Below are 57078 nucleotides of genomic sequence, written 5' to 3' on the forward strand. Positions count from 1 at the left end.
GGCCGATCGACCAGCCGCGGGCAATCGTTTCCAGCCGTATGCCGTTGGCGCGGGCGAACTCGCGGGCCAGCTGCAGGCTGTGGTCGCGATCGATGCCGCCGTCGTCCACCAGCAATACCCGCCGCGGCAGCCGGGTCTGACCCAGCAGCGATGCCAGGCAGTGGACGACGGTGTCGTGATGGCGGCACACCGGGATCACGACATCGACCACCGCGTGGCGCCAGTCTTCGGCCGGCGTGGGCACGGTCGGGTCGGGCGGCCGCAGATGGCCCAGCATCGCCCACCACGCACCCGGCCCGGCCGCGAACCAGGGTGCGCGGGCCACGCTCAGCTCCATCGGGCGTGCCGGCCCGGCTGCTTGGTGCGGCGCGAATTCATGCGGCGTGACTGCTCCGGCAACGGGGAGGCCGCGCTACGCGGCGGATGCTGCGACGAGTTGTGTGATGAGTTTTGTGACTAGCTCTGTGACGCTCTCTGTGACGAGCGTCGCAATAATCATGCCAGTCGTTCAGGCGTCGTGCAGCTTTCCCTTGGATACCGCCCGGTACCACGCGCGGATCCGCTGCATGTCGGCCTCCATGTCAGCGCCGGTCCGGAACGGCGGCGCGACCACCAGGCGGCGCTGCGGGTAGTGGAAGTACACCGGCAGTATCGGCACGCCGGCCGCATCGGCGATCTTCCAGAAGCCGCTCTTCCAGCGCTCCACCGGCTTGCGGGTGCCTTCCGGGGCCAGCCCGAACCAGAGCCGCTCGGCGTCGCGCAACATCGCGGTCGCCTGCTCCACAACGCCGTGCGCGGCGCGGCGGTTGACCGGAATCACGCCGAGCTTGCGCAACAGCCACCCCAGCCCGGGCACCCGGAACAACGAGTCCTTGCCGAGGATCCGCACGTCCACGCCCAGCGCCAGCTTGGCCGCGAACCCCCACACCGCGTCCCAGTTGGACGAATGCGGCGCACCGATCAACACCACCCGCGGCAGGTCGGGGAACTCGCCGGTCATGCGCCAACCGCCCAGGCGCAGCACCGTGCGGCCGAACCAGCGTCCAAAGCGGCTGGGCCGCACGCGCGGCACATTGGGCGGCAACGTGGGCACGCTGCCTGCCGGTACTTCCGGGTCGTCTCTCGCCGTCATCGAGCGCCCATCTCCCCTGCTCTGCTCTACGTCGATGATCGCACCAAGCCGCCGCCGCGATCAGTCCCAGTCGGTCCGCGAGCGTCCCTGCTTGATGGTGCCGCGCTCGCGCTTGCCGGCCAGCCGCCGTTCCTTGGAGCCACGGGTCGGACGCGTCGGAATCCGCTTCTTCGGCGCGTGCAGGCTCTGGCCGATGAACGCCGCCAGCCGCTCGCGCGCGTCCTCTCGGTTGCGGTCCTGGGTGCGCAGGGTCTGCGCATTGATGACCAGCACCCCGTCGGCGGTGATGCGGCGATCGCGACGGGCCAGCAGGCGGGCGCGCACCGGCTCGGGCAACGACGGCGACTGGGCAATGTCGAAACGCAACTCGACCGCCGTCGATACCTTGTTCACGTTCTGCCCGCCCGGACCGGCCGAGCGCACGAAACGCTCGACCAGTTCGGACTCGGGAATGACGATGTTGCCGATCCGGACCATGCCCGGAGTCTAGAAGTACGCCAGCGCCCTGGCGAACTGGGCGTCCGGCGGCGCAATGGCTTCCAGCGCTTCTCCGCTCGCCGGGTGGGCGAACGCGAGCCGGTGGGCGTGCAGCAGCATGCGGTGGATGCCGACCATGCGGAAGGCCCGGTTGTGGCGACCGTCGCCGTGGCTGGTATCGCCGATCAGGTGGTGGGAGACGTGCTTGAGGTGGCGGCGGATCTGGCGGAAGCGTCCGGTCACCGGTTGCACCTGCACCAGCGCGTAGCGCGAGCTGGCAAAGCCGGAGGAGGGCCAGTCGCACTCGGTCCGCGCCAGGACCTGGAAGCGGGTCTGCGCCGGCTTCTTCACCGGTTTGCCGGGGCCGCCGTCGAGCGGGTGGTCGACATCGAAATCCGCCTCCGGCCAGCCGCGGCAGATCGCGCGGTAGTCCCGGTGCAGCTCGCCGGCCATGACCGCCTTGCCCAGAGTCGAGGCGGCGTCACGGTCGAAGGCCAGCAGCAGGCAGCCGCTGGTGGCACGGTCCAGGCGGTGGACCAGGAACACCTTGCGCCCGAACTGCCCGCGCAAGCGGTCGGCGGCAAAATCGGTCTCGCCCCGGGCCAGCGCGCTGTCGTGGACCATCAGTCCGGCCGGCTTGTTGATCACGGCCAGCCACTCGTCCTGGTAAACCACCGGCAGGGCAAGCGCTGCAGGATCGCTCAACGGCGCGGCCACGCCAGCAGCATCGCCGCGACGCCGGCGATCCCGGCTATCCACGAGGCGACCGGGACCGACCACTGCCCGGCGCCGCCGGCATCAAAGCCGTACAGCACCGCCGAGGCGACCAGCAGGCCGCTGCCCAGGATCGCCGCGACCGTGCGCTTCTGGGTTTCGCGCGCGGTGCGGGCCAGTTCGGCCAGGTCCGCCGAGCGCATCCGCAACTCGTGTTCGCCGCGCACCTGCTGGGTCAGCCAGGTGTGCAGCAGGCGCGGCATCTCCGGCGCGTGGGTCACCAGTTCGGGCAGATGGCGACGGAACTCGCGCAGCAGGCGCCGCGGACTGTAACGGGCGGCGAGGATCTTCTTCAGCACCGGCTTGGCCACGCCCCAGATGTCGATGCGCGGATCCAGCTGGCGTCCCAGGCCCTCGATGTTGAGCAGGGTTTTCTGCAGCAGGATCAGCTGCGGCTGCAGGGTCAGCTGGTGTCGCTGGGCGGTGCGGAACAGCTTGACCAGCACCTCGGCCAGCGAAATCTCGCTCAGCGGCCGGGTGAAGTAGGGCTCGCAGACGCCGCGCACGGCGGCCTCCAGCTCGTCCAGGCGGCTGTCAGCCGGCATCCAGCCCGCGCGCAGATGCAGCTCGGCGATGCGCCGGTAATCGCGGTTGAAGATCGCCATGAAGTTCTCCGCCAGGTAGTACTGGTCGTCGTCGGAGAGCTGGCCCATGATCCCGAAATCCAGCGCGATGAAGCGCGGGTTGGCCTTGCGGGCGGGGTCGATGTCGACCCAGATGTTGCCGGCGTGCGCATCGGCGTGGAAGAAGTTGTCGCGGAACACCTGGGTGTAGAACACCCGCACGCCCTTGGCCGCCAGCGCCGGGCGGTCGATCCCGGCGGCGTCCAGCGCCTGGATGTCGTCGGAAGGGATGCCATACACCCGCTCCAGGGTCAGCGCCTTGCCGGCGGTGTGGCTCCAGATCACCTCCGGCACGTACAGGTCGTCGCTGGGCGAGCCGTCCGCCTGGGTCCAGAAGCGCCGCAATACGCTGGCGTTTGCCCCTTCGCGCTCAAGGTCGAGCTCGGCGGCCAGCGTGCTTTCAATCTCGGCGACGATCGCGCGCGGGCGGATCTTCTCCGCGCGCGGATGGGTCCGCTCGACAATCCCGGCCAGCGCGCTCAACAGGCCGATGTCGGCTGCGACCTGATCTTCGATGCCCGGCCGCAGGACCTTGACCACCACCTCGCGCCCCGGATTGCCGCCGGACGCCGGCAAGGTCGCCGCATGGACTTGGGCGATGGAGGCCGAAGCCAGCGGAGTGGTGTGAAAGCTGGCGAACGCGGCCTCGACCGGCCGGCCCAGCGACGCTTCCACGATCGCCCGCGCGACCTCGCCATCGAACGGCGCGACGTTGTCCTGCAGGGTCGACAGCTCGACCGCGATGTCGGGTGGCACCAGGTCCGGGCGGGTCGACAGGATCTGGCCGAACTTGACGAAGATCGGCCCGAGCTCCTGCAGGGCCAGGCGCAGGCGGACGCCGCGCGGCTGGGACACAATTTCCGCCGACGCGCGCGGCACGAACGGCCGCGCCAGCTTCAACCAACGCTCGGCCGAGGTGCCCTCAAGCAGCTCGTCGAGCCGGTAGCGCAGGAGTACGCGACCGATGCGCCAGGCGCGCAGGGCCGCTTTCACGACGCGCTGCCGGGTGCGGAGACGCCGCTGCGAAGCCGGCCGACACGGGCGACCAGACGCTCCACGTCGTCGCGGATCGCGTCCACGTCATCGTGGAACGCCTCCAGCTCGGCGCGCGGCACCACGTCGCGCGATTCCTCGGTGACGTACTCCGCCGCGCTGCCGGCCAGCTCGCCGGCGACCACACGCGCCTGCTTCAGTCCGGCGGCCAGCGCGTTGGCAACCTGCACCCCGACCACATCGCCGAACACGCGGGCGAATGGCTGCTGCCAGTCCGGGTCGAAGCCCTCGGCCAGCCGCTGCAGGCGTCGCGCCAGGTCCGCATCGCCTTCCATCCGCAGCCGCCCTACCGGCGGCGCGTCATCGTTACGCAGGAACGGCAGCTGCCCCAGCAGCCCGGACAGGGTGCTGCTGATCGACAGGTCGCTCGCCTCGGCGGCGTCCACCGGGCCGACTTCGAGCCCGTCGCCTACCACCCGGATCTGCAGCGCCAGCGGCGGCGATGACAGGTGCAAGGCAACTCGCCGACCATCGAGAGCGGCCAGGCTGTCGCGGGTCTGCGGATCCAGCGCGAGCGCGCGGTTCAGGGCGGTCTGCAACGCGCGCCCGGCCAGCGGCTTGAGCGCCGCCAGCGGCGACGGAGGAAATGAGCGGGACTGGGTCATGAGCGCATTCTACTTGGCGCGCGCCTGCCTCCGGCATCGTCACCGCGCAGGAGCGTCGTTGCCAGCAGACGCGGCGCTAGCGGTGCGCAAGGTAATCGGCACGCACCCGGGCCAGGCCCTCATCGAAGCCGATCGCAGGCCGGTAACCGAAATCGCGTCGCGCCGGGCCCATGTCGTACCAGTGCGCCGTCACCAGTTGCTCGGCCAGGAACCGCGTCATCGGCGGTTCGCCGCGCAGCGGCAGCGCAGTCCACAGTCCCTCGCAGACCACGCCAGCCGCGTAGGCGAGGCGGAATGGCAGGGTCTTCTCCACCAGCGGCGCGCCCACCGCGGCCAGCAGGCCGTTGATTGTCTCGCGCATCGTGCGCGGATCGCCGTTGCTGATGAAATAGGCGCGGCCGGCGCAGGTGGCCCCGATCGCCAGATGTTCGAAAGCGTCGAAGTGGGCCTGGGCGGCATTGTCGATGTAGGTGGTGTCGACCAGGTTGTCGCCTTCGCCGACCAGCCGCAGCCGCCCCGCGTTGGCACGCTCCACCAGCCGGGGCAGCAACTGGTTGTCGCCGACGCCCCAGATCAGGCGCGGACGCAGCGCGACGGTGGCCAGCGCCGAGTCGTTGGCCGCCAAAACCTCCTGCTCGGCGATCAGCTTGGTGCTCGCATACGGCGCCTTGAAGCCGGTGCCGTAGGGGACGTCGTCCGCGCTGCCGCCTTGCACGGGGCGGGTCGCGCGGTGGGTCACGCTGGGGGTGGAGGTGTACACCAGCCGCGCGATGCCGTGGTTGCGGCAGGCGTCCAGCACGTGCCGGGTGCCGAGCACGTTGGCGTCGTGGTACGCCTGCCGCGGCCCCCACGCACCCGCCTTGGCGGCGTTGTGGAACACCGCGTCACAGCCTCGCGCAGCGGCGATGACCGCATCGCGCTGGGCCAGGTCGCCGCGCACCTGCTGCACGCCCATCGCTGCCAGCGCCGGGTAGTCGCCACGGTTGAAACTCACCACTTCGTGGCCGCGCGCACGCAGCCCGCGACACAGGGCCTGGCCGAGAAAGCCGCCGCCGCCGGTTACCAGGATCTTCATCCGCGCATGCTACGACACGGCGCGCCGCGGCACCGCCGTCGCCACGACCGCGTCAACGGATGGGCCCGTATTTATTTGCTATTGACGCGTTGAAGGTATTCTTCCGCCATGCCCCTTGCCCCGATCGCGGTTACTGCCGCCCTTGCCTGTCTGCTGGTCTGCGGTACGGCCCACGCCGCACGAGTCGACAAGGTCGCCGTGCTCGGCCTTGACGAGGCGATGACCGACAACGTGCGCAGCGCGGTCACCCTCGTGGCGGCCTCCGGCAAGGAGATCTCCGCGCGCCGCCTGGCCTATCTGGTTCGTGCCGCCGAGGACGAAACGCGCGAGGCACTTGAGCCTTTCGGCTATTACTCACCGATCATCACCGTCGATTACGAGCGCAACAACGGCTCCGCGGGCACGGTCACGATCACCGTCGTTGCCGGCGATCCGGTGCGCGTCCGCCGCGAGCACGTCGCCATCGACGGCGCCGGTGCGCGCGACCGCTATCTGAGCGAGGACCTGGCCAGGTTCAAGCCCGAGATCGGCGACGTGTTCGACCACCAGCTCTACGAAGCCAGCAAGATCCGCATCAGCCGCCGGCTGTCGCAACGCGGCTACTTCGACGCCGACTTCGCCTCGCGCCGGGTGGAGGTCACTCGCGCAGACAACGCCGCCGACATCGACCTGGTCTGGAACAGCGGACGCCGCTACGACATGGGCACGATCGATTTCCAGCAGACGCCCAACACCATCCTGCGCCAGTCCGTGCTGGACAAGCTGGTGTACTGGGACACCGGCAGTTACTACCACCAGGGCAAGCTGGACCGCCTGCGCGATTCGCTCACCGCGCTGGACTATTTCTCCTCGGTGATGATCAATCCGCTGCCCGACCAAGCGGTCGACGGCCAGGTGCCGATCGACGTGGTGCTGACCCCGGCCAAGCGCAGCATCTACACCGCCGGCCTGAGCTACGGCACCGACAGCGGCGCCGGCGTGCGCCTGGGGCTGGAGCGCCGCTACGTCAATGACCGCGGCCACAAGGCGCTCGCCCAGCTCGACTACGCCCAGCGCCGCAAGACCCTGACCGCGCAATACCGCATCCCGGCCTTCGCATGGGTGGACGGCTGGTACACGGTCAGCGCGCAGGCGGCGGATGAGCAGACCGACTACATGGACAGCCGCCGAATCGAGCTGGTCGCCAGCCGCAGCGGCAAGATCAACCGCCACCTCAACGTCGTCGCCTCCCTGCACGCCCTGCGCGAGCGCTGGTCATACGCCGCCGACGATGACGGCGACCCGCTCACCGAGCCGGCATTCCGCTACGCCACGTTTACCTACCCCTCGCTGCGCGCCGAGTACATCGACGCCGACGACCGGGTGTTCCCGCGCAACGGCCGCGCCGGCACGCTGATGTTGCGCGGCGGGGTGGAAGGCGCCGGCAGCGATGCCGACTTCGGCCAGATCCGCGCGACCGCCAGCTGGTACCGCGGCATCGGCGAGCGCGGCCGGATCATCGCCCGCGGCGAGCTGGGGCACACCTTCACCGAGGAACTGGTGGCGATGCCGCCGAGCCTGCGCTTCTTCGCCGGCGGCGACCGCAGCATCCGCGGCTACGCGTGGCGCGAGGTCGGACCGCGGGTGGAAGGCAGCGACGGCAAGCTGTACGCGCTGGGCGCCAAAAACGTGGCCACCGGAGGCATCGAATACGAGCACTACTTCACCCCGAGCTGGGGCGCGGCCGCATTCGTGGACACCGGCAGTGCGTTTGACAGCACCCCGGACTGGCGCACCGGCGTGGGCGCGGGCGTGCGCTGGCGCTCGCCGGTCGGACCGCTGCGCCTGGACATCGCCCACGGCCTGGACAGCCCGGACTCCTCGTTCCAGATCTACCTCAGCGTCGGCGCGGATCTTTGAGCATGATCGGCTTCCCGAGGCGCCACCGCTTGGACCCGGACCTGACCCCGGAGGAGCGCGAGGAGCGGATCGCCGAACTGCGCCGCAAGCGCCATGCACGCATGCGCGTCCTTGCGATCCGCAGCGCAGTGCTGACCGGCGGGCTGGTGCTGCTGCTGGTCGCCGTCGTCTACTGGCTGGTCAGCACGATCGGCGGACGCGACGTGCTGTTGGCGCAGATCGTCCAGCGCCTGCCGGCCAACGCGACACTGAGCTGGCAGAAGGCCGAGGGCCCGGTGTCGGGGCCGTTGACGATGCACGACGTGCGTTTCACCTACGACGCGATCGTCTTCACCGCCCAGCGGGTGACCCTGGAGCCTACCCTGCTGCCGCTGCTGGGCAGGCACCTGCGTCTGGACGCGCTGCAGGTGGAAAACGCCACGCTGGACCTGCCCGCCAGCGACGAGCCGTTCGAACTCCCGCGCTGGCCCGATTCGCTGCCGCAGATCAATCCGCCACTGGCACTCACCGCTGCCGATATCCAGATCGACCGCTTCCGGATCAGCAGCGAAGGCGAGCCGACCATCAACATCCGTCGCCTGCGCGGCGGCCTGCAGGCCAAGCCCGGCAGCCTGCACGTGGAGACGCTGGCGATCGACAGCGACCGCGGCCGCTTCACCGCCCACGGCGACTACGCGCCCGCGGACAACTACCGCACCGACCTGCTGGTGACCGCCGTCCTGCCCGCGGCGCCCGGCCGCACGTCGGCGCGGTTCGGTCTGCTGGCGCGGGGCGATCTGGACGAGATGGACCTGGGCCTGGGCGGGCGCGCGCCCGGCGAGATGCGAGCCACCGTGATCCTGCGCGGCAAGGACCGCCTGGTGAGCCCGCCGGGTGCCAGCGGCGGCCCGGTCATGGCCAGCGTCAACCGGCCACAGTGGCAGCTGCGCGCGCGCGCCGACGCGCTCGACATCGGCCTGCTGACCGATCCCCAGGCCGCTCCCGCGGAGGCGCCGCTGGCGCTGCAATTGCAGGTCGACGGCGTGGGCGGCGACGCCCGCCTTCGCGGCGAGGTCCGGCAGGGCGAGTTCAGCGCCAGGGTGCTCAATTCGCGCCTGCGGGTGGAGGACCAGGTCCTGGACCTGGACCCGCTGCGGCTGGAGCTGCTGGACGGCAGCGTGATTGCGCGCGGCACGGCCGACTTCAAAGATCCGGCCAATGCCTCGTTCCGCTTCGCCACCAATGCCCGTGGCCTGCAGTGGGGCAGCCCGACCGCGCTGGCCGCGGATGCCGATTTCGGTCTCGCCGGCACCCTGCACGGGTGGGCGCTGATCGGCAATGCCACCCTGACCCGCGACGGCGAGCGAGCGACGCTGACCCTGGATGGACGCGGCAACAACGAGCGCATGGACTTGAAGGCGCTGGACGTGGCGATGCCCACCGGCACCCTGGCCGCCACCGGTCGCATCGCCTGGGCGCCGTCGCTGGCCTGGGACATCGACAGCCGCCTGGCCGGCTTTGACCCGGGCTACTTCGCCGCGGGCTGGAACGGCTCGGTCAACGGCCACATCACCAGCACCGGCAGCGCGCGCGGGGATGGCGGACTGGAAGCCGCCCTCGACCTGGCCGACCTGGGCGGCCGCCTGCACGGCAAGCCGCTGGACGGCAACGGTCACTTCACCATGTCCGGCGCCTCCCCGACCGGGGATGTCGCGCGCTACCTGGGCGAAGTCGCCCTCGCCATTGGCGGCAGCCGGATCGACGCCAAGGGCAGCTACGGTGACCGCGTGGATGTCGATGCGCGCTTCGCCCCCTTGAACCTGCAGGACCTGCTGCCCGATGCCAGCGGCACGCTGCGCGGCACGGCCCGCGTGCAGGGTCCGGCGGCAGGGCCTGACATTCGCGCCGACCTGGTCGGCAGCAACCTGAAGTTTGCCGATTACACCGCCAGCACCCTGACGATCAGGGGCGAGCTGCCCTGGTCACGCGGCGACGGCCAACTGGCCATCCGCGGCGACGGCCTGGCGCTCGGCGCGCCGGTGGACCGGCTGGCCATCGACGCGCGCGGCGCGGTGGAGCAGCTGCGTCTGAGCGCCAGCGCCGGCCGGGAAGGCCTGGCTTCGCTGGCACTGGATACCTCGCTCAACCACCGCGGCAACCGCTGGCAGGGCACCCTCTCGCGGCTCGGGGTGGACATGGAGCGCGGCGCGGACTGGCACCTGCGCGCGCCCGCCGGCTTTGCCTGGGCGCCCGCGCCCAGCGGCAGCAGCGTGACGCTGGAGCCGGCCTGCCTGGCCTCGACCGCCGGCGGTTCGCTGTGCGTCAGCGCGGACTGGCCGCGCCGCGGCCTCAGCGTGGTCGGCGAGGGGCTGCCGGTCGCGCTCGTCGAGCCATACCTGCCCGAGCGCGAGCACCGCCAGCCGTGGCTGCTGCGCGGCGAGCTCGCGATCGACGCGCACATCCGCCCGGTCGGCAACGGCTGGGACGGCCAGGCGCGCATCACCTCGCCCGGCGGCGGCATCCGCAACAGCGAGCGCTCGCGCACCGAACTGCTCAGCTACGAGAACCTGGCCCTGACCGCGACCTTCCGGCCGCAGGGCATCGAGGCCGAGTTCGGCACCGGGTTCAACGGCGACGGCCGCATCGACGCCAGCCTGCGCACCGGCTGGGACACGTGGTCGCCCTTGAGCGGCCAGTTGTCGCTGAACACCCGCGAGCTGACCTGGATGGAGCTGTTCTCGCCGGACATCGTCGAGCCGACCGGCGCGCTGAGCGCGCAGATCAGCGTCGCTGGCACGCGCGATGCGCCGCAGCTGGGCGGCCAGGCCCAGCTGGCCAATTTCAGCACCGAGATGCCGGCCCTGGCGATCACCCTGCGCGAGGGCAACCTGCAGCTCAATGCCCTGGCCGATGGCAGCGCGCGGATCCACGGCAGCGTGCGCTCCGCCTCCAGCGCCGGCAACGAAGGCAACGGCGTGCTCAACATCGACGGCACGCTGGGCTGGAAGGGCGATGACACCCCGCTGGTGCTGCGCCTGAGCGGCACCGACGTACTGGTCTCCGACACGCCCGACCTGCGCGCGGTGGCCAGCCCGGATCTGCAACTGAATTACCAGATCGGCCAACCCATGCGCCTGTCCGGCACGATCAACGTGCCCGAGGCAATGGTCAACCTTGAAGGCCTGGACCACGCGGTGTCGCCATCGGCCGACGTCGTCGTGCTCGATCCGGTCAATCCCGACGAAGGCCCGGGCACGCCGCTGGCGATGGACCTGCGCATCACCGTCGGCGACAACGTGCGCATGAAGGGCTTCGGCCTGACCGGCAAGGTCGACGGCAATATGCACCTGCTGGCCCGCCCCGGGCGTGAACTCACAGCGAACGGCGCGATCAATGTCGCCGGGGAATACAAGGCCTACGGGCAGGACCTGAGGATCACCCGCGGCCTGCTCCGCTGGTCCAACGACCCGGTCTCGAACCCGGTGGTCAACCTGCGCGCCGAGCGGGTGATCGGCGAGGTCACCGCCGGCGTGGACGTGAGCGGGCGCGCCAGTGCGCCGCAGGCCTCGGTGTGGTCGAACCCGGCCAGCTCGCAGCCCGAGGCGCTGGCCTACCTGACCCTGGGTCGACCGCTGTCGACCCTGACCGGCGATGAGCGCGGCGACCTCAACGCGGCCAATGCGGCGCTGACCGCCGGCGGCGGCATGCTGGCATCGCAGCTGGCCACCAAAATCGGCCTGGAGGATGCGGGCGTCACCCAGAGCCGCGCGCTGGGCGGCAGCGTGTTCGGCTTCGGCAAGCAGCTCTCGCCGCGGCTGTACGTCGGCTACGGGGTGTCCCTGCTGGGCACCGGCCAGGTGCTGACCCTGAAGTACCTGCTCGACCACGGCTTCGACATCGAAATCGAATCGAGCACGCTGGAGGATCGCGGTTCGATCAACTGGCGCAAGGAGAAGTAGGCGCTTCCCACCGATGGGAACGTTGCACCTGCGGGGCGTGAGGCGACCGGGGGAATGTCCCTGGGCGCGAATGTCCCCCGGAACCGATGGAGCCGGTGTCTCCTCCTTTATTTCTCACCCAGGGACATTCCCCCGGCCGTTCCAGCCTGCCCGGCATTGTTGACGCGCACCGTTTGTCCGCGGCTCTATCCGGGCACGGCTGCAATCCGTCAGCGGGACCCGCGGGCATTCCGGGCGAAATAAAGGAGGAGGCGTCCGCCGCAGGCGGATGCCGGGGGACATTCGCCCGGAAGGTTCGCGGGCCCCGGCCCCGGCCCCGCCAGGCCGGCGCGACTACTCGGCGGGCAGGCCGATGACGTGGCCCAGCTTCTCGCGCTTGGTCGAGAGATAGCGCTGGTTGCTGGGGTTGTGCCCGACAAGGATCGAAATCCGCTCCGGAATCAGCACCCCCAGCTTCTGCAGCGCCACGACCTTGGCCGGGTTGTTGGTCATCAGGCGCAGCGCGCCGACGCCGAAATGGGCCAGCATCGGTTCGCACAGGCCGTAATGGCGCTGGTCGGCGGCAAAGCCCAGGTCCTCGTTGGCCTGCACGGTGTCGGCGCCCAGATCCTGCAGGTGATACGCGCGGATCTTGTTGATCAGGCCAATGCCCCGCCCTTCCTGGCGCAGGTAGAGCACGATGCCGCGGCCTTCGGTGGCGATCCGGCGCAAGGCCTCTTCCAGCTGCGCGCCGCAGTCGCAGCGCTGGCTGAAGAACGCATCGCCGGTCAGGCACTCCGAGTGCACCCGCGCCAGCACCGGCGCGCTGTCGTCCAGGTCGCCCAAGGTCAGCGCCACGTGCTCCTTGCCGCTGGCCGTGTCGATGAATCCGTGCAGGCGGAAGGTCGCCCACGGCGTGGGCAGGTCGCAACTGTCGACGTAGCGGATTACCGGCTCGGCCTCCGCGGCGACCGGCACCGGCAGGTGCGATTCCGCCGGCGGGGTGGCATCGGTGCGGGCGTTGGCATCGCCGGCGAGCAGATCGACGGCCGGGCTGGGCTCACTCATTGCATGTCCTGCACAAATCGGGGATTGCGACCAACGGGGCCATTGTCCTCCACACGCCGCCGCAACAGGTCCTTGAATGGGTGCGATCGCGCGGTTTCTCAAGCGCGCGCAGCGTCGAGCCGCCGGCCACCGACGCCGGGCCGGGGCGATCAGGCGATCGCGTGGCCCATCCAGGACAGCATCACGGTAGCGATTCCGAAGTAGATCAGGATGCCGATGCCATCGGCCAGCGAGGTGATCAGCGGGGAACTGGCCGAGGCCGGGTCGGCCTTGAACTTGTTCAGCAGGAACGGCAGCGACATGCCCATGACGCTGCCGACCAGCACGATCAGCAGCATGGTCGTGGCCACCACCAGGGCAATCGCCGGGCCGCCGCGGAACAGGCCAATCGCGCTGACCGCGACGGCCATCGTCAGGCCCAGCAGGGTCGACACGACCAGTTCGCGCACCAGCATGCTGCCCCAGTCGCGCATTTCCACATCGCCAGTGGCCAGGGCGCGCACCATCAGCGTGGCGGACTGCGCGCCCGCGTTGCCGCCACTGGCGATCAGCAGCGGCAGGAAGAACACCAGCGCCATGTTGGCGGCGATCAGGTCCTCGAAGTGGGCGATGCCCGCGCCCGAGAACAGGTTCGCGAACACCAGCAGCACCAGCCAGTACACGCGCTGGCGATACAGCAGGGACACCGTGGCGTCCTTCATGCTCATCGTCAGCGTGCCCAGGGTACCGCCGGACTTGTGGAAGTCCTCGGTCGCCTCGGCCTCGGCCACGTCCATCGCGTCATCGGAGGTGACAATGCCGACCATGCGCTCCTCGCGGTCGATGACCGGCAGGGCGATGAAGTCGTAACGGGCGATCTTGTTGGCCGCCTCGACCTGGTCGGCATCGACGTACACGGTGACAGGGTTGGGCGCCATGACCTCCAGCACCGGGGTGTCCGGATCGGCCAGGATCAGGCGACGCAGGGTTGCCACGCCGATCAGGTGGCGGTCGTGGTCGACCACGTAGGAGGTGTAGATCGTCTCCTTGTCCGGCGCGACCCGGCGCAGTTCGGCGATCGCCTGGCCCGCGGTCAGGTCCGGGGTCAGGGTCGCGTACTCGGAGGTCATCAGCGCGCCGACGCTGTCGCGCGGGTAGCTGGCCAGGCGCCGGATGTCGTCGCGCTCGGCCTGCGCCAGCGCCGGCAGCAACCGCTCGCGGCGGTCCGCCGGCAGGGTGTTGAACAGGTCCACGCGCTCGTCGGCGGACATCAGGTTGAGCAGTTCCAGCACCTGCGGGCGCGGCATGCCGGCGACCAGCTCGGTCTGCAGCTCCAATGGCAGGTAGCCGAACAGCAGCGCGAGCTGGTCGGCGGTGATCAGCGGCAGCACCTGTGCCTGCTGCTCGGGCTCCAGGCGGGTGAGCACGTCGGCCAGGTCGGCGGCCAGGACATCAGCCAGTTCGCCGCGCAGCGACTCGCCTTTGCCGTGCGCCAGTTCCGCGGCGATCGCCTCGGCAACGAGGTCGGCGTCGAAGTTGCCCTCCGCGTCGGCCCGGTACAGGAGGCGGGTGTCGGGCTTTTTCTTCTTCTTGAGGTTGATCACGGGGTGCCTCCGGAAGTCGCGAATGAGGCGACCACGGAAGCGGGCAGCGCCGGCTTACCGGATCGCTGCAGGCTCCACGTACCGCCAGGGACGCGCGCGGTCCATGGTGTAGGGGAAAGTTCCAGGTTGACTCGGTCTGTCCACGTTGCGGGCATGGCCGGAGGAAACGGGCCCCGGCAGCCGCCGAAGTCTAGGAAGCGCCACCGCCGGGGTCAACCGGCGCGCGACCTGCGACGTTCAGGCGACCCGGTGCCGGCGCGCGCCCACCAGGTGCACCAGCAGCAACGAGATCGCCGCCGGCGTCATGCCGGGGATGCGCTGGGCCTGACCGACCGTCTGCGGCCGCACCTGCTCCAGCTTGCCGGCCAGCTCGACCGACAGACCGTGCACCCGGCCGTAGTCGAAATCCCCGGCGATCGGCGTGGTTTCGTGGCGGAGCTGGCGCGCGATCTCCGCGTTCTGCCGGTCCAGGTAGCCGGCGTACTTCACCCCGATCTGGACCTGCTCGGCGACCGCGGGATCGGCCACGCCCGGACCCAGCGAGGGCACCGCGACCAGCCGGGCGTAGTCGATCTCAGGGCGCTTCAGCAGGTCCCGCGCGCTGGTCTCGCGGCTGAGCTCGATCCCCAGCCCGCCGGCGACCTCGTTGCCCAAGGCGTTGCCCGGCGACATCCAGATCGCGCCGAGCCGGGCGTTCTCCGCCTCGATCGCGTCGCGCTTGGCGGCGAACGCGTTCCAGCGCGCATCGTCGACCAGCCCAAGCTCGCGCCCGATTGCGGTCAGGCGCAGGTCGGCGTTGTCCTCGCGCAGCTGCAGGCGGTATTCGGCGCGGCTGGTGAACATCCGGTAGGGCTCGGTGGTGCCGTGGGTGATCAGGTCATCCACCAGCACGCCGATGTAGGCCTCGTCGCGGCGCGGGCACCAGCCCTCGTGGCCCTGCACCTGCCGCGCCGCGTTGACGCCGGCCAGCAGGCCCTGTGCGGCGGCCTCCTCATACCCGGTGGTGCCGTTGATCTGGCCGGCGAAGAACAGCCCCTGCACCGCCTTGGTCTCCAGGCTCGCCTTCAGGCCGCGCGGGTCGAAATAGTCGTACTCGATCGCGTAGCCGGCGCGGGTGAGATGGGCGTTCTCGAAGCCGCGGATCGAGCGCACCAGCTCCAGTTGCACGTCAAAGGGCAGCGAGGTGGAAATCCCGTTGGGGTAGATCTCCGTCACGCCCAGACCTTCGGGTTCGACAAAAATCTGATGGCTGGCCTTCTCGGCAAAGCGCACCACCTTGTCCTCGATGGACGGGCAGTAACGCGGACCGATGCCGTCGATCTGGCCGGTGTAGAGCGGCGAGCGGTCCAGCGCGCCACGGATGATCTCGTGGGTGCGCTCGCAGGTCTCGGCGATCCAGCACGAGACCTGGCGCGGGTGGTCATCGCGCGAGCCCATGAACGACATCACCGGGCGCGGGTCATCGCCGGGCTGCTCGACCATGACCGAGTAGTCCAGGCTGCGGCCGTCGATGCGCGGCGGGGTGCCGGTCTTCAGCCGGTCGACCACGAAGGGACCCTCGCGCAGGCGCGCTGCCAGGGTGGCCGACGGTGGATCGCCGACCCGGCCGCCGGCGTGCGTGGTCAGGCCGACATGGATCTTGCCGGCGAGGAAGGTCCCGGCCGTGAGCACGACCGCGGGCGCGCGGAATCGCAACCCGGCCTGCGTGGTCACGCCGCGCACCTGGCCGGCATCGAAGTCGATATCGTCCACCGCGGACTGGAACACCGTCAGCCCCGGCTGGCGCTCGACCGCCGCGCGGATGAAGGCGCGATAGAGGCTGCGGTCGGCCTGGCAGCGCGTCGCCCGTACCGCCGGTCCCTTGCTCGCATTGAGCCGGCGCCACTGGATCCCCGCGGCGTCGGCCGCATGCGCCATCACCCCGCCCAACGCATCGATCTCGCGCACCAGATGGCCCTTGCCGATGCCGCCGATGGCCGGATTGCAGCTCATCGCACCGATGGTCTCGATGTTGTGGGTCAGCAGCAGCGTGCGTGCACCGGCACGCGCGGCTGCCAGCGCCGCTTCGGTACCAGCGTGGCCGCCGCCGACCACGATGACGTCATATTGGTAGAAGTCGTTTTTCATGTCGCCAACCAGGCAGGCGGGGTACGCCGTGGACGCGAAGGACGCCGAAACCGGCGCCAACGCAGGGAGGGAATTGTACGCCGATCAAGCACTTGCCACGAAAACCGGCGCGGATTGAGCGGAGTCAAAGGCCGTTGCCGCGAGACCGATTTTGCCTCGCCGTCAACCTTGGCACGCTTCGTGCGTTATCACTCCTGCACCCAACGGGGCAGGCGCCAGGCGCCGGTCGGGATTGGAACAGGGCCGACCATGCGCCCGTCGGGGAAGCACCAGGGTCGAATGTCGGGGGACATTCGGCCCTTTTTTTTATCCTCTCGATGCCCTTCGTCACACTCTGCGCGAGACTTTGGGCAGGGGAGCGGCTGCGTGCGCGCTCGCCATCCATTCGGCGCTTTTTGCGCATGACGCGGGCCGGAATGACGAAAGCCCCGCGTGGCGGGGCTTTCGGGTGTAGGCGCCGATGCCGGACAAGGGCGGAACAGGGGGGATCCGAGATTCCTTGTCGGGCATCAGCATGGAAGCGGTAACTGATTACGTCGCATTGCGACGTTGTTTGTCAATAGCTGGCCCGCAGTGCCGGCCGGAAGCGCCGGCTATTCGACTTCGCGGGAGGTGCGCGCACGTTCGATCATCCGGTCGGAACGCGAGTTGCGCGACCCCTGGCTGGGAGGCGGCGCGGCGGGGCGGCTGGGCATCGCGGCCGGGCGCGGCTGCGCCGGAACCGGGTTGCGAATCACCGCCGAGCTCGGCCGGTTGCCGGCCGGCGGCGTGGACCGCTGGATGCGCTCGCGCTGCAGGCGCTCGTAGTCGCGCCACGGCGCACGGTCGTTGCGTCCACCCGTGGGTGGGCGGTAGTCGTGATTGCCGCCATGGTGATTGCCATGCCCCGGGCGCACGATCACCACCGGCGGCCGGTAGTAACCGCCGCCATAGCCATAGCCGGGGTAGCCGTATCCCGGGTAGCGGTAGCCCGGGTAGCCATAGCGGTAGTTCAGGCTGCCGTAATACCCGGGATAGCGGTAATTGTCGTAGTAGCTGTCGTGGTAGCGATAGGTGGTGGACGGCTGGCCGTAGTAGTAGCCGCCGCTGTCGTATTGGTAGCCGCTGCTGACGCAACCGCCCAACAGGCCGATCGCGAGCGCGGGGAGCAGGATTTTGCGGAACATGCGTGGATCCCCCATTGATTGTTGAACCATACTCGGCTATAGCCGTTGAACTAGCCCTTAATCCTTCGCGCCGCATAAACACGGCCGCCGGCGCCCACCACTTGGGCTACGCTTGTCGCCATGAACAACGCCGACACTGCCCAGACCCCCGCCAAGCCGCACGCCGCGCCGGACTTCGACGCCGTGCTGACCGCCGCTTCGCGCATTGCACCGCACATCAACCCTACCCCGGTGCTGCACGCCCGCACCCTGGACGCGATCGCCGGCTGCCGGCTGCTGTTCAAGTGCGAGAACCTCCAGCGCGCGGGCTCGTTCAAGTTCCGCGGCGCGTGCAATGCGGTGTTCTCGCTGACCGACGCCCAGGCTGCCAATGGCGTGGTCACCCAGAGCTCGGGCAACCACGGCGGCGCGGTGGCGCTGGCGTGCCGCGAGCGCGGCATCGCGGCCACCGTCGTGGTTCCGCGCGGTGCCTCGCGGGTCAAGCTGGCGGCGATGGAAAGCTACGGCGCGCGCATTGTTCCCTGCGAGCCCACCCAGGCCTCGCGCGACGAGGTCACCGCGCGCGTTGTGGAAGAGACCGGCGCGGTCCTGGTTCACCCGTTCAACGATGCGCGGGTCATCGCCGGCCAGGGCACGGCCACCCTGGAGATGCTGCGCTTCGCTCCCGACATCGACACCGTCGTGGTGCCGGTCAGCGGGGGCGGTCTGATTTCCGGCACCGCCCTGGCCGCCCTGGGCGTCGATCCGTCGATCCAGGTGTATGGCGCCGAGCCCGCCGGCGCGCGCGATGCCCACGATTCGCTCAAGCAGGGCGAGCGCATCACCGGCCGGGTCGCCGACACCGTGTGCGACGGGCTTCGAGCCGAGCTGGGAACCCTCACCTATCCGCTGGTGCGCCAGCTGGTGCGCGACATCCTGCTGGTGGAAGACACGCAGACCGTCGATGCCATGCTGCTGGTATGGGAGCGGATGAAGCTGGTGATCGAGCCCTCCGCGGCGATCGGCCTCGCCGCGGTGCTGGCAAACCCCGGGCAGTTTGCCGGTCGCACGGTCGGCATCGTGCTGTCGGGCGGCAACATCGACCTGTACGAGCTGTCGGAGCTGCTGTCGCTCGCGTCGCGCGGCTGAAGCGGGAGCGATCAGCCGCCTGAGCGTGGCGTGGTGCCGAAAGCGATGGTCAGGTGGCCCAGCCCTTCGGCCAGCAACAGCCGGGCGACCGCCGCACGCTTCGCCAGGGGCTGGGCATGCAGGTCGTCGAGCAGCCAGCGAATGGAACGGCAACGCGCCTGATGATCCGAGCCGTTCAGGCCCGCAACGAAACCATCATTGAGCATCGCCGCGCGCACGCCGGCGGACTTCAGGCCCTGCCGGGCCGAGGCCTCGTCAAAGGGCTGCCGCGGCGACTGCATGGCGACAACGAACAGGTTCGCCACGGCGCCGGCAAAACGGCCGCTGTGCTCCGGCCCCAGCCGGTTGGCGACCTGATTGAAGGTCGCCAGGCTGCGCTCGGCGGCCGGGTCGAACAGCGGGCACAGCACCTCGGCCTCGCGCGGATCCGACAGGGTGGTCCGAGCGACCTGGAACAGCTGGTCGATCGCCGGGTCCGGGGCCCGCAGCAGCAGCTCGTGGCCGTCGGCGACCAGGGCTGACGGATCGAACCCCCATTGCTCGACGGCTGCGGCAGGCGATTGCTGCGCGCGCACCGGCATCAGGCTGGTGGCGATCAGCGTGGCGACGGAAACCACCGCGGCGAGGGTCATCGGATGGAACATGGCGGGCGCTCACGGCTGTGCGGACAGAGCCCGAATTTAAGCATGCCGTGCTGAACCGCGGGCCCGTTCTGCGCCCGGCGACGCTCAGCCGCCGCGTTCGCTCCGCAGCGCCCGCACCGCTGGCGGGCTGCCCACCGCCGCGCGCGCGGCGATCCAGCTGAACACCGCGATGCCCGCCATCACCACCAGCGCGCCGTACAGGGCGCGTCCCTGCGGCCAAGCCTCGCCCAGCAACAGCACACCCAGCACCGTCGCAAACAGGATCTCGGCGGCCTGCATGGCTTCGGTCGCGGCCAGCGCGGTGGGGTTGTTGCGGACCATGCCGGTGGCCTGGAAGAACAGCACCGTGGCGATCACGCCCGCCCCCAGCGCCACCGCGGCGGCAAACCAGACCTGGTCCAGCGAAGGCGCCCCTGCCTCACCGGCCGCGAAGGCGGCGACCAGCCACCAGGCCGGCTGGCTGGCCAGGGTCAGTCCGAACACCCGCTGGGTGGCGTTGAGCTCCACCCCGCCGGAGGACGGTGCGACACGCTCCAAGTGCAACAGCAGGCCGCGGTTGCCCAGCGGATAGGCAACCGCGGCAACGGCGACACAGCCCAGCGCGATCCAGCCCTCGCGGTCCAGCCCGCCGTCGTCGACACCGAACTGCATCATCAGCACGCCGGCAACCACGACCAGCCCCACCGCCAACGCCGGGCGCGGAATGCGGGCGCGCTCGTCGTTGTAGAGGAAGGGCGCGCAGAGCATGCCGGCGATCACGGTCAGCTGGAACGTGCCGGCCACCAGCCACGACGGCCCACTCGCGGCGGCGTAGCTGAGCCCAAGGTAGAAGATCACGAAGCCCACGGTGCTCCAGCCCAGCCACGGCAGCGGATGGGCGCGGATCGCGCGCCAGACCGGCCCCATGCCGCCCTGCCAGCGCATCAGCGGGACCATCAGCGGCAGGGTGATCAGGTAGCGCAGCGAGGCCGTCCACGCCCAGTGGCCGCCGCCGATCGCCGCCGCGCGGTTGAGCACGTAGGTGCAGGTGAAAAACAGCGCCGACAGCAGCGCGATCGCCACCGCCAGCAGGGCCCGGCGGCGCTGGGAGAGATCAGTCATGCCGCGAATCTACGCCAAGCGGGCGGTGGCGGTCTTGCACGCCGCTCAGCGCTTGCGCACGCGGATGCTGGACGCGGGCACCTGCACTTCATCAATGCCGCCGACACGGATGGGTGCGCCAGGCGGTGGACCCCAGGCGTGGGCGTAGATCGCCTCCAGGGTCACCGGCAACTGGCCATCGGGCTTGCGCATCGACTCGTAGACCTCCCCGGCGCGTGCAAAGCGCTGGCGGCCGGTGAGGCTGCGCCGGCGGGCGGCCAGCGCGTTGGTGGCGCCCAGTCCCTGCAAGCGCTGCATCAGGCTGGCCATGTCGGGCTGGCCGAGGTGGAACTCGTCGCGGTCCAGTACGGGGTCCTTGAAGCCGGCGGCAATGAGGGCATCGCCAAACGGGCCAATGGCCGTAAACGGGCTGACGTGCGGCGCCTCGTCGACCTCGGCGAAGGCCTGACGCAGTTCGATCAGGGTGTCCATGCCGAAGGTCGAGACCAGCATCAGGCCACCGGGCTTGAGCACCCGGCGCAGCCCGGCGAAGACCGCCGGCAGGTCCTCGACCCATTGCAGGCACAGGTTGGAATACAGCACATCGACGCTGCGATCGGCCAGCGGCAATGCGCGCGCATCCGCCGCCACCGGGACCGGGCGTGGCGCGAAGGGATTGAACCGGAAGCCACCGCCCTGGCCGCGGACCTGGGCGAGCATCCCCGGCGCGACGTCGAGCGCGAGCACGCGCGCCCTGGGCCAGCGCTTTTGCAGGAGCGCGGCCATGTGTCCGGGGCCTGCGCCCAGGTCGACTACCACTTCGGGCGTCGGCAACGCCAGCGCCGGATCATCCAGGTAGTCCAGCGAGTCGGCCAGCCGCGAGCCGATCTCGCGCTGCACCTCGTCCAGACCCGTATAGGTGTCGGCCGCACGCGAGAAAGCCCGGCGGATCTGGCGGTAGTCGAACAGCGCGCTCATGCCGTGGCTCCCGGGCGGGCCTTGCCGACGGGTGTCGACAGACACGAAATGTCCTGCGGCATCATGGGGCGACACCGCGGCTGATGGCGGCCACACGGGCCTCGGCGCGGGCGCGATCGCGGGCGCCGGACATGGCCTCGATCAGGCCGTCGATATCGGCCGGGGCGTGCAGCGCGGACAGGGTGATGCGCAGGCGGGCCTGGCCTTCGCCGAAGGTCGGCGACGCGGCCGCTTCCACCCAGTAGCCCGCGCGCTGAAGGGCGGCCGCCATCGATGCCGCGCACGCATCGTCACCGACCAGCAGCGGCTGGATCGGGGTCTGCGAGTCGAGCAGGGCCAAGCCGGCGCGCTGCGCACGCTCGCGGAAATGCGCGACCAGCTCGGCCAGCTTCTGCCGACGCCAATGATCCTTGCGGGCCAGCTTGAGCGCGGTGAGCCCGGCCGCCGCCTGCGCGGGCGGCAAGGCCGTCGTGAACAGATAGGGCCGCGCGGTATCGGCGAGGTGCTCGATCAGCTCATGGGTGCCGGCCACCACCGCGCCCTGCCCGCCCAACGCCTTGCCCAGGCTGGCCAGTTGCAGCGGTACCTGATCCACGCCAAGGTCGGCGGCGGCCACGCTGCCGCGTCCTTCCGGACCGACCACGCCGATCCCGTGCGCGTCATCGACATACAGCAGTGCGTGCTGGACGCGGGCGACAAGCGCCAGTTGCCGCAGCGGGGCAATGTCGCCGTCCGCGCTGAAGACACCTTCGGTGGCGACCATGGCCATGCCGTCGGGCATGCTGCGCAACTGCCGGATCGCGCCCTCCGGATCGCCATGCGGGTAGCGGCGCAGGCGGCAGCCGGCCAGGCGGGCGGCGTCGACCAGGCTGCCGTGGTTGAACGCGTCCTGGGCGCAGACATCCTCATCGCCGAGGAGCGACTGCAGGACCGCCAGGTTGGCGAGGTAACGGCTGCCGAACAACAGGGCGCGCGGCGTCCCCAGCCAGTCGGCGATCTCCTGCTCCAGCCGCTCGTGGGTCTGATGCCGGCCACAGGCCAGGTGCGAACCCGAACCGCCCGCGCCCTGGGCGGCCACGGCATCCTGCAACGCGCCGATCACCGCGTAATGCTGGGACAGGCCGAGATAGTCGTCGCTGCAGAAGTTCAGCAGCTCGCGGCCGTCGACGCTGCAGCGGGCGCCGTCACGATGGCTGACCGCACAGCGGGCGTGGCTGCCCGGCGCGTCGGCGCGCTGCGCCCGGATCGCGTCAATTCGATCGCCCCAGAATACGCGCTCCACGGCTCAGCGCTTCACGCCGGCCACTGACCGCGGCGGATGGGGCGTTGCAGGCGCGTCGCTTACGCGGTGATCGAAGCGGTCGCTGTGGATGATGTCGGCGTGCACTGTTCCCCCCGGACTGGTGGCCGTAGGGGTCACATTATCGTCCTTTCCGGGCATCGGCATCGCCCGCAGGCCGAGACGGTCGAACAGCGCACGGTCGTGGTCGGCGCCCGGGTTCGCGGTGGTCAGCAGTTTCTCACCGTGGAAGATCGAGTTGGCGCCGGCCAGGAAGCACAGCGCCTGCAGCTCATCGCTCATCTGCTCGCGTCCCGCCGACAGGCGCACCATTGACCGGGGCATCAGCAGGCGCGCCACGGCGATGGTGCGGGCGAACTCGAACGGGTCCAGTTCGGCGAGGGCATCATCGTCTGCCAGCGGCGTACCGGCGACCTTGACCAGGCGATTGATCGGCACCGAGTCGGGATGGGCGGGAAGGTTGGCCAGCGCCTGCAGTAATCCGGCGCGCTGCTCCCGCGACTCGCCCATGCCGACGATGCCGCCGCAGCAGGTCTTCAGGCCGGCGTCGCGGACGAGGGCCAGCGTGTCCAGTCGGTCCTGGTAGCCGCGGGTCTGGATCACCTCGCCGTAGAACTCCGGCGCGGTGTCCAGGTTGTGGTTGTAGTAGTCCAGCCCGGCATCCCTGAGCGACTCCGCCTGGCGGCCGCTGAGCATGCCCAGCGTCGCGCAGGTCTCCAGCCCCAGCGCCTTCACGCCACGGATCATCTCGGCGACCCTGGGAATGTCGCGGTCGGCCGGCGAGCGCCACGCCGCACCCATGCAGAAGCGCGAGGCGCCGGCATCACGCGCGGCGCGCGCACGCTCCAGCACTGCGTCGGTGGACATCAGCTTCTGCGCGTCCACGCCGGTGTGGTAGCGCTGGGCCTGCGGGCAATAGGCGCAATCCTCGGGGCAACCGCCGGTCTTCACCGACAACAGGGTGCTGACCTGGACCTCGGCCGGATTGAAATGCGCACGATGGACGCTCGCCGCGCGGAACAGCAACTCGGTGAACGGGAGCTCAAACAGCGCAAGCACTTCGCTGCGCGTCCAGTCATGGCGGCATCCATCGGGCGCACCGGCGGAAACGCTGGCTTCACTGACACGGGACATGGCGGTTTTCCGGCTGACGGCGCGATGAGGGGCCGGGCAGTCTGGAAAGCAACGCTCAGGACTGTCAACACATGGCGATCAACACGGTGGGGCGAAACGGGATTGGCGTGCTGGCCCGGTGGGGAGGCCGGCTTGCGAGCGCGCTGTGGCCCGGGAACTGCCTGGCCTGCGGTGCGGACGGGGAGCAGGGGCGCGATCTGTGCCCGCTGTGCGAGGTGGCAATCCCCTGGCACCCGCGTGCCTGCCTGCGATGTGCGCTGCCGCTGGCCGGTGAGAAGGCCAACACGACAAACCCGCATCACACCGGATCGGCGACGTGCGCGAGTTGCCTGGCCGAACCTCCACCGCTGGTCGAGGTGCGCGCCGCGTGCACCTATGGCGTCCCGCTGGACCGACTCGCGCCGCGCTTCAAGTTCCACGGCGACCTGGCGGCCGGGCGCGTGCTGAGCGCGCTGATGGTGCAGGCGTTCGCCGCGCTGCCGCGACCCGACGCGATCGTGCCGGTGCCCCTGCACCGCTCCCGCCTGCGCCAGCGGGGCTACGACCAGGCGCTGGAGCTGGCCCGTCCTCTGGCAAGCGCGTTGGGCGTACCGCTGCTCGACGGCGCGCTGTTGCGCGCGGTTGCCACGACTCCGCAATCGCGGCTGGATGCGGCCGATCGGCGCTACAACGTGGAGGATGCGTTCGAGGTCCCGCCGCGCGTGGACCTGCCGGCCCACGTGGTGCTGGTCGACGACGTCATGACCACCGGAGCGACGCTTCATTCCGCGGCGCAGTGCCTGTACCGGGCCGGCGCAGTACGGGTGGATGCCTGGGTCGCCGCGCGGGTTCCGTGACAATTGACAGGCGTCGCCGCGCGCGCCTAGATGGGGCCATCTTCTATCGGGAAATCGTCATGGTGATTGGCCGCAGCTGGTGGGTACTGGTGTTGTTTGGCGTGATCGCCGTGGGGTTCGGAATTATCTCGCTGGTCTCACCGGCCGCCACCGCGGTGGCAATGGTATGGGCGTTCGGCGTGATGGCCGTCGCCGAGGGGGTGATCAGTCTGTTTGCACTGATTTCCGGAAACTCGCGGATCTCACGTGTCTGGCTCGCCCTGTATTCGCTCAGCTCGCTTGCCTTCGGTGTGCTCGCGGTACTCAACCCGCTGCAGATGGCGAGCGTCCTGTTGCTGCTGCTGGCCGCATGGCTGCTGGTCGCGGGCGTGTTCCGCATCGCCCTGGCGATCAGAATCCGCAAGCACATCCGCGGTGAGTGGCTGATCGCGCTGAGCGGCTTGCTGGTGATCGCGCTGGCGGTGCTTTTCGTGGCCTACCCGCTGGCCGGACTTGCCACGATCGCGATCTGGATCGGTCTGGGAGCGTTGCTGTACGGCGCGTTGCAGATCTGGGTCGGACTGAAACTGCGCAGGTTCGCCACCCGGCTCTAGCCTGGGAATCTTCCGGGACAATCGGTCGTGGGGATCTGGCCGTCAGGATCAGACCGTCAGGGTCAGCCCGTGAGGCTCCGCCCGCGACGATCGGGCCTGGACTCAGGCGCGCTGCATCCACAGGTCCAGCGCGATCCCGGCAAACACCGCCATCCCCACCCAGTGGTTGTGCACGAACGCGCGGAACAGCGGTCCGCGCTCGCGGGTGCGGCTGATCCAGAACTCCCACGCCACCAGCGCGACGGCGACGGCCAGCCCGGCCACGTACCAGGCGCCCAGCCCGGCACGCTGGCCCACCAGCAGCAGGGCGGCGAAGAACAGCGCGTAGATCACACCCTGGATGACCAGATCCAGGTCGCCGAACAGGACCGCGGTGGATTTGGCGCCCAGTTTGATGTCGTCCTCGCGGTCGACCATCGCGTACCAGGTGTCGTAGCCCGTGGACCACAGGATGTTGGCCACGTACAGCAACCATGCCAGTGGCGGAACTTCGCCGGTGACTGCGGCAAACGCCATCGGGATCGCCCAGCCGAATGACATGCCCAGGTAGACCTGCGGCAGGTGCGTGTAGCGCTTCAGGTAGGGATAGCTGGCCGCCAGCACCAGGCCGACCAGGCTGAGCCAGACGGTCAGCGCGTTCATGGTCAGCACGAGCGCGAACGCGCCCAGCATCAGCACGGCGAACAGCGCCAGAGCCTCGCGTCCGCGGACCGCGCCGGTCGCCAGCGGCCGCTCGCGGGTGCGCTCGACATGCGGGTCCAGCCAGCGGTCGGCGTAGTCATTGATCACGCAGCCGGCCGAACGCGTCAGCCACACCCCGGCGGTGAACACGAACCACGTCCACAGCGGCGGCACGCCCCCTGCCGCCAGCCACAGCCCCCACCAGGTCGGCCAGAGCAGCAGCAGCCAGCCGATCGGGCGGTCGTTGCGGGTCAGCTGCCAGTACAGGCGCAGGCGGGTCTTCCACGCAGGCACCTGGGCCGGCTCGAAACGCTCGTAGTTCATCGTGCAATTATGGGCGATGACGCGCGGCCGGGTTTGGGGCTAGAATGCGCTCCCCGTGCGGTCTTCGCATGCGGCCCAAGATGCGCCTGTAGCTCAGCTGGATAGAGTAGTGGCTTCCGAAGCCATTGGTCGGGGGTTCGAATCCCTCCAGGCGCACCACTTTGATTCCCTGTGCGCTCGGCAGTGGCGGGACCCCATCCGGTTTGTCTTGTTGACGGCGCGCAATGCGCGGTCACCGCGTGCACGCTTGGCCTCATCGCCGCGTTACACGTGTTTCACCGCGCCACTGCGACGATCCGGTTTGAGTCGGCCTTTGGGGCCCCTCGACTCCTGGAGCGCGCTCATGTCAGACCTGCTTGAACTTTCGATCCCCTGGTGGGAAATCGTTCTGCGCGGCACGGTCGTCTTCTTCGTATTGATGGTGTTGCTGCGCCTGTCCGGCAAGCGCACCGTCGGCCAGTTCACGCCGTTCGACCTGTTGGTCCTCGTGTTACTGGGCGATGCGATGCAAGGCTCGATGATCGCCGGCGATGAATCGCTGCAGGGCGGCATCGTCCTGACGGCCACCCTGATGGGATGGAATTACATTCTGGGAGTCACCACCTCGCGCAGTCGCAGGATCGAACGTCTGGTGGAAGGACGCGCGGTGGTCCTGGCACGCAACGGCCACGTCTACGGGCGAGCTCTGGACGACAACCGCATCGGTATAGATGACCTGCAGGAGGCGATGCGGGCTGCCGACTGCGCGTCGTTCGGCGATCTCCGGCTGGCAGTTCTGGAGAAGGATGGCCATATCAGCGTGGTTACCGGACGCCGCCATTGAGCTGTCAGCAGCGGTCTCTCTGCCGTCCCTGCCCGGACGTGCCCGTCGATGCCGCGGAAAATCGCAGGAGCGCACTGTCCAGACTTGGCATCGCGAACATGCGCTCGCTGCCCAGCACGCTGTATCGGGGCCGGGCGGCTGGGAGCGCGAGTCTCTGCCTGTCACAGGCCTTCAATCCGGCGACGTCCACGCCCGCGACATCGGCCGCGCGCCGGGCCAGTTCGGCCCAGGTCACCGCTTCTCCATTGGTCAGGTGCCATATCCCGGTCTCGCCGTCGATCAGCAGATCCAGACAGGCGTCCACCAGGTCGGGAACGTAGGTGGGCGAGATCACCATGTCTTCCGCCGCGGTGAAGCGGCTTCCCGCACGAAGCGCACGCAACGCCAGACTCACGAAGTTGTACTGGTCCCAGGGACCGAAAAATGCGCTGGTCCGTATCACCAGCGCGCCGGGGTGTGTTTCCAGCACCGCCGCTTCCGATCGCGCCTTGCTGCGGCCGTACACGCTGATCGGCGATACCGGATCGGACTCCAGATAAGGGACGTCCTGGGTCCCGTCAAACACCAGGTCACTTGAGAACGTCACCATCGGGATGGCGTGCCGTGCGCACAGTTTCGCCAGCACACTGGGACCCAGCGTGTTCTCGCGGAAGCAGCGCTCGGCATCCGCCTCCGCGTCATCGACACGCACATACCCTGCGGCGTTCACGACCGTCCACGGCCGGTGCAGGTCCAGCGCGCGGCTGACCGAATCGCTGTCGGCGATATCCATGCCGGCGCGAGGCAGGAGCCGATGGTCCAGGTCACGCTCCTGGCAGAGACGCGCGAAAGCGCGCCCCAGCGTGCCGTTGGCGCCGACGATCAGGATCGGCGCGCTGCGTACGACGGAAGTAGCGGAGGCTTCTGCGCGGATCGCCGCCCCTGACGGGTGTGGATCGCGCAAAAAACGCCCTGGCCGCTTCCACCAGCCCGAGCCTGACAGCACCGGGTGATCGATCGGTGTGCCATCCGCCAGTTGCCTGATCAGTGTGGCCACTGCCGTCGGGCGCGGCGCGCCTGCGCTGACATCGAACGTGCCGACCTCGTAATAGCCATGCTTTTGCGTCAGCAGGCAGTTCCAGTCGTAGGAGCCCAGCATTCCCCAGGCGGTAACCGCGCGCACATCCGCACCCGCCGCCCGCGCCTGCTCGGCGCCGCGCCATACCCCGAGCAGCCAGCGCATCTGATCCTCGCGGGCGGCGTCGATGTGGGCTTCGGTAATCGCCACGGGAATCCGGTAACGCTTCCATGTCTCGTCGATCAGCGGCGCGATCTGGCCGATCGGTTCCCCCATGGCGCGCGCCGCCTCCACGTCCGCGTAGCGATCAATGCCGTTTCCGCCGTGGTGGGCGACCGGATACCGGGCGAGCTCTTCGTCCAGGAAACGGTCGCTGGTTGCGTAGTGGTTGATGCCGATCAGGTCGGGCGGGCAAGGGTTGTGGCGAAACCAGCCGATCGCGTCCGCGGGGACGTGACAGACGTCGACCAACCAACCGTGCAGTGGATGCTGTGGCCCGACCCTGCCGCACAGCAGGTCCCAGCTCAGCCAGCGCAGGTGGTTGTTGAAATCCGCCTGATACTGCAGCCGGTCGGTGGCGAAGGTGGTTCCCAGATCTTCGGTCTGAACGAGCCTGGCGCGTGGGTTGATCTCGCGGATCGCCCGCATCGCCAGGACGATGCCCTGGCACTGGTTGAACATCGCCTTCCCGAAGGTGACCTCGTCGCGCCCGTGCGGATACCAGAGTCCATACAGGCCGCTGAAGCGGGCGGTGGTCAGCGGTTCGTTGACCGGGGTGTAGTCCTCCACCCAGGGGTAGCGTTGCGCCACCGCGCAGGCGTAACGGGCAAGCTGGGTGGCAAACGCGGGGTCGACGAGGCTGGTGTACCGCGGCCCGCTGCCGTGGTGGAGAAGTCCGACGATCGGACGCATTCCCAGGGCGCGGACGCGTGCCAGGCGGCTGTCGGACCAGTCCCACTTTCGTTGGTCAGGGGCAAGCGGCGCCACCCGCTCCCACAGCACAGGGAAACGCAGGGCACGTATGCCGGTGGAGGCAAGACGGTCCAGGTCGTCGGGCGTGCTCGCGTACTCGCGCCCGTCGAGTTGACTGAAGTAATCCGAGCCAACCCGGTTCACGGTGCACTCGATCCCGCCCCATGCTTCAAGTCGCTCAGACACCGGCTGTCCTCCCTGGGTGGAGTGTGTCTGCTACTCGATCAGCGGCTGCGGGATGGGATTGACGGGGCCCGGCGGGGTGGTTTTTGCGGACTGCCCGTGCGCCGCCGAGGGATGGCCGAGCTTTTGCAGTACGTATTCGGATGCCTTGAGTGCCGCACCCACGCACTGGTCCATGTTGTAGTAACGGTACTGGGCCAGCCGACCCACGAACGTCACCATCTTCTCTTCGCGCGCAAGGCTGTCATAGCGCTGGAAGAGGATCTCGTTTTCCCGGCGTGGGATGGGGTAGTAGGGATCGCCCTCGGCCTGCGGGTATTCACGAACGATCGAAGTGCCGCTGTGGGATTGCCCGGTAAGGTGCTTGAACTCGGTGATCCGGGTGAACCGGTGATCGTTGGGATAGTTGACGGTGCCGACGCGCTGGTACCGCTCCACCGTTGGCAGGTGCTCGTGTTCAAAGCGCAGCGAGCGGTATGGAAGTCGCCCGTAGCAATGACGGTAATACGCGTCCAGCGGACCGGTGTAAACCACGTGCCGGGCGTCTACATCGCCGCGCAGCTGGAAGAAGTCGGCGTTGAGTTCGACCCGGATCCCGGAATGATCAAGGATGCGCGAGAACATTGCGCTGTATCCGTCTTTCGGCATCGCCTGATAGGTGTCGGTGAAATAGCGGTCGTCGCGGTTGGTGCGGGTGGGTATCCGCGCGGCGACCGATGAGGCCAGCTGTGACGGATCCAGGCCCCATTGTTTTCTTGTGTAGCCGCGGAAGAACTTGAGATAGAGGTCCTGCCCCACCGCGTTGACGACCACGTCTTCGCTGGTCCGGATCGGGTCCCTGGGCTCGCGCACACGGTCGAAGAATTCCTGGATCGTGCTCTCGTCCAGCTCGAGTCCATACAGTCGGTTGACGGTATCGATGTTGATCGGGATCGGGACAAGCTGCCCGTCCACCTGCGCCAGCACGCGGTGCTCGTACGCGCGCCAGTCGGTGAACCGGGACAGGTAATCGAAGATGCGCCGGCTGTTGGTATGGAATATGTGAGGCCCATATGGATGGATGCGTATACCGTTGCCGTCCAGGCGGTCGTGTGCGTTTCCGCCGACATGGTCCCGCTTGTCGATGACCAGCACGTCCGCGCCCTGGCTGGCCAGCTCCCGGGCGACCACGGCGCCGGAAAACCCGGCACCGACAACCAGCACGTCGGTTTTCATTCGGTGGCCTCCGCTTCCACCACCGGGCAGCGCGCCATGCTCCTGTCTTCTGCCGACCGCAGGGCCGACTGGAGTTCGCCGCGCATGTCGGCAACCGTTTGGCTCCACGAGGCGGCAGCGGCCCGCTGCACGCCTTCCTCGATCAGTTCGGCATCGGGGCTGCGCAAGGCCCGCGCCGCCAGATCCAGAAACTCCTCGTGATCGTGCGCTATGGCCACCACCGGGGTGAAGTTGCGCACCACGTCCGCCACCGCGGTCGACACGATCGGCGTCGCGGTGGCCATGTATTCCAGGGTCTTGGTGGGATTGATGAAGCGCGTCGCATCATTCAACGCGAACGGCATCAGGCAGACATCAAATCCCTTGGCCAGCGCAGGCAGGTTCTCGTAGGCCTGCTGGCCAAGCCAGTGGATATTGGGCGCCGCCGGCAACTGATGCTGCTCGACCTTGGCAAGCGGGCCGGCCATGACTATCGACGCCTCGGGGAATTGAGCGGCAAGCGCGGCAATGAGCGGGTAATCGAGACGCTCGTCGATGACGCCGAAGTACCCGAACACCGGTCGTGCGAGGTTGGCGATGGACGCCGGAACCTGCGTCTGCGCCAGCCTTGCCCGGCCGAAGTGGGCGGCATCCACGCCGCATCCATGGAAATGGACATTGGGATGCTGGGCGGATTTGGCCTCGTAGAGCTGGTATCCGCCGGTGTAGACGATGTCTGCCCTGTCCAACAGCAACGCCTCGCGCTGCCTGATGTCGGTCGGCGCAAAGCGGAAATTCGCCAGTTCGTCCATGCAGTCGTACACCACGCCTGCACTGCCAAACTCGCCCAGCATCACCGGCGCGGTCATCGGGGAATAGAACCATTGAACCGGTCGCTCGAAGCGTCCCTGCAGCAGCGGGTGGTCCGCCAATGCGGCACGCACGAGCTGGAGGATCACGCGTGACTGCTCGTCCACACCGTCCGGCGGCCCGGGAAGCAGAGGCACGATGCGGACGATGTTGTCCATGGGCTCGGAGATTTCCAGGCTCGCCGGCGCGTCGCCGGAAACTTCCACAGGCTCTTCGATAAAAGCGATGCGGTGGTGTTGCGCCATTCTTGACAGGATCTGCTGGGGTCGCTGCCAGACGAAATCCCAGCGCAAATGGCTGTGGACGATGATGGGGAACCTCTCAATCCACCCGGGACCCGACCCTTCGACCGACGAGGCGCGATATGGTCCGGACGGTTCAATGCTGGAGTGGGCATTCAACTGATCCCGCGCGTGCGCAGGAAACGGGTGCGGGACGGTCTCTTCCATCATTCGCTCCATGAGGGGTCCTGACGGGAGTTTCCGAAACCCCAGTGCATGAAATGGTGAAATCCTGGGCATCGGCCCGCGCCGGAGCCACGCGGCTTCACAAGCGCGGGTACGGCGCGGTTCACCCTCCCTCCCGCAGGCGTGCGTAGGCTCGTCCCATGTGCGGACGTGACAGCCAATTCTTTACGTGGCGCGAGATCCACGCGTTCTCCGGCGGACTCGCGGTGAGCACGCCGGCGCAGGATCCCGAGCCCAACTACAACCGGGCGCCTACCCAGGCGGGATGGGTGCTGGTTGCCGACGGTGATGGGGCCGTCGCCACGGAAATGCGTTGGGGCCTGCTGCCGTCGTGGGCGAAGGACACCCGCCTGGCCTACAGCACGATCAACGCACGCTGCGAAACCGCCGCCACCAAGCCGGTGTTCCGGGAGGCGTGGCAGCAGCGCCGCGGCCTGGTACCGAGCTCGGGTTACTACGAATGGCGGATGGAAGATGGCGCCAAACAGCCCTACTTCATCCACGCCCGAAGCTCGCCGGTGCTGTTTTTTGCCGGGCTGTGGGAGCAGCGCGGCGAGCTGCTTACCTACAGCATCGTGACCCGCGATGCGGATCCCGCCATCGCGCATCTGCATGACCGCATGCCTTTGGCGCTACCGACCGATCTTCTGCATGGCTGGATGACGGGCACTCCGCAGCAGGGCACCGAAATCGCGCTGGCAGCGAAGGGACCGGAGCTGGAATGGCACCGCGTCGACAAGGCCGTCGGCAACGTCCGCAGTACCGGGCCACGGCTGGTGGAACCGCTGGCGCCGCAGTTGTTCGACGGCACCGATTGACAGAGGGATTGCCCGGCCGCAATTTGTCGCGTGGCTGCAAGCCCACGCCGACCTGGCTCTGCAATGGAAGTGCAATGACTGACGCAATCGCATTGGACGCGGTCGACAAGTACTACGGCCAGCGGCAGATACTGCGCGACCTGACGTTGCGGGTTCCGCTTGGCAGCGTGTTCGCGTTCCTCGGCAACAACGGCCACGGCAAGTCAACGACCATCCGCTTGATCACCGGGCTGACGCGCGCGCAATGCGGAAGCATCCGCGTCCTCGGTCACGACATCACCCGGGAACGCCGGCGGATACTCGCGCAGACCGGCTGTCTGATCGAAGCGCCCAGCAGCTACCCGAACCTGACCGGCGCGGAGTTCCTGTCCATTGGGGTCAGCCTGAAGAAGCTGGCGCGGACCGAAATCCACCGGGTGCTGGAGCTGGTCGACCTGCGCGGCGATGGCCGCCAGCGCATCCAGCACTATTCGCTGGGCATGAAGCAGCGCCTGGCCCTGGCCCATGCACTGCTCGGCAGCCCGCGACTGCTGGTACTCGACGAGCCGACCAACGGACTGGACCCCCATGGCACCCAGCAGATGCGCCGGCTGCTGTCCGGGTTGCCGGCGATGGCCAACTGCACGATCTTTTTCTCCAGCCACAACCTTGATGAGGTGGAGAAAACCGCCAGCCACCTTGCCGTGCTCCACGACGGCGCCGTCCGTATCCAGACCTCGGTGCCGGACTGGCAGAAAAGTCTGGCTGGCGTGCTCGCCCTGGACCTGTGTGACGCCGGCAAGGGCGCGTTGGCGTTGCAGTCGATGGGCTACGCGACCACCACGGACGAGTCCGGCCATCTGCTCGTCGCCGATGTGGACCGTCAGCAGGCCGGAGTGCTGCATGCACGCCTGATGGCGTCGGGCTTGACCCTGTACCAATCGACGCTGCGCAAACCGAGCCTGGAGCAGTGGTTTCTCCAGACCTCCGGCCACCACGGGAGCGCGACATGATCCTGCGCCTGCTGCGGGTCGAGCTGCTGAAAATCCGGCGCTCGCTGGTACTGCTGGTGACCGTGGCCTGCCCGCTGGCCATCGTCGGTCTGATGCTGCTGGTCGGGCTGCGCGACGTCTCCCCGGCCGAGATGACGCCGGATCGCTGGAGGATGCTCTGGATGAGCATTTCGGCGATGTGGGCCTGGTTCATGCTGCCGTTGTTCGTTGCTCTTTCCACCAGCCTGATCAACGGAAACGAGCACCGCAACCAGACCTGGCGCCTGATGCTGAGCCTGCCGGTTGGCCGCACCGAGCTGTTTGCGGCCAAGGCGCTGGTCGCGGTGGTGCTGGTGGTGGTGGCGCACACGGTGCTGTTGGGTGCGACGGTGCTGGGGATTGCGGCGCTGGGAATGTCGGGCTTCCCTCTCGCTGGCGCGTTGGATGGCGTTCCCGACAGGGTCGTGTGGGCGGCTCCGCTGGCGGTGCTGCCGTTGCTGGTCATCCACCACGCGCTGAGCTGGCGGGTTGCCTCCATCGTGCCGCCGATTGCGATGGGGGTGGTGGCGACGTTCGCCGCGATGCAGATTGGCGGTCACTCGGAGGCCTGGGTGTGGTGGCCGTGGACGTACCCGCTGATCGCGACCAATGCCGCCTCGGAGGCCGCGCGGGAGTGGGTGCTGATACTTGCACCGGTGGTTGCGGCGGGACTGTTTGGCTTGAGCGCGTGGTGGCTGTCGCGACGTGAGGTCACCTGACGGGTGGACAAAAAACCGCCCGGTGAGGGCGGTTCTGTTTTCGCTGGTGCGCTTCGAGGGCGCGCGGTCAGAACGCGTTGATCCCCGTCAGCTCCCGTCCCACCACCAGCTGGTGGATGGTCTCGGTGCCCTCGTAGGTGATCACCGACTCCAGATTCATCGCGTGGCGGATCGCGCAGTGCTCGGTGGTGATGCCGGCGCCACCCAGCAGGTCGCGGCACTGGCGGGCGATGTCGATCGCCATGCGGCAGTTGTTCCACTTGGCCAGGCTGACCTGGGTCGGCGCCATCGTGCCGGCATCTTTGAGTCGACCCAGCTGGACGACCAGCAACTGCGCCATGGTGATGCGGCGCGCCATGTCGGCCATCTTCAATTGGGCCGACTGGGTCGCCGCCACCGGGCGGCCGAACAGGATGCGCTCCTTGGTGTAGCCGAGCACTTCGTCCAGGCAGGCAATCGCCGCGCCGATCGGGCCCCAGGTGATGCCGTAGCGGGCTTGGGTCAGGCAGCCCAGCGGACCCTTCAGGCCTTTCACGTTGGGCAGGCGGTTGGCTTCGGGCACGCGCACGTTGTCAAAGAACAACCCACTGGTGACCGAGGCGCGCAGGCTCATCTTGTGCTTGATCTCCTGGGCGGCGAAGCCCTGTATGCCCTTCTCGACCACGAAGCCCTGGATACCCTCATCGGTCTGCGCCCAGACGATCGCGATATCGGCCAGGTTGCCGTTGGTGATCCACATCTTGCTGCCGTTGAGGACCCAGTCGCCGCCGTCCTTTTTGGCGCTGGTCTTCATGTTGGCCGGGTCGGAGCCGCCGTGCGGTTCGGTCAGGCCGAAGCAGCCGATGGTCTCGCCGCGCGCCATCGAGGGCAGCCAGCGCTGCTTCTGCTCCTGCGTGCCATAGGCGAAGATCGGGTACATGCACAGCGAGGACTGCACCGAGACGAAGCTGCGGATGCCGCTGTCGCCGCGCTCCAGCTCCTGGCAGATCAGGCCGTAGGACACCGAGTTCAGGCCGCCACCGCCGTACTCCTCCGGCAGCGATGAACCCAGCAGGCCCAGCTCGGCGATCTCAGGAATCAGCTCGCGCGGAAAGCGGCCTTCATCGAACGCATCGCCGATGATCGGCAGCACGCGCTCGTCGGTGAACCGCGCCACCGTGTCCTGCACGGCGCGCTCCTCCTCGGTCAGCAGGGAGCGGGTGTCGTACAGGTCGTAGGGATTGAGGGACATGGTCGGTCTTCTTGTGGAAAAGGCCGCCCCTTGGGGCAGCCGGAATGGGGGAGGAAACGGGGCAGACCTCTGCGGACCCGCGCAGCCGATGCCGCGCGGGTCCGTCGGCGTGTCGCATTAGAAGCGGTAGTTGACCTCGACGCCGAACATGCGCGGCAGCGACGGCGAGACCGCGAAGTCGACCAGGTTGGTGACCTGCAGACCCGTCAGTGGCGGCACGTTGGGCATGGCCACGTACTTCTGCGGATCGATGGTGCGCTGCACGTCTTCCGGAGTGCGGTCGTTGAAGGCGTTGGTCACGTAGGCACTGACCTGCAGCGCGTCGCTGGGGCGCACGCTGAAGCGGAAGTTGGTGCGCGTGGACGGTGCGATGCTGGCCAGGTTGTCGACCTGCACGTAGCGGCGGCCCTCGTAGGTGGTGTCCGTGTTGGCCGACCAGCCCCAGCCATTGGCCAGCTGGCCGTCGTACATCAGGCCAAAGGAGAGCTTGGTCTTGGGCACGCGCGGCAGCATGTTGCCCTTCGCATTCGCACACGCACCGTCGTTCAGGCTCGGGGCGACGCTGGGGCAGAACAGGTCGGCCTGGTACTGGCTGATGAAGCTGATGATCTTGGCATCGGTGTAGGAGTAGTTGAGCGAGGCAAGCCAGCCCTCGGCGAACAGCCACTGGGTCTCCAGCTCGGCGCCGCGGATGCGCGACTCGCCCACGTTGGTGGTGTAGCTGGTCGAGAACAGGCTGCCGTTCTTGCGCGTCACCGAACCGGTCGCGGTCAGCTGCTGGTTGTCCCAGTTGATCTGGTAGACGTTGGCGTTGACCCGCAGGCTGCGGTCCAGCCAGTCGCTCTTGATGCCCAGCTCGTAGTTCCAGGCCTTTTCTTCCTGGAAGGTCTCCAGGCCACGCGAGATCAGTTCATCGCGCCCTTCATCGCTCAGGTCGGCGCGATAGATGTCGACGTTGAAACCGCCCGGCTTGGTGCCCTTGGAGACCAGTCCGTAGACGTTGATGTTGTCGGCCGCCTGGTAGCTGAGCGTCGCCCGAGGGGTGAAGCTGGTGAAGGTCTCGCTGAGTGCGTAGGGCTGGGTGTAGATCACCCCGCCGAGCGCGCGCGTGTCCACGCCACCCTTGCTGATCTCATCCTTGGCGTAGCGCGCCTCCAGCGAGGTCGTCCACTGGTCGTTGATGTGCCAGTTGAGCAGGCCGTAGATCGCCTTGTTGACGGTCTGGTTGTCGGGGTTGGTGCGCAGCGGATTGACGCTCATGTTGCCTGGCAAAACGAAACCGGCCAGGTCGCCGGTCAGGCCCGGATGGCCGCTCTGGCTGTAGTAATACACGCCACCCATGCCCGACACCGCGCGCGACTGGTCGCTGCTGACGCGCAGGTCCTGCGACCAGTCACTGGTGTTGGTCAGGCCGATGGTCTCGAAGGCGCCACCGTAACCGCGGTTGGGGCTGTAGTCCTGGTCGGTACCGGCGTAGGTGGAGGTCTCGTTGTAGGCCGAGGTGGAGGTGAACTTCCAGCCATCGCCGAAGTGATAGTCGACCACCACGCTGGCGCGCGAGAGGTCGGTCTTGCGGCCGGGGAAGTAGCCGGCCACGCGGAACTCCTCGGTGTTGATCCCGTACTCGGACGGCGCCTTGAGGTCGCCGCAGTAGTAGCCGCGGTGGCGGTTGGCGAGGATCGGATAGAGCCCGAAGTACAGGCTTCCGGTCTCCTGGGGCAGGAAGCAGTTCATGTTCTCGGTGCCGACCAGGGCGATCGCGAAGTGGTCGTCACGGCTCTTCTGCCGGCTGGCGCGCGCGGTGATCTCCAGGTTCTCGCTCGGTGCCCAGGCCACGGCGCCCATGACGCTGTTGGTCTCGGTGCCGCCCAGGTCCTTTTTGCCCGATGCCTGGTTGAAGAACACGCCGTCGTTGCCGCGCTGGTTGATGCTGACGTCGTAGCCGAAGCTGCCGTCTTCATTGCCGCCCGAATAGAACAGGCCGTACTTCTTCTGCCCGTAATCGCCGCCGCCGATGGTCAGTTTGCCGCCGTCGAGCGAGCCGGGACGGTGGGTGATGAAGTTGACCGCGCCGGAGAACGTGCGGCGGCCGAACGCGGCCGACTGCGGGCCACGGATGACCTCCACGCGCTGGATGTTCTCCAGGCCGTAGCTGGAGATGTCGCCTTCCACGAACACGCCGTCGATGAAGAACGACGCGTTCGGCTCGCCCTGGATGTTGGACATGCCGCGGATGACCGGGCGGTCGAAGCCGCGCCCGTAGGCGGAGCGGAAGGAGAAGCTGGGGGTCAACGCGGCGATGTCACGCACGTCGTTCAGGCCCTTCTTCTCGATCTCCTTGTCGGAGATGGCGCTGATCGGCAGCGGCATCGTCTGCAGGGTCTCGGTGACGCCGCGGGCGGTCACGGTGACGGTATCGAGCTGGGTGGCGCTGGCGGCGGGCTGCGGCTGCGCCTGCTGGGCGAACGCCTGTGGCGCGGCTACGAACAGGGTGGCCGCAATGCAGGCACTCAGCAGTTTCGGTCGGGGCGTAGTCATTGTCGGAACTCCGATGGATCTGGTTTTGGTTGTTGGGTCAGGCCGCCAGGACGGCGGCCACGGCTCGTTCGCCGGACACGACCGCGGCTTCCATCCCGGGCTTGTCCAACGCGTTGTGTTCACCGGCAAAGTGGATCCGTCCCAGACGCTTGCCGCTCCATTGCACGGTGTCGGCCACCCGGCCGGGAGCGATTTCAGAAAAGGCACCGTTGGCGAAACGGTCGTTGCCCCAGCCGCGCGTGGCCAGGGGTTCCAATGCACCCACGCTGGCCGGGCGCAATGCGGCCAGCTGGTCCATCGCCCACTGCATGCGCGCGTCGGGTGCCAGGCGATCGGCCTGGTCGGCGCCGTCGCCGTTGAGCCAGACGATCAGGCGCTGGATGGTGCCGGCAGAATCGGGTACCGCCATGACGCGCTGCAGGGGGCCGTCATTCCACATGTTGACCGGCAGGCCGTCGCTCTCCCAGAACGGGCGCGTGGGGTGGAGGTGGATGGTGGTCACCGAGTTGCTGCGGCGCGCGGCCCACACGGCGGCCTGCTCCGGCGGCGGCAGCGGATCCAGCCGGATCCGGCTCAGCGGACCACTGGGCACCGTCATCACGACGTGGTCGGCGCGGAAGCGGCGCCCGTCCGCGCAGGTCACTTCGATGCCGCGGCGGTTCTGCTCCACGCCGAGCACTTCCATGCCCAGCAGCGGCGGCGCGTCCAGGGCCGCGGCCATGGCTTCGGGCAAGGCCTGGCTGCCCTGGGTGACCCAGGCCGGCGGAGCGCGCGGAGCGCCCTGCAGCTCGGCCTGGCGGCGCAGGGCGTCCAGTGCGCTGATGGTCCGCAGCGAGGTGTAGCTGTCGGCGACGTCCATCCAGTCCAGCGCCTGCGCGGACCAGCCTTTTGATGCCAGATAGTCGCGCAGCGGAATGTCGAGGGCGAGGTTGGCCGGGTCGTCCCAGCCTTCGATCCGCTCCAGCGCCACTTCGCTCATGGCCGCCCGCAGCAGGCCGGGCGGCGGTATCGGATGCTCGCGCACTTTGAGCGTGTTGAGCGGGCTGGTCGCCCAGTCGTCGCTGGAGACGCTCTGCCCGGCCAGCATCAGGCTGGTCGGCAACGGACGGCCACCGGGACCCATCAGGTCGATGTCCGGCGGCGCGATTTCGATGCCGACCCGGCTGGCGTGGGCGTGCACGCGCTCGTAGCCGGCGCCCACCTGCACGCCGCCGACCTCGAAACGCAGGCCCTTGCGCTCGACGGTGTGCAGGCGTCCGCCGATGCGGTCGTTGGCTTCCAGCACGGTCACGCGCGCACCGGCGTCCTGCAGCGCCTGCGCCGCAGCGAGCCCGGCAAGGCCGGCGCCGATGACGATGGCATCGCTGCGTGGTTCACCACTCATGGGCGGCTTGGGCGTCGAATGGCAGCCGAGTATGCCGAGCATCGCGGCGCCCGCGGTGCCTTTGAGGAAGTGTCTTCTATCCATGCTCATTACCTTGCCGGGCAGTGCCGGGGGAGGGAGGCGTCGATCACTTGTTGCGGTCGCCGCTCTGCTGGCGCTCGTGCCACTGCTTGTAGACCGTCCAGCTGGTCATGTTCGGCTGGATCCACTCCCTCGGCGCGGTCGTGTATTGGGGGTACGTGCTGCGCACGCGCTCCTGGATGTCGGCAGGAAGCTCGGCGATGGAGGCTTTCTTGTTGCCCTGGGCGATGTACAGCAGCCCGCCCGGCGCCTGGCCCATCTCCATCCACGGCAACCACGGCCCGGTGCGGGTCCAGCCATAGGACGCGGGCGCCTGGGTGAGGGCCGGGTCTTCGATTGCCACGCGCGGGGTGAAGAACATGAAGTGCTCCGAGCCCATGTACATCTCGCCGGACGACTGCTTGGGGAAGTCCTTCGGCGGCAGCGGGTTGGGATAGGTCAGCGGGATGTTCATCGTCAGCATCAGCTGGTCGCCACCTTCCACCCACGGCACGGTCGAGGGGCGCCCCGGCGGATTGAGCACGTTGTTGACCGGGTCGTTGGCGACCTGCAACACGTGGTTGCGCTCGCCGGTCATGGGGTTGTCCCACTGGTCGAGGATCTCGCCGGTCTTCAGGTCGCGATAGAACGTCAGCTCACGGGTCAGCAGGCGCCAAGTGCCGTCGGCCTGTTTCTCGGCGCGACAGATGTTGTAGCCCTCGAAACCGAGCAGCGCGGAGGGCGCTTTTTCCGGCACTTGCGCGAAAACCGTGCCCGACCACCACAGGATCACGTCCTCCTTCGGGTCCAGCGAACAGCGCATCTTGACCAGCGACTCGATGTTGCCGATGCCGGTCGCCGGCTGCGCGGCCGTTGCCGACGACTGCGCCTGCGCTGCGGGCACAAAGGCACTTGTTGCAAGGGCCAGCACGGAGAAGAGTCGCAACATGCGGATACCTCGTTGATGTTCGGAACCGGCGGGCGGAACAGTGGCTGCCAACAGCCCGGAAAACCGGGCTTCAAAGATGAATGCGTCTTGACCACAACCCCTTAGATGACCTATAGCTATAACATTAGTTCATGATTGTCCAGTCATTTGGATTGCGGCAATCCCGACGCACCGAAACTGAATGGAGCACACCATGTCCCAGCAAGCCCTCCCGCCGAGCTGGCAGCACGTAGGTCGCCACGACGTGTTTCCGAGCAGCGGCCACGACGACACCGCGCGCTTCGACTTCCTGGCCAACCTCAATGGCTACCTGGCGACGCGGTTGAGCCCGAAGGTGCGCGTGGCCTACGACAAACGGGTCAAGCCGGCCTTCGAGGCGGCCCAGGGGCGTGCGCCGGAAACCCGCCATGAGGTCCGCAAGGCGATGGTCGGCGACCCGATCTACCAGACCTGGAGCGCGCTGCGCCGTAGCTCCATGGAGATGCGCCAGCAGGCAGGACGCGGACTGGTGCTGCGGCAGCTGGCGCCGCTGGTGGAGAAGGCGCGCGAGCTCAACGAGGGCTCGCCCAACCTGCAGCTGGACCCGTCGGTGAAGGTGCCCCGCCACGTCAGCGCGGTGGACATCCACTGCATGCCCGGCGGCTACCACACCGAACTGGTCAAGGACGATATCTCCGCAGGTGCCAATTACGACGCCGGCATCTTCGCCACCACCGGCGGCATGCTGGGCCGCTTCAACGATGGCGGCGGCCAGGCGCTCGCGCAGTGGCTGAAGCAGGAGCACCCGGACTTCAAGCCGCGCCGCATCCTCGATCTTGGCTGCACCGTCGGTCACAACGTGGTGCCGCTGGCGCAGGCCTTCCCGGACGCGGAAGTGATCGCCGTCGACGTGTCTGCGCCGATGCTGCGCTACGGCCACGCGCGGGCGCGCTCGATGGGCGTGGACAACCTGCTCTTCCGCCAGGCCGATGCGGAGTCGCTGGACTACCCCGACGGCCACTTCGACCTCATCAGCACCGCGATGTTTTGGCACGAGAGTTCGGCCAGGTCGATGCCCAGAACCCTGCAGGAAGTGCATCGCCTGCTCGCCGATGGCGGCCTGTCGGCCAACCTGGAACAGCCGCAGTACCACGGCATGGACCCGTATGAGGCCTTCGTGCGCGACTGGGATGCCTACAACAACAACGAGCCTTTCTGGAGCGTCATGCACGAGTACGACCTGCGCGCGATGATGGCCGCGGCCGGGTTCGACGACAGCAGGTATTTCGAGACCACGGTGGCCGGTGTGGTCGACCGCAGCATCTTCCCCGAGGCCAGCAACGACGGCGAGGACTACGGCCGCGCCGCCCTGTGGACCATGTTCGGAGCGTGGAAATGAGCGAGCTTCCCGACATCGACGACATCGATCCGATCGCCCTGGCGGGCACGCGCGCCAAGGGCAAGCGCCCGTACTTCTTCAAGGATCCCGACGTCGAGCGCGTGCTCTCGATCGCGATGGTGATCGCGATGGAGCATGCCGTGACCCGCCAGCGGCTGGACGCGCTGGAGCGGCTGATCGAGTCCAAGGGCGTGGCCACGCGCGCCGAGCTGGACGCCTTCCAGCCCGACGCCGCCGCGGAAGCCGAGCGCACCACCTGGATGCAGGAATACGTGGCCCGCGTGCTGCGCATCGTGCAGCAGGAGACCGAGGCGCTGGAGAGCGGCGCGAAGGAACCGCCGATGGCCGACCTGATCGCGCAGATGCGCGACGAGTAAGCCCCAACTGCGCGCCATGGGCTGCGTTGAACGGACCCATCCGCACGCGCGTCAAACACACCCAAGCAAGCAACAAGGACCACGAATGACCGACCTGAAACTCCACATGCCCGCCCTCGCCCGCCACGAAGGCGTCTGGGACGGGATGTACCGCTACTACGACGCCGAAGGCAACAAGACCGACGAGCACGCCTCGCGCCTAGTCTGCCGCATCACCGGCGACGACGCGGTGCCCTACCACCAGACCAACAACTACAGCTGGGCCGACGGCAAGACCGAGGTGCGCGACTTCAAGACCACCTACTCCTTCGGCCGGATCATCTTCGACAACGAGCTGATCTACGGCTGGTGCACCGAGATCCCGGCCGACGACTTCCACCGCACCTTGATGCTGTACTGGCAGCGCAAGGGCGAGGAGGGCCTGGAGCTGTACGAGATGATCCAGCTCTCGGACTGCGGCAACCTGCGCAACCGGGTCTGGCACTGGTACCGCAAGGGCGTGCTGATCCAGCGCACGCTGATCGACGAGAAGCGCGCCAGCCACAACTGGCAGCAGATCACCGGCGACAGCTTTGCCGGCGAGCCGCTCGACGCCTGATCGGCATACAAGCGACACCACCCCATTCCTGGCACCCCCACAAAGGCGGGTGCCTGCAGGAGACCCATCGCATGACCCAACCGACATCCCTGGCGCGTGCGCCCCTGAGCCTGCTGGCATTCGCGCTGCTGTTTTCCACCGCGGGTGCGCATGCCGCAACCCTGGTGGAGAAGGACGGCAGCTACGCGCAGGTGCCGCTGGAAAAAGACAAGGTCGTGATCAAGGTGGTGCAGAACCTGACGCGCAACCTGCAGGACTTCCCCACTGTCAGCGAGGGGCTTGCCCACAACCTGGAGCAGATGACCGCACTGACCCAACGTGCGTGCTCGACCGGCAAAAAGCCCGATTTCATCCTCTTCAACGAGTTTCCGCTGACCGGTTATTCAGATGGCAAACGCGAAGAGAAGCTCAAGTTCACCATTGAGATCCCCGGCACGGAAACCGACGCGCTGGGCAAGCTGGCCAGGGAGTGCGACACCTACATCATCTTTGGCAGCTACGCCCGGGACGAGGCCTGGCCCGGCCACATCCTCAGCCTGAACGCGGTGATCGGCCGCGACGGCAAGGTGGCGGAGAAGTTCTGGAAGACGCGCAACGTCAAGAACTACCAGCCCGACATGGAGATCCCGACCACCACCATCGAGAACGTCTACGACCGCTACGTGGCGATGTACGGCGAGGAAGCGCTGTTCCCCGTGCTGCGCACCGAATACGGCAACATCGCCGTGAGCACCGTGCAGCGCGACACCATGGTCTACAACGCGTTCGCCATGCGCGGGGTGGAGATCATGTTCCGGACCTCCACCCTGTTCTCCAAGCTGGACGTCATGGCGACGGCGAGCTTCAACAACTTCTACTCGGCGATGTCCAACATCACCTTCCCGGCCGACAGCGAGTGGGCGAAGATGGGCGGCGGCTCGGTGATCGTGAATCCCAAGGGCGAGGTCCTGGCCGAGGACCCCAGCAACGATGAGGCGATCATCGAGGCGGAGATCGATATCGGCGCGCTGCGCAAGGGCCGCAAAATCCCCGACTATCCGATGGACGTGACGCGCCCGGTGTTCGAGCAGTACCAGTCGGCGTTCCCGCTGAACCACCTGGACCTGCCGGTGGATCAGCTGCCCGACAACGGCGCGGAAATGAAGGTGCTCATGGACAAGGTGAGTCGCTGGAAGTAGGTGGCGACGGGGCCGCGGCGCGGGACTCGCGGTCGCGGCTGATCCACAACGAAGACCGCCGGCGCACCCGCTCCGGCGGTTTTTGTTCGACCTGTATGGACGGGATCGTTCAGTCCGCGCCGCGGACCCGCAGCGTCAGCCCCTTGAGGAAGTTGCGCAGCAGCTGGTCACCGCACGGGCGGAAATGCTTGTGGCCCGGCTGACGGAACAACGCGGTCAGCTCGGGCTTGGAGATCGGGAACCCGGAGCCGGCGAAGATCTCGTGCATGTCCACGTCCTTCAGCTCGAAGGCGACCCGCAGCTTCTTCAGCACGACGTTGTTGGTGACCCGCTTCTCGACCGGGCGCGGCGGACGGCTCTCGTTACGGCCGCGGTAGTGCAGCACCAGTCCGTCCAGCACGTGGGCGAGGGTGCGGTCGGTGCAGGCGACGAAGCCTTCCTCGTCCTCGCGCTTGAGCAGCGCCGGTACCTCGTCCTTGTCCAGCGGGAAATCCGGATCGGCCAGCTTCGCCAGGTCCACCACCATGCCGTCACTGAGGTCGAGCATGTAGCGGATGCTGCGTAATACGTCGTTGTTGATCATCGGCGCATTTTCGCACCAAACGGGCGGCAGCGGCCTGCGTCCCTAAAATCCGATCTCCGCCATCACCTCTGCGGTCGATTCGCCCAACTCGTCCAGATGCGGGTCGATCCGGCCCGGCTCGTTGGCGAAGCGGATCGGAATACCCAGGTGGGTGCCGCCGTCCGGCGCGGTCCAGACCATTTCGCGGGCGCGGGTGTGGGGATCGTCGAAGGCCTCGGTCAGCGTCTTCACCGGTGCCCAACAGACGTCCAATGGCTCAAGGAAGGCGACCCACTCTTCCAGGGTGCGGGTGGCGAAGGTCTCGGCCAGAAAGGCCTTGACCGGGTCCTGACCGGGGCCGGGCGGCAGCCGGCACAGTGGCGCCAGATCCGGGCGCTCCAGTGCGTCCAGCAGGTTGTCGGCGAACTTGTGCTCGGCGCCACCCAGGGCCAGCCAGCGGTCGTCCTTGCAGCGGTACAGGCGGTACATCGCGTTGCCGCCCCAGCTGCGCTCGTCCTTGACCACCGGATCGCGCTGCTCGGCAAACGGCGGACCCAGCACGTTGGGCAGCCAGGCCATCAGCGCGTCCTGCATGGACAGGTCGATGCAGTCGCCCTGCCCGGTCTTCTCGCGGCGGTACAGCGCCATCAGGATGCCACTCAGCGCCATCAGCGAGCCGGCCATGTCGGCCACCGGCATGTGCGGCGAGGCGGGCGAACCATCGGGCCCGAGGTTGAGGCTGACCACGCCGCTGTCGGCCTGCATCGCCAGGTCGTGGGCGGGCCGTTGTACCTTCGGCCCGGTCTGGCCGTAGGCGCTGATCGAGCAGTACACGATGCGCGGATTGAGCTGGCGGCAGCGCTCGTAGTCGATGCCCAGGCGCTGGGCGACGCCGGGGCGGAACGCCTCCACCACCACGTCGGCGCGCTCCACCAGTCGCGCGAACGCCTGCTTGCCGGCCTCGCTCTTCAGATCGAGCACGATGCAGCGCTTGCCGCGGTGGGTATTGCGGAACCAGGTCGACACGCCGGCCTGCTTGAGGCCGACCTCGCGCACCGGCTCGCCGCTCGGCGGCTCGACCTTGATCACGTCCGCGCCGTGGTCGGCCATCATCATCGTCAGATGCGGGCCCGGCAGGAACAGCGACAGGTCGAGGACGCGGACGCCTTCCAGTTTCATCGTCGACTCCAGAGCGGGGCGGAATACGCCCCAAACGCTTACATGATTGGGGACCTCAGACCACGCCCTGTTCGACCAGCTTCGCGCGCTCGTCGGCGCTGTAACCGAGCTCGCTTAGAATCGCATCGGCGTCCGCGCTCAGCGGCGGGCAGGCGACCCCGTCCACGCGTTGGCCATCGAGCTTGATCGGATTGCGCAGCATCCGCTGTGCACCCTGCGGGTGGTCAACCGACTGCAACATGCCGATCCGCTCCACATAGGGGTTGTCCAGGGCCTGGGCGATGTCGAACACCGGTGCGATCGGGATCTTGCCGGCGAAGCGCTCGGTCCAATAGGCGGTGTCGTGTTGCATCAGCGCCTCGTCCACCAGCGGAGTCAGTGCCTCGCGGTGCTCGCGGCGGGCCGGGAAGTCGGCGAAACGCGGATCGGTGCCCAGCTGCGGGCGGTCGATTCCAGCGATGAAGGTCTGCCAGAACTTCTCCAGCATGCACATCACCATGACCCAGCCATCGGCGGTTCGGTACACCTGACACGGCACCGTCGAAGGATGCGCGGAGCGCTCCAGGCGGGTCGTCTCGTGACCTTCGTTGAGGTACCAGGTGGCGGGATAGCTGAGCTGGTGCAGCGCGACGTCGAACAGGCTCACATCGACATCGCGGCCCTCGCCGGTCCGCATCGCTCCCACCAACGCGGCAAGCAGGCCCATCGCCATCGTGGTGCCGGTCATGAAGTCGACCATCGACAGGCCGAAGCGTACCGGCGGTTGGCCGGGTTCGCCGGTCAGGGCCATAAACCCGGCCTCGGCCTGCATCAGGTAGTCGTAGCCCGGCCACGCGGCGCGCTCGTTGTCGCGCCCGTAGGCGGACAGGTGGGCGCAGACGATCTTCGGGTTGACCTTGCTGAGGGTGGCGTAGTCCAGCCCCAGTTTGGCCGGCTGGTCGCCGCGCAGGTTGTTGAGCACCGCGTCGGCGGTGCCGACCAGTTTCTCGAACACCTCGCGGCCCTGCGCGCTCTTCAGGTCCAGCCGCAACGAGTGCTTGTTGAGGTTGAAGGTCTGGAAAAACTGGCTGTCGCCCTCGCCGAGGAAATACGGGCCGGTGGACCGGGAGACATCGCCGCCGGGGGGCGCCTCGATCTTGATCACTTCCGCGCCCAGATCGGCCAGGTGCATCGAGCCATACGGCCCGGCGCCGTACTGCTCCACGGCCAGGATGCGCACGCCCTTGAGGGGAAGCTCGCTCATGGTGTCGTCTCCTTCCTAGATCGCGTTTCTGGCGACCAGCTGCTTGGCGATGATGATCTTCTGCATCTCGTTGGTGCCCTCACCGATGCACATCAGCATCGCGTCGCGGTGGAAGCGCTCGATCTCGTACTCAGTGGAGTAGCTGTAGCCGCCGAAGATGCGCATGCCTTCCTGCGCGCAGTACGCGCCGGTCTCGGTGGCGAAGTACTTGGCCATGCCCGCTTCCATGTCGCAGCGCTCGCCCTTGTCGAAGGCCTTGGCGGCGCTCTCGATCAGCAGCTTGGAAGCCTCGACCTTGGAGGCCATCTCGCCGAGTTTGAGCTGGATCGCCTGGTGCTCGGCGATCGGCACGCCGAAGGTCCTGCGCTCCTGCGCGTAGCGCACCGACAGGCGCAGCGCGCCTTCGGCGATCCCGGCACCGCGCGCGGCCACGTTGATGCGGCCCAGTTCCAGGCCGCCGAGGGTCTGCTTGAAGCCCTGCCCTTCCACGCCGCCCAAAAGTCGACTGGCCGGCACCTTGTAGTCCTCGAACACCAGCTCGCAGGTATCGATCGCCCGGTAGCCGCTCTTCTTCATCTTGTTGGCGACGATGAAGCCATCGCCCTTCTCGGCGATGAACATGCTCATGCCCTTGTAGCGCGGCTGCGAATCGGGGTCGGTCTTGACCAGCAGCAGGATCATGTCGCCGTGCAGCGAGTTGGTGATCCAGGTCTTGGCGCCGTTGATGACGTAGTGGTCACCCTCGCGCTTTGCGACGGTGCGGATCGCCTGCAGGTCGGTGCCGGCATTGGGCTCGGTCAGGCCGATGCCGCCGCGCAGCTCGCCGGTCGCCATCAAGGGCAGGTAGTGCCGCTTCTGCTCCTCGGTGCCGGCGCGCTCGATCGCCGAGGCCATGATCAGGTGCGAGTTGAAGATCCCGGTCGGCGCCATCCACACCGCCGAGATGCGGATCACGATCTTGGCGTAGATGCTGGCCGGCAGGCCCAGGCCGCCGTACTCCTGCGAGATCGTCGCGCCAAACAGGCCGAGCTCCTTCATCTCCTCGACCAGTTCGTGCGGGTACTTGTCCGCCAGGTCGTACTCGCGCGCGATCGGCGCGACCGACTTCTCGATCCAGCCATCGATGGTGTCCAGCAGCGCCTGCTCGTCCTCGGCGCTCCACTGGGCGTTGGTCTCGTTGCTCATGGCATCAAACCTCAGTAGTTGACCTTGTCTTCAACCGAGTGACCCTGCCTGGCGATCAGCATGGTGCGGTTGAAGGTGCAGACGGTCTTGCCGTCCTGGTTCAGGCCGATCGTGCTGCAGGTGACGATGCCGGCGCCGGGGCGCGACCTGGACTCGCGCTTCTCCAGCACGGTCGACTCGGCATACAGGGTGTCGCCGACGAACAGCGGATGGGTCAGCTTGATTTCCGACCAGCCCAGGTTGGCCACGGCCTTCTGGCTGACGTCGGTCACGCTCATGCCGACCATCAGGGCGACGGTGAACGGGCTGCAGACAATGATCCTGCCGAACTCGGAGGCCTTCGCGTATTCCTTGTCGAAGTGCATCGGATGGGTATTCATCGTCAGCAGGGTGAACCAGGTGTTGTCGGTCTCGGTGATCGTGCGGCCGGGGCGATGCTCATACGTATCGCCGACCGTGAACTCCTCGAAGAAACGACCGAACGTCTCGCGATACCGGTTCTCACCGACTTTCTTGGCTGTCTGGACCATGGGGGGGTTTCCTTTTGTCTTGGCAACGTCGCGTGGGGTGGAAAAGCGGGTGTGGCGGGTGCGCGCCCGTCGGCTGTGACGGGCGGCGCGATATGGATCGGGGCCGGGACGATCAGCCCGCGCGGGCGCCGTGCACGCCCAAGGCGATCGCGCGCTCGGCGGCGATCTCGATCGGCCGGTCAACGAGCTTGCCGTCCAGCTGGATCGCCTCGCCGCGGTTGGCCTGCAGGGCGGCCACCACGCGCCGGGCGCGCTCCAGTTCCTCGACGGTCGGCAGGTAGCGCTGCTGGATCGGATCGACCTGGGCGGGGTGGATCGCGGCCTTGGCGGTGAAGCCGAGCGCGATCACCCGATCGGTGTCGGCGACCAGTCCCGCCTCGTCCTTGATGTCCAGGAACGGCACGTCGATGCAGCCGATGCCGGCCTCCGCGGCGATCACCGCCAACTGCACGCGCGGATGGAAGAAACTCTCCCAGCTGGCGCGGCCGCGCAGGGCGACGATGAAATCAAAGCCGCCGAACATCAGCGCCTGAAGGCGCGGCGTGGCGTGGGCCAGCGCGCGCGCATCCAGCAACCCGCGCGGGGTTTCGATCTGCGCGATCAGGCCGGTGTCGGTGCCGGCGAGTGCGGCGTCGGCATCCAGCAATTCCTGCGCGCTCTCGACCTTGGGCAACATCACGAATGCCGGCGCCAGGCCGGAGGCCTTCAACTCGGCCAGATCCCTGCGGCCCAGCTCGGTGGAGAGTGGATTCAGGCGCAGGCCGATCTCGCTGTAGGACTCGGGGGTATCCGCCAGGAAGGCGAACACCGAGGCGCGCGCGCTGTCCTTGTCGCCCGGCGCCACCGCGTCCTCCAGGTCGATGCAGACCTGGTCGGCGCCGGTGGCGATAGCCTTGGCATAACGCTCCGGGCGCGAGCCGGGCACGAACATCAGGCAGCGGCGCGGATTGACCATCGCATCGGACGAGGACGTGCTCACGGCGCGATGACCTGCTGGCCGCCGTGGGCGATGAAGTGCTCGGCGATGCCGCGGCGGGTCGCGTACCAGACGTCGGGCTTGGTCGAGACGTACTGGAAGAATTTCTCCAGCGCGCCGATCCGGCCGGGGCGACCGATGATGCGCAGGTGCAGGCCGATCGACATCATCCGCGGTGCACTGGCGCCTTCCTCATACAAGGTGTCGAAGCTGTCGATGGCGTAGTCCAGCCAGTCCTTTGGCAGATACGACGGCGCCAGCCACATCTTCATGTCGTTGGTGTCCAGCTGGTAGGGCACGATCACCATCGGCTGGTCGCTGCCGTCCACCGGCGCCCAGAACGGCGCGTCGGCCGAGTAGTCGTCCATGTGGTAGAGGAAGCCTTCCTCCTGCAGCAGCCGGCGGGTGTCGGCGGTGTGCAGGTAGCGCGACAGCCAGCCAACCGGACGGGTGCCGGTGGTGCGCTCGATGCTGTCGGCGGCCTTGCGGATGAACTCGCGCTCCTGCTCTTCGTTGAGGCGGAACTGGTGGATCCAGCGCCAGCCGTGGGAACAGGTCTCGTGGCGGCCGCCATGCAGGTAGGCGGCAATCTCCGGCGCGCGCTCCAGCGACAGCGCGGCGGCCGTGTAGGTGCTGGTGACCTCGTACCTGTCCAGCAGCGCGGCAATCCGTGCGTGGCCTTCCTTCACGCCGTAGCGGTAATTGGACTCGTTGCCGTAGTTGCGGATCGGCTTGGTCAGGCTGACGGCGAGCTCATCGACGGGCTCGGTGATCCTGTCGCCCTCGCCGATGCTGTACTCGGAGCCTTCCTCGACATTGACCACGACCGACAGCGCGAGTCGGGCGTCGTTGGGCCAGGCGTAGGTGCTTTGGGACATGGAACCCTCCGGTTCTGCCGTGCGCGCCTTCCGGCCCGCATCAAATGGAATCGCCGCGTGGTGGACGCGTCGCGGTCAGTGGGTCTCTTCGCCGCCGGAGACGTTCATCGCCTCGCCGGTGACGTAGGCGCCGTCGTCGGAACACAGGAACGCGCAGGCCGCCGCGGTATCGCCGGGCAAACCCGCACGGCCCAGGGGGATGCGCGCGCGCATCTGGGCCAGGTAGTCCTCCACGCTGAGTCCGCGCAGCCTGGCGAAGTACTCGTTCTGCCAGGCGCCCAGGCCGGTGGTGACATGGTTGGGGCAGATCGCGTTGGCGGTGATGCCGTGTTCGCCCAGCTCAATCGCGCTGACCCGGGTCAGGCCGACGACGCCGTGCTTGGACGAGCAGTACGCGCCGGCATGCGGCACGCCGGACTTCGCCGCCTGGGAGGCGATGTTGACGATCCGGCCGCCACGGCCCTGGGCGATCATCGCCTTCGCCGCGTGCTTGGTGCACAGGAAGCTGCCGCGCAGGTTCACGCCCAGCACCGCGTCCCATTCGTCCACGTCCATGTCGACGATGGATTTCATCAGGTAGCCGATGCCGGCGTTGTTCACCAGGATGTCGATCCCGCCGAAGCGCTCCACCGTGCGGGCGATGACCGCCTCGACCTGGCTTTCCTCCAGCACGTCCAGCGCCATCGCAATGCACTCGCCCCCGGCGGCGGTGATCGCGGCGGCGGTGCGCGCCATTTCCTCGTCGGTGCCGATCGCATCGACCGGCATCTGCGCGCCGCGGCCCTGGCCGATATCGGTGATCACCACCCTGCAACCCTCGGCGGCGAGGCGGCGGGCGATGCCCTCGCCCAGACCGCCGGCACGGCCGGCGCCGGTGATCAGGGCGACCTTGCCCTTGAGTTCGCTGTAGCGGGGCGCGGGCAGCGACGAGGGAGTTGCAGCGGTCATGGCGGTCTCAGATCGATTCGGCGCGGATGAAAATCGGGTTGTCGGCAAACTGCTGGAACTGCGCCGCGCCGGCCTGCACCTGGGGCGCGGACAGGTCGGCGGCGAACGCGGCCATGTCGGGCACGCGCATGATTTCGATGTATTCGTAGGGCGGCTTGCCGTCGCCGATCAGCAGACCCTTGGTTCGCAGCACCTCGAAACTGTCCATGGACGAAAGCGCATTGACCGTCGGCACGTCGTGCTCGCGCGCCCAGTGCTCGAAGTCCCCGGCGCTGGCGCCGGGCTTGAGGTTGAAAAGAACGATCACGGTATTCATGGCTTCCTCCGGGGCAATCGACTGTGGCACACTTTGTCCGGACAAAGTGTAGGCATGCCATCCGTTGCCGGTCAACGCCAGGGAGAATCCGCCCTCCGGCGTCCCTGCTCCCCCACGAACCAACCTGCAGAGGTACGAGAATGAAGCGCTACTACCCGTGGCTGATGGCGATAATGGGGATGCTGGTCCTGCTCACGTCGAACGGCCTGATCGTGACCGGCCTGACCGCCTTCGACGAGTCGCTGCTGAAGGAGTTCGACTGGACCCGCAGCCAGCTGAAGATGCGCGACCTGATCACCCTCGTGCTGGCCGGCTGGCTGGGGCCCTTCATTGGCGCGATCATCGACCGCGCCGGCCCGCGCCGGCTGATCCTGGGCGGCATCGCGCTGCTGGGCGCGATGTACTTCGCCTACGCCTTCGTCAATTCGCTGACCCACCTGTACCTGATCCACGTCGGCCTGGGCGTGGTGCTGGTCGCCGCCGGGCTCAACGTCGCGGTGATCTACGTCTCGCAGTGGTTCAGCGTGCAGCGCGGCACCGCCATCGGCATCGCGCTGGTGGGCACCAGCCTGGGAGGCATGATCTTCCCGCCGCTGGCCGTGCACCTGCTGAAGACCATGGACTGGCGGACCGCCTTCATGTGGGAGATGGCGATTCCGGCCACCTTTTTGGTGATCGCCTACTTCCTCGTGCACAGCCCGAGCGAGAAGAACATCAAGCCCTGGGGCGCCGACAAGGTGGCGGCCAAGGCGGTCGCCGATGCGGCGGCCAACATCGTCACCCTGCCCGACCTGACCTACAGGCAGGCGTTGCGCACGCGCACCTTCTGGGCGCTGGCCACGGTCGCCATGACCACGTTCTTCTCCATCATGGCCGTCTCGCAGAACCTGTTCCTGCACATGCGCGACCTGCAGTTCACCCCGGTCCAGGCGGGTTCTGCGCTGAGCCTGATGTTCGGCCTGGCGATGGTCGGCAAGTTCCTGTTCGGCATGCTCGCCGACATCCTCTCGGCCAAGGTCGTGTTCATCGTCAACCTGCTGATCATGGCCTCCGGCGCGGCGGTGCTGGCGACCATGCGCCCGGACCTGGTCTGGTACGCGCTGATCCTGTTCGGCCTGGGCTGGGGCGGCCTGTACACCATGATCCAGCTGCTGGCGGTCAATGCCTTCGGGCTGTCCTCGGCCGGCAAGATCCTCGGCACCGTGACCTTGCTGGATGCGACCACGGCCGGCCTGGGCATCTGGATGGCGGCGAAGATCTTCGACATGACCGGCAGCTACAAGCCGGCCTTCCAGCTGGTGTTCGTGCTCATCGCCGTGGCCCTGGTCATGTCCACCCTGGTGCGCGACGAGCGCGCCCGCCTGGCCCGGCTCGCGTCCTGACCCTGCACCCTGACCCCTGACTTCATGCTCCCTGACCCCAGGAGAATCCCATGCCTGTAATGGAAACGTCCGACCTCACCGCCCGCCAGTACTGGGCCCAGGTCAAGGCCAACCGCAACCGCGCGAAGTTCGGCTTCGGCCAGCGTCCGGCGATCGTCAACATCGACGTGCAGCGCGCCTACACCGACATGGACGCGTTCAAGACCGCGTATGAGACCGACCCGCGGCAGATCGAGCACATCAATACGCTCTCCGCGCTGTTGCGCGAGCGCGGCCTGCCGGTGATCTGGACCTACGTCGCCTACGCCGAGAACGGCGAGGACGCCGGGGTCTGGGGCACGCGCACGAATACGCCCGACTCGCTGCAGAACATCAAGCACGGCTCCGAGCGCGCCCAGCTGGATCCGCGCGCCGACGTGCAGCCCGGCGACATCGTCATGCACAAGCTGATGGCCAGCCCGTTCTTCGAGACCAACCTGTGGTCGCTGCTGACCTTCCACCGCATCGACACGCTGATCATCACCGGCGGCTCGACCTCGGGCTGCGTCCGCGCCTGCTCGGTGGACAGCCTGTCGCGCGGCTTCCGCACGATCGTGGTGGAGGAGTGCGTGGCCGACAAACACGAGATCCCGCACTTCGCCAACCTCGCCGACATCATGCTCAAGTACGCCGACGTGGAGTCGGTGGACGAGGTGGAGGCCGAGCTGAAGAAGATCGCACCATGAGCACCGGCGCGCCCACGCAAAAGGCCGATCCGGGCCTGTACGACTACTGGTCCTACGACAGCCGGCCGAAGATCCAGTGGCCGGGTGGGGCGAAGGTCGCGCTGTGGATCGCGCCCAACATAGAGTTCTACGAGCTCGACCCGCCGCCCAACCCGCAGCGCAAGCCGTGGCCGCGGCCGTTGCCGGACGTGCTGGGTTACGCGACCCGCGACTACGGCAACCGCGTCGGCCACCAGCGCATGATGCGGGTGATGGACAGGTACGGTCTGCGCGGCTCGGTGTCGCTGTCGGCGGCGACGCTGATCCATCACCCCGAGGTGATCGAGCTGGCGGCCGAGCGCGACTGGGAGTTCTTCAGCCACGGCATCTACAACACCCGCTACACCTACGGCCTGTCGGAGGCGCAGGAGCGGGAGATGATCGAGGAGTCGATGGCGCTCATCGTCCAGCACACCGGCCAGCACTGCGACGGCTACCTCGCGCCGGCGCTGTCGCACTCCAATGCGACCATCGACCTGTTCGCCGAGGCCGGCGGCCGGTACACCTGCGACCTGTTCCACGACGACCAGCCCACGCCGGTGCGCACCCGCAGCGGCAAGCGTTTCGTCTCGGTGCCCTACTCGCTGGAGCTCAACGACACGATCACCTACGTGGTCAACAAGATCGAACCGCGCCGCTACGGGCAGATGATCAAGGACGCGTTCGACCGCCTGTATGAGGAGGGCGCGGAAAATGGCACCGTGTTGTGCGTACCGCTGCATGCCTACCAGGTCAGCCACCCGCACCGGCTCGCCGCGTTCGAGGATGCGATGGACTACATCAGCCAGCACGACGGGGTGTGGAAGGCGACCGGCCGCGAGATCGCCGCGCATTACCTGGATCACCACTACGACGAGGCGCTGGCGTCGATCGACGCGGTGGCGCAGGAGGCATCGGCATGAGTCTGGGCCCCGACTACCTGCAGTACCCGAACCGCCGCCACGGCATGGACCACGACCGCTACGCGTGGTCGATGCTGGCCGACCGCTCGCCGGTGGCCTGGCCGGACGGCAAGCCGCTGGCCTTGTGGCTGAATCTCAGCCTGGAGCACTTCCCGCTGAACCCGGCCGGCGAAGGCTTCAAGGCCCCCGGCAGCATGACCATGCCCTACCCGGACCTGCGCCATTACACCTTGCGCGACTACGGCAACCGGGTCGGCGTATTCCGCGTTCTGGATGCGCTCAAGCAGCGCAACCTGACCGCCAGCGTCGCGGTCAATGGCGAGCTGGCCGAGCGCTACCCCGCGCTGCTGCGTCGGGTGCAGGCGGCCGGATTCGAGCTGCTCGGCCACGGCTGGAACATGGACTGCGTGCATTACGGCGGCCTGGACGAAACGCGCGAGCGCGAGTGGATCCAGCGCAGCCTGGCCGCGCTGGCGCCCTACGCCGGCGCGCCGATCCGTGGCTGGCTGTCGCCGGCGCGCTCCCAGTCCCACCGCACGCCCGAGTTATTGCGCGAGGCCGGCATCGAGTGGTGCGCGGACTGGGTCAACGACGAGTTGCCCTACGCCTTCCACACCGACCACGGCCCGCTGTCGATCCTGCCGCTGTCGCTGGAGTTGGAGGACCGCTTCATCGTGGGCGACAACCTGCACAGCGAATCCCAGTACGCCGACCAGGTGATCGATGCCTGCGAGTTCCTGCTCGCCGAGGCCCGCGACACCGGCCACGGCCGGATGCTCGCGCTCAACATCCACCCCTGGGTGATGGGCCAGCCGCACCGGATCAAGCACCTGGAACGCGTGTTCGCGCACCTGGCCTCGCGCGCGGATTCGATCTGGAACGCGCCGCCATCGGCAATCCTGGCCGCCGCGTCGCCCAACGCGACCGAGGCCGCGAACGCGAGTCACGCAAGCTAGCGTTTCGCGTCTTCAGCCGCCGCGCGGGATAATGGCTGGCATCCCGCCGCTGCAAAGACGTTCCCAGCCACTCCTGCATGCGCTCCACGGCGCATCATCAGCAATGGAACCGCCATGACCCCGGAAGACCTGAACGCCACCTACGGCCCCCGCGAATCGATGGAATACGACATCGTCGTGGTGGGCGCCGGCCCGGCCGGACTGGCCACCGCGATCCACCTGCGCCAGCTCGCCGCCAGCAAGGGCAGCGAGGTCTCGGTGTGCGTGCTGGAGAAGGGCTCCGAGCCGGGCGCGCACATCCTTTCGGGCGCGATCATGGACACCCGCGCGCTGGACGAGCTGCTGCCGGATTGGAAGGAGCACGGCGCGCCGCTTCGCCAGCCGGTGACCCGCGACGAGTTCCTGTTCCTCAGCGAGAGCGGTGCCAGGGCGACCCCGGCCGCGTTCCTGCCCGAGTGCTTCAACAACCACGGCAACTACGTGATCAGCCTGGGCGAGTTCACCCGCTGGCTGGCCGGCCAGGCGGAAGAACTCGGGGTGGAGATCTTCCCCGGCTTCGCGGCTGACGAGGTGCTCTACAGCGACGCCGGCGCGGTGATCGGCGTGGCCACCGGCGACATGGGCCTGGACAAGAACCGCGAGCCCGGCCCGCAGTTCCAGCGCGGCATGGAACTGCACGCCAAATACACCGTCTTCGCCGAAGGCTCGCGCGGCCACCTGGGTCGCCGCTTGATCGAGCGCTTCCAGCTCGACCGGGACTGTGACCCGCAGAGCTTCGGCCTGGGCATCAAGGAGCTGTGGGAGGTCGATCCGGCCAAGCACGAACCCGGCCTGGTGGTGCACACCGCCGGCTGGCCGCTGGATTCGGACACCTACGGCGGCTCGTTCGTCTACCACGCCGATGACAACAAGGTCGTGGTCGGCTTCGTGGTCGGGCTGGACTACACCAACCCCTGGCTGAGCCCGTTCCAGGAGTTCCAGCGCTTCAAGACCCACCCCTCCATCCGCAAGCACCTGGAAGGCGGCAAGCGCATCTCCTACGGCGCCCGCACCATCACCGCCGGCGGGCTGATGTCGTTGCCGAAAACCGTGTTCCCCGGTGGCGTGCTGGTCGGCTGCGAAGCCGGCTACCTCAACGCGAGCCGGATCAAGGGCAGCCACGCCGCGATCAAGACCGGCATGCAGGCCGCCCAGGCCGCGTTCGACGCGCTGGCCGCTGGCCGCTCGCACGACGAGCTGACCGCCTACCCGGCC

51 protein-coding genes and 1 tRNA gene (2 of these 52 running past the window's edge) are annotated in these 57078 nt (G+C 68.0%); 19 read left to right on the forward strand and 33 right to left on the reverse strand.

Annotated features, from left to right (window positions below; genetic code table 11):
* The 7 genes from INQ41_RS12535 to oleD all read right to left on the reverse strand — a co-directional run.
* A protein-coding gene (locus INQ41_RS12535; protein ID WP_193984943.1) for a glycosyltransferase crosses the window boundary here: on the reverse strand, nucleotides 1-325 show its 5' end (the start). It extends 1115 nt beyond the left edge of the window; the window shows 325 of its 1440 coding nt (coding positions 1-325); it begins with the start codon at nucleotides 323-325; its stop codon lies beyond the left edge, outside the window.
* A gap of 183 nt (nucleotides 326-508) precedes the next feature.
* Nucleotides 509-1132, reverse strand: a complete 624-nt coding sequence (locus INQ41_RS12540) for a lysophospholipid acyltransferase family protein (RefSeq protein WP_193984944.1) — start codon at nucleotides 1130-1132, stop codon at nucleotides 509-511.
* 60 nt (nucleotides 1133-1192) lie between these two features.
* A complete protein-coding gene (arfB, locus tag INQ41_RS12545; RefSeq protein ID WP_193984946.1) occupies nucleotides 1193-1609 on the reverse strand; it encodes an alternative ribosome rescue aminoacyl-tRNA hydrolase ArfB in 417 nt (138 codons plus the stop codon).
* Between the two features lie 9 nt (nucleotides 1610-1618).
* The gene (locus INQ41_RS12550) at nucleotides 1619-2326 is read right to left on the reverse strand and encodes a pseudouridine synthase (protein ID WP_228076615.1); all 708 of its coding nucleotides are present in this window, start codon (nucleotides 2324-2326) and stop codon (nucleotides 1619-1621) included.
* The gene (gene ubiB / locus INQ41_RS12555) at nucleotides 2311-3999 is read right to left on the reverse strand and encodes a ubiquinone biosynthesis regulatory protein kinase UbiB (RefSeq protein WP_193984948.1); all 1689 of its coding nucleotides are present in this window, start codon (nucleotides 3997-3999) and stop codon (nucleotides 2311-2313) included. Before ubiB ends, INQ41_RS12550 begins: the two co-directional genes overlap by 16 nt.
* Entirely contained in the window at nucleotides 3996-4664 is a 669-nt protein-coding gene (locus INQ41_RS12560) for a ubiquinone biosynthesis accessory factor UbiJ (RefSeq protein WP_193984950.1), read from the reverse strand. Before INQ41_RS12560 ends, ubiB begins: the two co-directional genes overlap by 4 nt.
* A gap of 76 nt (nucleotides 4665-4740) precedes the next feature.
* Nucleotides 4741-5739, reverse strand: a complete 999-nt coding sequence (oleD, locus tag INQ41_RS12565; protein ID WP_193984952.1) for a 2-alkyl-3-oxoalkanoate reductase — start codon at nucleotides 5737-5739, stop codon at nucleotides 4741-4743.
* Between the two features lie 108 nt (nucleotides 5740-5847).
* Here oleD and INQ41_RS12570 point away from each other — a divergent pair, with 108 nt between their 5' ends.
* Nucleotides 5848-7638: an autotransporter assembly complex protein TamA gene (locus tag INQ41_RS12570; protein WP_193984954.1), complete on the forward strand. Its 1791-nt coding sequence runs from the start codon at nucleotides 5848-5850 to the stop codon at nucleotides 7636-7638.
* A 101-nt stretch (nucleotides 7639-7739) separates the two neighbouring features.
* Nucleotides 7740-11576: a translocation/assembly module TamB domain-containing protein gene (locus INQ41_RS12575; RefSeq protein ID WP_407074280.1), complete on the forward strand. Its 3837-nt coding sequence runs from the start codon at nucleotides 7740-7742 to the stop codon at nucleotides 11574-11576.
* Between the two features lie 333 nt (nucleotides 11577-11909).
* On the opposite strand, the gene ribA is transcribed toward INQ41_RS12575, so the two are convergent.
* From ribA to INQ41_RS12595, 4 genes are all read right to left on the reverse strand, one after another.
* Nucleotides 11910-12623 carry a GTP cyclohydrolase II gene (ribA, locus tag INQ41_RS12580; protein ID WP_193984958.1) on the reverse strand — a complete coding sequence of 238 codons (714 nt, stop codon included), beginning with the start codon at nucleotides 12621-12623 and terminating at the stop codon, nucleotides 11910-11912.
* A 149-nt stretch (nucleotides 12624-12772) separates the two neighbouring features.
* A complete protein-coding gene (gene mgtE, locus INQ41_RS12585) occupies nucleotides 12773-14206 on the reverse strand; it encodes a magnesium transporter (protein WP_228076616.1) in 1434 nt (477 codons plus the stop codon).
* 237 nt (nucleotides 14207-14443) lie between these two features.
* The gene (mnmG, locus tag INQ41_RS12590) at nucleotides 14444-16333 is read right to left on the reverse strand and encodes a tRNA uridine-5-carboxymethylaminomethyl(34) synthesis enzyme MnmG (RefSeq protein ID WP_193984960.1); all 1890 of its coding nucleotides are present in this window, start codon (nucleotides 16331-16333) and stop codon (nucleotides 14444-14446) included.
* 593 nt (nucleotides 16334-16926) lie between these two features.
* Nucleotides 16927-17499 carry a hypothetical protein gene (locus INQ41_RS12595; protein ID WP_193984962.1) on the reverse strand — a complete coding sequence of 191 codons (573 nt, stop codon included), beginning with the start codon at nucleotides 17497-17499 and terminating at the stop codon, nucleotides 16927-16929.
* Nucleotides 17500-17619: 120 nt separating this feature from the next.
* Here INQ41_RS12595 and INQ41_RS12600 point away from each other — a divergent pair, with 120 nt between their 5' ends.
* Nucleotides 17620-18627, forward strand: a complete 1008-nt coding sequence (locus INQ41_RS12600; protein ID WP_193984964.1) for a pyridoxal-phosphate dependent enzyme — start codon at nucleotides 17620-17622, stop codon at nucleotides 18625-18627.
* A gap of 11 nt (nucleotides 18628-18638) precedes the next feature.
* On the opposite strand, the gene INQ41_RS12605 is transcribed toward INQ41_RS12600, so the two are convergent.
* The 5 genes from INQ41_RS12605 to bioB form a co-directional block, all read right to left on the reverse strand.
* A complete protein-coding gene (locus tag INQ41_RS12605) occupies nucleotides 18639-19271 on the reverse strand; it encodes a hypothetical protein (protein ID WP_193984971.1) in 633 nt (210 codons plus the stop codon).
* 84 nt (nucleotides 19272-19355) lie between these two features.
* Nucleotides 19356-20372 carry a multidrug resistance efflux transporter family protein gene (locus INQ41_RS12610; protein WP_193984973.1) on the reverse strand — a complete coding sequence of 339 codons (1017 nt, stop codon included), beginning with the start codon at nucleotides 20370-20372 and terminating at the stop codon, nucleotides 19356-19358.
* A gap of 45 nt (nucleotides 20373-20417) precedes the next feature.
* Nucleotides 20418-21329, reverse strand: a complete 912-nt coding sequence (locus INQ41_RS12615) for a methyltransferase domain-containing protein (protein WP_193984975.1) — start codon at nucleotides 21327-21329, stop codon at nucleotides 20418-20420.
* A 61-nt stretch (nucleotides 21330-21390) separates the two neighbouring features.
* On the reverse strand, nucleotides 21391-22611 hold the full coding sequence (locus tag INQ41_RS12620; protein ID WP_193984977.1) for an aminotransferase class I/II-fold pyridoxal phosphate-dependent enzyme: 1221 nt from the start codon (nucleotides 22609-22611) through the stop codon (nucleotides 21391-21393).
* A 3-nt stretch (nucleotides 22612-22614) separates the two neighbouring features.
* Complete coding sequence (gene bioB / locus INQ41_RS12625; RefSeq protein WP_193984979.1) at nucleotides 22615-23763, reverse strand: biotin synthase BioB; 1149 nt, start codon at nucleotides 23761-23763, stop codon at nucleotides 22615-22617.
* Between the two features lie 71 nt (nucleotides 23764-23834).
* Between bioB and INQ41_RS12630 the strand changes: the two genes are divergently transcribed.
* Both INQ41_RS12630 and INQ41_RS12635 read left to right on the forward strand, forming a co-directional pair.
* A complete protein-coding gene (locus INQ41_RS12630) occupies nucleotides 23835-24599 on the forward strand; it encodes a ComF family protein (RefSeq protein WP_228076617.1) in 765 nt (254 codons plus the stop codon).
* 59 nt (nucleotides 24600-24658) lie between these two features.
* A complete protein-coding gene (locus INQ41_RS12635; protein ID WP_193984981.1) occupies nucleotides 24659-25192 on the forward strand; it encodes an HdeD family acid-resistance protein in 534 nt (177 codons plus the stop codon).
* Between the two features lie 102 nt (nucleotides 25193-25294).
* Here INQ41_RS12635 and ubiA read toward each other — a convergent pair whose 3' ends face one another.
* Entirely contained in the window at nucleotides 25295-26197 is a 903-nt protein-coding gene (gene ubiA / locus INQ41_RS12640) for a 4-hydroxybenzoate octaprenyltransferase (RefSeq protein ID WP_193984983.1), read from the reverse strand.
* Between the two features lie 82 nt (nucleotides 26198-26279).
* Here ubiA and INQ41_RS12645 point away from each other — a divergent pair.
* A tRNA-Arg gene (locus tag INQ41_RS12645) sits at nucleotides 26280-26356 on the forward strand.
* A gap of 184 nt (nucleotides 26357-26540) precedes the next feature.
* Nucleotides 26541-27020, forward strand: a complete 480-nt coding sequence (locus INQ41_RS12650; protein ID WP_193984985.1) for a DUF421 domain-containing protein — start codon at nucleotides 26541-26543, stop codon at nucleotides 27018-27020.
* Between the two features lie 4 nt (nucleotides 27021-27024).
* Here the strand turns inward: INQ41_RS12650 and INQ41_RS12655 are convergent, their stop codons facing one another.
* Genes INQ41_RS12655 through INQ41_RS12665 form a run of 3 tightly spaced genes read right to left on the reverse strand, consistent with a single transcriptional unit; the run spans nucleotide 27025 to nucleotide 31745 of the window.
* Entirely contained in the window at nucleotides 27025-29235 is a 2211-nt protein-coding gene (locus INQ41_RS12655) for a sugar nucleotide-binding protein (protein WP_193984987.1), read from the reverse strand.
* 30 nt (nucleotides 29236-29265) lie between these two features.
* Nucleotides 29266-30447: a UDP-galactopyranose mutase gene (glf, locus tag INQ41_RS12660; protein WP_193984989.1), complete on the reverse strand. Its 1182-nt coding sequence runs from the start codon at nucleotides 30445-30447 to the stop codon at nucleotides 29266-29268.
* Entirely contained in the window at nucleotides 30444-31745 is a 1302-nt protein-coding gene (locus tag INQ41_RS12665; RefSeq protein ID WP_193984991.1) for a glycosyltransferase, read from the reverse strand. Before INQ41_RS12665 ends, glf begins: the two co-directional genes overlap by 4 nt.
* A gap of 158 nt (nucleotides 31746-31903) precedes the next feature.
* On the opposite strand from INQ41_RS12665, the gene INQ41_RS12670 reads away from it, so the two are divergent.
* The 3 genes from INQ41_RS12670 (at nucleotide 31904) to INQ41_RS12680 (ending at nucleotide 34310) form a co-directional block, all read left to right on the forward strand.
* Nucleotides 31904-32581, forward strand: coding sequence for an SOS response-associated peptidase (locus tag INQ41_RS12670; RefSeq protein ID WP_193984993.1), 678 nt, complete (start codon nucleotides 31904-31906; stop codon nucleotides 32579-32581).
* Nucleotides 32582-32655: 74 nt separating this feature from the next.
* On the forward strand, nucleotides 32656-33573 hold the full coding sequence (locus INQ41_RS12675; protein WP_193984995.1) for an ABC transporter ATP-binding protein: 918 nt from the start codon (nucleotides 32656-32658) through the stop codon (nucleotides 33571-33573).
* On the forward strand, nucleotides 33570-34310 hold the full coding sequence (locus INQ41_RS12680; protein WP_193984997.1) for an ABC transporter permease: 741 nt from the start codon (nucleotides 33570-33572) through the stop codon (nucleotides 34308-34310). Before INQ41_RS12675 ends, INQ41_RS12680 begins: the two co-directional genes overlap by 4 nt.
* Nucleotides 34311-34377: 67 nt before the next feature.
* Here the strand turns inward: INQ41_RS12680 and INQ41_RS12685 are convergent, their stop codons facing one another.
* The 4 genes from INQ41_RS12685 to INQ41_RS12700 all read right to left on the reverse strand — a co-directional run bounded on the left by INQ41_RS12685 (nucleotide 34378) and on the right by INQ41_RS12700 (nucleotide 40472).
* Nucleotides 34378-35541 carry an acyl-CoA dehydrogenase family protein gene (locus tag INQ41_RS12685; protein WP_193984999.1) on the reverse strand — a complete coding sequence of 388 codons (1164 nt, stop codon included), beginning with the start codon at nucleotides 35539-35541 and terminating at the stop codon, nucleotides 34378-34380.
* A gap of 117 nt (nucleotides 35542-35658) precedes the next feature.
* Entirely contained in the window at nucleotides 35659-38079 is a 2421-nt protein-coding gene (locus tag INQ41_RS12690) for a TonB-dependent receptor (RefSeq protein ID WP_193985001.1), read from the reverse strand.
* A gap of 37 nt (nucleotides 38080-38116) precedes the next feature.
* A complete protein-coding gene (locus INQ41_RS12695; protein WP_193985003.1) occupies nucleotides 38117-39547 on the reverse strand; it encodes a flavin monoamine oxidase family protein in 1431 nt (476 codons plus the stop codon).
* A 43-nt stretch (nucleotides 39548-39590) separates the two neighbouring features.
* On the reverse strand, nucleotides 39591-40472 hold the full coding sequence (locus INQ41_RS12700) for a DUF1838 family protein (protein WP_193985005.1): 882 nt from the start codon (nucleotides 40470-40472) through the stop codon (nucleotides 39591-39593).
* A gap of 193 nt (nucleotides 40473-40665) precedes the next feature.
* On the opposite strand from INQ41_RS12700, the gene INQ41_RS12705 reads away from it, so the two are divergent.
* From INQ41_RS12705 to INQ41_RS12720, 4 genes are all read left to right on the forward strand, one after another.
* Nucleotides 40666-41850, forward strand: coding sequence for a class I SAM-dependent methyltransferase (locus INQ41_RS12705; protein ID WP_193985007.1), 1185 nt, complete (start codon nucleotides 40666-40668; stop codon nucleotides 41848-41850).
* Entirely contained in the window at nucleotides 41847-42227 is a 381-nt protein-coding gene (locus INQ41_RS12710; RefSeq protein ID WP_228076618.1) for a hypothetical protein, read from the forward strand. Before INQ41_RS12705 ends, INQ41_RS12710 begins: the two co-directional genes overlap by 4 nt.
* An 85-nt stretch (nucleotides 42228-42312) precedes the next feature.
* The gene (locus INQ41_RS12715; protein WP_193985009.1) at nucleotides 42313-42825 is read left to right on the forward strand and encodes a DUF3598 family protein; all 513 of its coding nucleotides are present in this window, start codon (nucleotides 42313-42315) and stop codon (nucleotides 42823-42825) included.
* A 71-nt stretch (nucleotides 42826-42896) separates the two neighbouring features.
* Nucleotides 42897-44003 carry a nitrilase-related carbon-nitrogen hydrolase gene (locus INQ41_RS12720; protein WP_193985011.1) on the forward strand — a complete coding sequence of 369 codons (1107 nt, stop codon included), beginning with the start codon at nucleotides 42897-42899 and terminating at the stop codon, nucleotides 44001-44003.
* Nucleotides 44004-44112: 109 nt separating this feature from the next.
* Here INQ41_RS12720 and INQ41_RS12725 read toward each other — a convergent pair whose 3' ends face one another.
* The 9 genes from INQ41_RS12725 to INQ41_RS12765 all read right to left on the reverse strand — a co-directional run bounded on the left by INQ41_RS12725 (nucleotide 44113) and on the right by INQ41_RS12765 (nucleotide 51820).
* Complete coding sequence (locus tag INQ41_RS12725; RefSeq protein ID WP_193985012.1) at nucleotides 44113-44586, reverse strand: YehS family protein; 474 nt, start codon at nucleotides 44584-44586, stop codon at nucleotides 44113-44115.
* Between the two features lie 42 nt (nucleotides 44587-44628).
* Nucleotides 44629-45744, reverse strand: a complete 1116-nt coding sequence (locus tag INQ41_RS12730) for a CaiB/BaiF CoA transferase family protein (RefSeq protein ID WP_193985014.1) — start codon at nucleotides 45742-45744, stop codon at nucleotides 44629-44631.
* Between the two features lie 55 nt (nucleotides 45745-45799).
* On the reverse strand, nucleotides 45800-46987 hold the full coding sequence (locus INQ41_RS12735; RefSeq protein WP_193985016.1) for a CaiB/BaiF CoA transferase family protein: 1188 nt from the start codon (nucleotides 46985-46987) through the stop codon (nucleotides 45800-45802).
* Nucleotides 46988-47002: 15 nt separating this feature from the next.
* Entirely contained in the window at nucleotides 47003-48172 is a 1170-nt protein-coding gene (locus INQ41_RS12740; RefSeq protein WP_193985018.1) for an acyl-CoA dehydrogenase family protein, read from the reverse strand.
* A gap of 11 nt (nucleotides 48173-48183) precedes the next feature.
* A complete protein-coding gene (locus INQ41_RS12745) occupies nucleotides 48184-48702 on the reverse strand; it encodes a MaoC family dehydratase (protein WP_193985020.1) in 519 nt (172 codons plus the stop codon).
* A 112-nt stretch (nucleotides 48703-48814) separates the two neighbouring features.
* Nucleotides 48815-49681, reverse strand: coding sequence for an HpcH/HpaI aldolase/citrate lyase family protein (locus INQ41_RS12750; RefSeq protein WP_193985022.1), 867 nt, complete (start codon nucleotides 49679-49681; stop codon nucleotides 48815-48817).
* Nucleotides 49678-50556 carry a polysaccharide deacetylase family protein gene (locus INQ41_RS12755; protein WP_193985024.1) on the reverse strand — a complete coding sequence of 293 codons (879 nt, stop codon included), beginning with the start codon at nucleotides 50554-50556 and terminating at the stop codon, nucleotides 49678-49680. Before INQ41_RS12755 ends, INQ41_RS12750 begins: the two co-directional genes overlap by 4 nt.
* A gap of 75 nt (nucleotides 50557-50631) precedes the next feature.
* Nucleotides 50632-51504, reverse strand: coding sequence for an SDR family NAD(P)-dependent oxidoreductase (locus INQ41_RS12760; RefSeq protein WP_193985026.1), 873 nt, complete (start codon nucleotides 51502-51504; stop codon nucleotides 50632-50634).
* 7 nt (nucleotides 51505-51511) lie between these two features.
* Nucleotides 51512-51820, reverse strand: a complete 309-nt coding sequence (locus INQ41_RS12765; RefSeq protein ID WP_193985028.1) for an REDY-like protein HapK — start codon at nucleotides 51818-51820, stop codon at nucleotides 51512-51514.
* A gap of 140 nt (nucleotides 51821-51960) precedes the next feature.
* On the opposite strand from INQ41_RS12765, the gene INQ41_RS12770 reads away from it, so the two are divergent.
* From INQ41_RS12770 to INQ41_RS12790, 5 genes are all read left to right on the forward strand, one after another.
* Nucleotides 51961-53202 carry an MFS transporter gene (locus INQ41_RS12770; protein ID WP_193985030.1) on the forward strand — a complete coding sequence of 414 codons (1242 nt, stop codon included), beginning with the start codon at nucleotides 51961-51963 and terminating at the stop codon, nucleotides 53200-53202.
* A gap of 50 nt (nucleotides 53203-53252) precedes the next feature.
* Entirely contained in the window at nucleotides 53253-53927 is a 675-nt protein-coding gene (locus INQ41_RS12775; protein ID WP_228076619.1) for an isochorismatase family protein, read from the forward strand.
* Entirely contained in the window at nucleotides 53924-54868 is a 945-nt protein-coding gene (locus INQ41_RS12780) for a polysaccharide deacetylase family protein (RefSeq protein WP_193985031.1), read from the forward strand. The genes INQ41_RS12775 and INQ41_RS12780 overlap by 4 nt, the downstream gene beginning before the upstream one ends.
* Complete coding sequence (locus INQ41_RS12785) at nucleotides 54865-55824, forward strand: polysaccharide deacetylase family protein (RefSeq protein ID WP_193985033.1); 960 nt, start codon at nucleotides 54865-54867, stop codon at nucleotides 55822-55824. Before INQ41_RS12780 ends, INQ41_RS12785 begins: the two co-directional genes overlap by 4 nt.
* Nucleotides 55825-55938: 114 nt before the next feature.
* Nucleotides 55939-57078 carry the 5' portion of an electron transfer flavoprotein-ubiquinone oxidoreductase gene (locus INQ41_RS12790; RefSeq protein WP_193985035.1) on the forward strand. Its footprint extends 543 nt past the window's final position, so the window shows 1140 of its 1683 coding nt (coding positions 1-1140); it begins with the start codon at nucleotides 55939-55941; its stop codon lies off the right edge, out of view.

It is taken from the genome of Lysobacter ciconiae (assembly GCF_015209725.1).
Taxonomy (GTDB): Bacteria; Pseudomonadota; Gammaproteobacteria; order Xanthomonadales; family Xanthomonadaceae; genus Novilysobacter; species Novilysobacter ciconiae.

Coding starts and splice junctions, on each gene's coding strand:
- INQ41_RS12540 (WP_193984944.1), bottom strand. CDS start 1,132: ATGACGGCGAGAGACGACCCGGAAGTACCGGCAGGCAGCGTGCCCACG.
- arfB (WP_193984946.1), bottom strand. CDS start 1,609: ATGGTCCGGATCGGCAACATCGTCATTCCCGAGTCCGAACTGGTCGAG.
- INQ41_RS12560 (WP_193984950.1), bottom strand. CDS start 4,664: ATGACCCAGTCCCGCTCATTTCCTCCGTCGCCGCTGGCGGCGCTCAAG.
- oleD (WP_193984952.1), bottom strand. CDS start 5,739: ATGAAGATCCTGGTAACCGGCGGCGGCGGCTTTCTCGGCCAGGCCCTG.
- INQ41_RS12570 (WP_193984954.1), top strand. CDS start 5,848: ATGCCCCTTGCCCCGATCGCGGTTACTGCCGCCCTTGCCTGTCTGCTG.
- INQ41_RS12575 (WP_407074280.1), top strand. CDS start 7,740: ATGCGCGTCCTTGCGATCCGCAGCGCAGTGCTGACCGGCGGGCTGGTG.
- ribA (WP_193984958.1), bottom strand. CDS start 12,623: ATGAGTGAGCCCAGCCCGGCCGTCGATCTGCTCGCCGGCGATGCCAAC.
- mnmG (WP_193984960.1), bottom strand. CDS start 16,333: ATGAAAAACGACTTCTACCAATATGACGTCATCGTGGTCGGCGGCGGC.
- INQ41_RS12595 (WP_193984962.1), bottom strand. CDS start 17,499: ATGTTCCGCAAAATCCTGCTCCCCGCGCTCGCGATCGGCCTGTTGGGC.
- INQ41_RS12600 (WP_193984964.1), top strand. CDS start 17,620: ATGAACAACGCCGACACTGCCCAGACCCCCGCCAAGCCGCACGCCGCG.
- INQ41_RS12605 (WP_193984971.1), bottom strand. CDS start 19,271: ATGTTCCATCCGATGACCCTCGCCGCGGTGGTTTCCGTCGCCACGCTG.
- INQ41_RS12610 (WP_193984973.1), bottom strand. CDS start 20,372: ATGACTGATCTCTCCCAGCGCCGCCGGGCCCTGCTGGCGGTGGCGATC.
- INQ41_RS12615 (WP_193984975.1), bottom strand. CDS start 21,329: ATGAGCGCGCTGTTCGACTACCGCCAGATCCGCCGGGCTTTCTCGCGT.
- bioB (WP_193984979.1), bottom strand. CDS start 23,763: ATGTCCCGTGTCAGTGAAGCCAGCGTTTCCGCCGGTGCGCCCGATGGA.
- INQ41_RS12630 (WP_228076617.1), top strand. CDS start 23,835: ATGGCGATCAACACGGTGGGGCGAAACGGGATTGGCGTGCTGGCCCGG.
- INQ41_RS12635 (WP_193984981.1), top strand. CDS start 24,659: ATGGTGATTGGCCGCAGCTGGTGGGTACTGGTGTTGTTTGGCGTGATC.
- ubiA (WP_193984983.1), bottom strand. CDS start 26,197: ATGAACTACGAGCGTTTCGAGCCGGCCCAGGTGCCTGCGTGGAAGACC.
- INQ41_RS12650 (WP_193984985.1), top strand. CDS start 26,541: ATGTCAGACCTGCTTGAACTTTCGATCCCCTGGTGGGAAATCGTTCTG.
- glf (WP_193984989.1), bottom strand. CDS start 30,447: ATGAAAACCGACGTGCTGGTTGTCGGTGCCGGGTTTTCCGGCGCCGTG.
- INQ41_RS12665 (WP_193984991.1), bottom strand. CDS start 31,745: ATGGAAGAGACCGTCCCGCACCCGTTTCCTGCGCACGCGCGGGATCAG.
- INQ41_RS12670 (WP_193984993.1), top strand. CDS start 31,904: ATGTGCGGACGTGACAGCCAATTCTTTACGTGGCGCGAGATCCACGCG.
- INQ41_RS12675 (WP_193984995.1), top strand. CDS start 32,656: ATGACTGACGCAATCGCATTGGACGCGGTCGACAAGTACTACGGCCAG.
- INQ41_RS12680 (WP_193984997.1), top strand. CDS start 33,570: ATGATCCTGCGCCTGCTGCGGGTCGAGCTGCTGAAAATCCGGCGCTCG.
- INQ41_RS12685 (WP_193984999.1), bottom strand. CDS start 35,541: ATGTCCCTCAATCCCTACGACCTGTACGACACCCGCTCCCTGCTGACC.
- INQ41_RS12690 (WP_193985001.1), bottom strand. CDS start 38,079: ATGACTACGCCCCGACCGAAACTGCTGAGTGCCTGCATTGCGGCCACC.
- INQ41_RS12695 (WP_193985003.1), bottom strand. CDS start 39,547: ATGGATAGAAGACACTTCCTCAAAGGCACCGCGGGCGCCGCGATGCTC.
- INQ41_RS12700 (WP_193985005.1), bottom strand. CDS start 40,472: ATGTTGCGACTCTTCTCCGTGCTGGCCCTTGCAACAAGTGCCTTTGTG.
- INQ41_RS12705 (WP_193985007.1), top strand. CDS start 40,666: ATGTCCCAGCAAGCCCTCCCGCCGAGCTGGCAGCACGTAGGTCGCCAC.
- INQ41_RS12710 (WP_228076618.1), top strand. CDS start 41,847: ATGAGCGAGCTTCCCGACATCGACGACATCGATCCGATCGCCCTGGCG.
- INQ41_RS12715 (WP_193985009.1), top strand. CDS start 42,313: ATGACCGACCTGAAACTCCACATGCCCGCCCTCGCCCGCCACGAAGGC.
- INQ41_RS12720 (WP_193985011.1), top strand. CDS start 42,897: ATGACCCAACCGACATCCCTGGCGCGTGCGCCCCTGAGCCTGCTGGCA.
- INQ41_RS12725 (WP_193985012.1), bottom strand. CDS start 44,586: ATGATCAACAACGACGTATTACGCAGCATCCGCTACATGCTCGACCTC.
- INQ41_RS12730 (WP_193985014.1), bottom strand. CDS start 45,744: ATGAAACTGGAAGGCGTCCGCGTCCTCGACCTGTCGCTGTTCCTGCCG.
- INQ41_RS12735 (WP_193985016.1), bottom strand. CDS start 46,987: ATGAGCGAGCTTCCCCTCAAGGGCGTGCGCATCCTGGCCGTGGAGCAG.
- INQ41_RS12740 (WP_193985018.1), bottom strand. CDS start 48,172: ATGAGCAACGAGACCAACGCCCAGTGGAGCGCCGAGGACGAGCAGGCG.
- INQ41_RS12745 (WP_193985020.1), bottom strand. CDS start 48,702: ATGGTCCAGACAGCCAAGAAAGTCGGTGAGAACCGGTATCGCGAGACG.
- INQ41_RS12755 (WP_193985024.1), bottom strand. CDS start 50,556: ATGTCCCAAAGCACCTACGCCTGGCCCAACGACGCCCGACTCGCGCTG.
- INQ41_RS12760 (WP_193985026.1), bottom strand. CDS start 51,504: ATGACCGCTGCAACTCCCTCGTCGCTGCCCGCGCCCCGCTACAGCGAA.
- INQ41_RS12765 (WP_193985028.1), bottom strand. CDS start 51,820: ATGAATACCGTGATCGTTCTTTTCAACCTCAAGCCCGGCGCCAGCGCC.
- INQ41_RS12770 (WP_193985030.1), top strand. CDS start 51,961: ATGAAGCGCTACTACCCGTGGCTGATGGCGATAATGGGGATGCTGGTC.
- INQ41_RS12775 (WP_228076619.1), top strand. CDS start 53,253: ATGCCTGTAATGGAAACGTCCGACCTCACCGCCCGCCAGTACTGGGCC.
- INQ41_RS12780 (WP_193985031.1), top strand. CDS start 53,924: ATGAGCACCGGCGCGCCCACGCAAAAGGCCGATCCGGGCCTGTACGAC.
- INQ41_RS12785 (WP_193985033.1), top strand. CDS start 54,865: ATGAGTCTGGGCCCCGACTACCTGCAGTACCCGAACCGCCGCCACGGC.